The sequence below is a fragment of the Flexivirga oryzae genome (assembly GCF_014190805.1).
In the GTDB taxonomy this organism is placed as follows: Bacteria; Actinomycetota; Actinomycetes; order Actinomycetales; family Dermatophilaceae; genus Flexivirga; species Flexivirga oryzae.
This window is the reverse complement of sequence record NZ_JACHVQ010000001.1, coordinates 230687-287863: the sequence shown is the minus strand read 5'-3', so window position 1 is coordinate 287863 and position 57177 is coordinate 230687. Positions and strand designations below refer to the sequence as shown.

General features: G+C 69.2%; 55 protein-coding genes and 1 tRNA gene (2 of these 56 only partly in view). 16 read left to right on the top strand and 40 right to left on the bottom strand.

From position 1 onward, the window contains the following. Both FHU39_RS01360 and FHU39_RS01355 read right to left on the bottom strand, forming a co-directional pair. Positions 1–383 carry the 5' end (the start) of an FAD:protein FMN transferase gene (locus tag FHU39_RS01360; RefSeq protein ID WP_221185092.1) on the bottom strand. 535 nt of this gene lie to the left of the window's left edge, so 383 of the gene's 918 nt are visible here — the first part of the coding sequence; its start codon is at positions 381–383; the stop codon falls past the left edge of the window. Beyond that, a complete protein-coding gene (locus FHU39_RS01355; protein WP_183318274.1) occupies positions 380–667 on the bottom strand; it encodes a hypothetical protein in 288 nt (95 codons plus the stop codon). The genes FHU39_RS01360 and FHU39_RS01355 overlap by 4 nt, the downstream gene beginning before the upstream one ends. Positions 668–799: 132 nt before the next feature. Here FHU39_RS01355 and FHU39_RS01350 point away from each other — a divergent pair, with 132 nt between their 5' ends. Then, the gene (locus tag FHU39_RS01350) at positions 800–1741 is read left to right on the top strand and encodes an aldo/keto reductase (protein ID WP_183320815.1); all 942 of its coding nucleotides are present in this window, start codon (positions 800–802) and stop codon (positions 1739–1741) included. A 166-nt stretch (positions 1742–1907) separates the two neighbouring features. Here FHU39_RS01350 and FHU39_RS01345 read toward each other — a convergent pair whose 3' ends face one another. The 7 genes from FHU39_RS01345 to FHU39_RS01315 all read right to left on the bottom strand — a co-directional run bounded on the left by FHU39_RS01345 (position 1908) and on the right by FHU39_RS01315 (position 8873). Beyond that, complete coding sequence (locus FHU39_RS01345; RefSeq protein ID WP_183318271.1) at positions 1908–2840, bottom strand: tetratricopeptide repeat protein; 933 nt, start codon at positions 2838–2840, stop codon at positions 1908–1910. A 10-nt stretch (positions 2841–2850) separates the two neighbouring features. Beyond that, positions 2851–3399 (bottom strand): GNAT family N-acetyltransferase, encoded by a 549-nt coding sequence (locus tag FHU39_RS01340; protein ID WP_183318269.1) that lies wholly within the window; start codon positions 3397–3399, stop codon positions 2851–2853. Then, a complete protein-coding gene (locus FHU39_RS01335) occupies positions 3396–3704 on the bottom strand; it encodes an MTH1187 family thiamine-binding protein (protein WP_183318267.1) in 309 nt (102 codons plus the stop codon). The genes FHU39_RS01340 and FHU39_RS01335 overlap by 4 nt, the downstream gene beginning before the upstream one ends. A 26-nt stretch (positions 3705–3730) precedes the next feature. Next, positions 3731–5437: an FAD-dependent oxidoreductase gene (locus FHU39_RS01330; RefSeq protein ID WP_183318265.1), complete on the bottom strand. Its 1707-nt coding sequence runs from the start codon at positions 5435–5437 to the stop codon at positions 3731–3733. Between the two features lie 128 nt (positions 5438–5565). After that, entirely contained in the window at positions 5566–6801 is a 1236-nt protein-coding gene (locus tag FHU39_RS01325; RefSeq protein WP_183318263.1) for an acetyl-CoA C-acetyltransferase, read from the bottom strand. Between the two features lie 104 nt (positions 6802–6905). Further along, positions 6906–7220, bottom strand: a complete 315-nt coding sequence (locus tag FHU39_RS01320) for a hypothetical protein (protein ID WP_183318261.1) — start codon at positions 7218–7220, stop codon at positions 6906–6908. Between the two features lie 6 nt (positions 7221–7226). Then, positions 7227–8873 carry a 3-hydroxybutyryl-CoA dehydrogenase gene (locus tag FHU39_RS01315; RefSeq protein ID WP_183318259.1) on the bottom strand — a complete coding sequence of 549 codons (1647 nt, stop codon included), beginning with the start codon at positions 8871–8873 and terminating at the stop codon, positions 7227–7229. A 185-nt stretch (positions 8874–9058) separates the two neighbouring features. Here FHU39_RS01315 and nucS point away from each other — a divergent pair, with 185 nt between their 5' ends. Next, a complete protein-coding gene (gene nucS / locus FHU39_RS01310; protein WP_183318257.1) occupies positions 9059–9754 on the top strand; it encodes an endonuclease NucS in 696 nt (231 codons plus the stop codon). 14 nt (positions 9755–9768) lie between these two features. After that, positions 9769–11310: a gamma-glutamyltransferase gene (locus FHU39_RS01305; protein WP_246336136.1), complete on the top strand. Its 1542-nt coding sequence runs from the start codon at positions 9769–9771 to the stop codon at positions 11308–11310. Positions 11311–11341: 31 nt separating this feature from the next. On the opposite strand, the gene FHU39_RS01300 is transcribed toward FHU39_RS01305, so the two are convergent. Beyond that, positions 11342–11701 (bottom strand): STAS domain-containing protein, encoded by a 360-nt coding sequence (locus tag FHU39_RS01300; RefSeq protein ID WP_246336135.1) that lies wholly within the window; start codon positions 11699–11701, stop codon positions 11342–11344. Between the two features lie 186 nt (positions 11702–11887). Between FHU39_RS01300 and FHU39_RS01295 the strand changes: the two genes are divergently transcribed. Then, entirely contained in the window at positions 11888–12514 is a 627-nt protein-coding gene (locus FHU39_RS01295) for a cob(I)yrinic acid a,c-diamide adenosyltransferase (protein WP_183318255.1), read from the top strand. Positions 12515–12530: 16 nt separating this feature from the next. Here FHU39_RS01295 and FHU39_RS01290 read toward each other — a convergent pair whose 3' ends face one another. The 3 genes from FHU39_RS01290 to FHU39_RS01280 form a co-directional block, all read right to left on the bottom strand. Continuing rightward, complete coding sequence (locus FHU39_RS01290) at positions 12531–13031, bottom strand: hypothetical protein (RefSeq protein ID WP_183318253.1); 501 nt, start codon at positions 13029–13031, stop codon at positions 12531–12533. Positions 13032–13232: 201 nt separating this feature from the next. After that, positions 13233–13661 carry a DUF2550 family protein gene (locus FHU39_RS01285; RefSeq protein WP_183318251.1) on the bottom strand — a complete coding sequence of 143 codons (429 nt, stop codon included), beginning with the start codon at positions 13659–13661 and terminating at the stop codon, positions 13233–13235. Between the two features lie 11 nt (positions 13662–13672). Further along, on the bottom strand, positions 13673–13942 hold the full coding sequence (locus FHU39_RS01280) for a F0F1 ATP synthase subunit epsilon (RefSeq protein WP_343065684.1): 270 nt from the start codon (positions 13940–13942) through the stop codon (positions 13673–13675). 155 nt (positions 13943–14097) lie between these two features. On the opposite strand from FHU39_RS01280, the gene FHU39_RS01275 reads away from it, so the two are divergent. Beyond that, positions 14098–14835 carry a TerC family protein gene (locus FHU39_RS01275; protein WP_246336134.1) on the top strand — a complete coding sequence of 246 codons (738 nt, stop codon included), beginning with the start codon at positions 14098–14100 and terminating at the stop codon, positions 14833–14835. A gap of 2 nt (positions 14836–14837) precedes the next feature. Here the strand turns inward: FHU39_RS01275 and asnB are convergent, their stop codons facing one another. Both asnB and poxB read right to left on the bottom strand, forming a co-directional pair. Then, complete coding sequence (asnB, locus tag FHU39_RS01270) at positions 14838–17483, bottom strand: asparagine synthase (glutamine-hydrolyzing) (protein ID WP_183318247.1); 2646 nt, start codon at positions 17481–17483, stop codon at positions 14838–14840. Positions 17484–17641: 158 nt separating this feature from the next. Continuing rightward, a complete protein-coding gene (poxB, locus tag FHU39_RS01265) occupies positions 17642–19366 on the bottom strand; it encodes a ubiquinone-dependent pyruvate dehydrogenase (RefSeq protein WP_183318244.1) in 1725 nt (574 codons plus the stop codon). 64 nt (positions 19367–19430) lie between these two features. On the opposite strand from poxB, the gene FHU39_RS01260 reads away from it, so the two are divergent. Then, positions 19431–20252: a hypothetical protein gene (locus FHU39_RS01260; protein WP_183318242.1), complete on the top strand. Its 822-nt coding sequence runs from the start codon at positions 19431–19433 to the stop codon at positions 20250–20252. Positions 20253–20265: 13 nt separating this feature from the next. Here the strand turns inward: FHU39_RS01260 and FHU39_RS01255 are convergent, their stop codons facing one another. From FHU39_RS01255 to FHU39_RS01185, 15 genes are all read right to left on the bottom strand, one after another. Next, positions 20266–20931, bottom strand: coding sequence for a YdeI/OmpD-associated family protein (locus FHU39_RS01255; protein ID WP_246336133.1), 666 nt, complete (start codon positions 20929–20931; stop codon positions 20266–20268). Between the two features lie 84 nt (positions 20932–21015). Next, on the bottom strand, positions 21016–21654 hold the full coding sequence (locus FHU39_RS01250; protein WP_183318240.1) for an HIT family protein: 639 nt from the start codon (positions 21652–21654) through the stop codon (positions 21016–21018). A gap of 575 nt (positions 21655–22229) precedes the next feature. Further along, positions 22230–23723: a F0F1 ATP synthase subunit beta gene (atpD, locus tag FHU39_RS01245; protein WP_183318238.1), complete on the bottom strand. Its 1494-nt coding sequence runs from the start codon at positions 23721–23723 to the stop codon at positions 22230–22232. 30 nt (positions 23724–23753) lie between these two features. Beyond that, a complete protein-coding gene (locus FHU39_RS01240; protein WP_183318236.1) occupies positions 23754–24668 on the bottom strand; it encodes a F0F1 ATP synthase subunit gamma in 915 nt (304 codons plus the stop codon). 44 nt (positions 24669–24712) lie between these two features. Then, the gene (gene atpA, locus FHU39_RS01235; protein ID WP_183318234.1) at positions 24713–26350 is read right to left on the bottom strand and encodes a F0F1 ATP synthase subunit alpha; all 1638 of its coding nucleotides are present in this window, start codon (positions 26348–26350) and stop codon (positions 24713–24715) included. Between the two features lie 88 nt (positions 26351–26438). Then, positions 26439–27251, bottom strand: coding sequence for a F0F1 ATP synthase subunit delta (locus FHU39_RS01230; protein WP_183318232.1), 813 nt, complete (start codon positions 27249–27251; stop codon positions 26439–26441). After that, on the bottom strand, positions 27251–27823 hold the full coding sequence (locus FHU39_RS01225; protein ID WP_183318230.1) for a F0F1 ATP synthase subunit B: 573 nt from the start codon (positions 27821–27823) through the stop codon (positions 27251–27253). Before FHU39_RS01225 ends, FHU39_RS01230 begins: the two co-directional genes overlap by 1 nt. A gap of 30 nt (positions 27824–27853) precedes the next feature. After that, complete coding sequence (locus FHU39_RS01220; RefSeq protein ID WP_183318228.1) at positions 27854–28117, bottom strand: F0F1 ATP synthase subunit C; 264 nt, start codon at positions 28115–28117, stop codon at positions 27854–27856. An 86-nt stretch (positions 28118–28203) separates the two neighbouring features. After that, entirely contained in the window at positions 28204–28977 is a 774-nt protein-coding gene (gene atpB, locus FHU39_RS01215; protein WP_183318227.1) for a F0F1 ATP synthase subunit A, read from the bottom strand. Continuing rightward, the gene (locus FHU39_RS01210) at positions 28974–29372 is read right to left on the bottom strand and encodes a hypothetical protein (RefSeq protein ID WP_183318224.1); all 399 of its coding nucleotides are present in this window, start codon (positions 29370–29372) and stop codon (positions 28974–28976) included. The genes atpB and FHU39_RS01210 overlap by 4 nt, the downstream gene beginning before the upstream one ends. 72 nt (positions 29373–29444) lie before the next feature. Further along, positions 29445–29723 carry an AtpZ/AtpI family protein gene (locus tag FHU39_RS24560; protein WP_221185090.1) on the bottom strand — a complete coding sequence of 93 codons (279 nt, stop codon included), beginning with the start codon at positions 29721–29723 and terminating at the stop codon, positions 29445–29447. A gap of 304 nt (positions 29724–30027) precedes the next feature. Then, on the bottom strand, positions 30028–31119 hold the full coding sequence (locus tag FHU39_RS01200; protein WP_183318220.1) for an MraY family glycosyltransferase: 1092 nt from the start codon (positions 31117–31119) through the stop codon (positions 30028–30030). Between the two features lie 113 nt (positions 31120–31232). Continuing rightward, positions 31233–32507 carry a serine hydroxymethyltransferase gene (locus FHU39_RS01195; RefSeq protein ID WP_183318218.1) on the bottom strand — a complete coding sequence of 425 codons (1275 nt, stop codon included), beginning with the start codon at positions 32505–32507 and terminating at the stop codon, positions 31233–31235. 8 nt (positions 32508–32515) lie between these two features. Beyond that, on the bottom strand, positions 32516–33322 hold the full coding sequence (locus FHU39_RS01190) for an L-threonylcarbamoyladenylate synthase (RefSeq protein WP_183318216.1): 807 nt from the start codon (positions 33320–33322) through the stop codon (positions 32516–32518). Between the two features lie 207 nt (positions 33323–33529). Then, the gene (locus FHU39_RS01185; RefSeq protein ID WP_183318214.1) at positions 33530–33892 is read right to left on the bottom strand and encodes a VOC family protein; all 363 of its coding nucleotides are present in this window, start codon (positions 33890–33892) and stop codon (positions 33530–33532) included. A 189-nt stretch (positions 33893–34081) separates the two neighbouring features. Between FHU39_RS01185 and FHU39_RS01180 the strand changes: the two genes are divergently transcribed. Then, positions 34082–34690, top strand: a complete 609-nt coding sequence (locus FHU39_RS01180; protein ID WP_183318212.1) for a pentapeptide repeat-containing protein — start codon at positions 34082–34084, stop codon at positions 34688–34690. A 313-nt stretch (positions 34691–35003) separates the two neighbouring features. On the opposite strand, the gene FHU39_RS01175 is transcribed toward FHU39_RS01180, so the two are convergent. The 4 genes from FHU39_RS01175 to rpmE all read right to left on the bottom strand — a co-directional run bounded on the left by FHU39_RS01175 (position 35004) and on the right by rpmE (position 37625). Continuing rightward, the gene (locus FHU39_RS01175; RefSeq protein WP_183318210.1) at positions 35004–35342 is read right to left on the bottom strand and encodes a DMT family transporter; all 339 of its coding nucleotides are present in this window, start codon (positions 35340–35342) and stop codon (positions 35004–35006) included. 22 nt (positions 35343–35364) lie between these two features. Then, complete coding sequence (gene prmC, locus FHU39_RS01170) at positions 35365–36222, bottom strand: peptide chain release factor N(5)-glutamine methyltransferase (RefSeq protein ID WP_183318208.1); 858 nt, start codon at positions 36220–36222, stop codon at positions 35365–35367. Further along, positions 36219–37316 (bottom strand): peptide chain release factor 1, encoded by a 1098-nt coding sequence (gene prfA / locus FHU39_RS01165; RefSeq protein WP_183318207.1) that lies wholly within the window; start codon positions 37314–37316, stop codon positions 36219–36221. The genes prmC and prfA overlap by 4 nt, the downstream gene beginning before the upstream one ends. 90 nt (positions 37317–37406) lie before the next feature. Continuing rightward, entirely contained in the window at positions 37407–37625 is a 219-nt protein-coding gene (gene rpmE / locus FHU39_RS01160; protein ID WP_183318205.1) for a 50S ribosomal protein L31, read from the bottom strand. Positions 37626–38076: 451 nt separating this feature from the next. Here rpmE and FHU39_RS01155 point away from each other — a divergent pair, with 451 nt between their 5' ends. Together FHU39_RS01155 and FHU39_RS01150 are read left to right on the top strand one after the other, a co-directional pair. Then, complete coding sequence (locus FHU39_RS01155) at positions 38077–38928, top strand: LLM class flavin-dependent oxidoreductase (protein WP_183318203.1); 852 nt, start codon at positions 38077–38079, stop codon at positions 38926–38928. 95 nt (positions 38929–39023) lie between these two features. After that, complete coding sequence (locus tag FHU39_RS01150) at positions 39024–40937, top strand: N-acetylmuramoyl-L-alanine amidase (protein WP_183318201.1); 1914 nt, start codon at positions 39024–39026, stop codon at positions 40935–40937. 67 nt (positions 40938–41004) lie between these two features. Here FHU39_RS01150 and rho read toward each other — a convergent pair whose 3' ends face one another. From rho to lysA, 5 genes are all read right to left on the bottom strand, one after another. After that, on the bottom strand, positions 41005–43023 hold the full coding sequence (rho, locus tag FHU39_RS01145) for a transcription termination factor Rho (protein ID WP_183318199.1): 2019 nt from the start codon (positions 43021–43023) through the stop codon (positions 41005–41007). Positions 43024–43225: 202 nt separating this feature from the next. Then, positions 43226–44155, bottom strand: a complete 930-nt coding sequence (thrB, locus tag FHU39_RS01140) for a homoserine kinase (protein WP_343065683.1) — start codon at positions 44153–44155, stop codon at positions 43226–43228. Between the two features lie 29 nt (positions 44156–44184). Continuing rightward, positions 44185–45273 (bottom strand): threonine synthase, encoded by a 1089-nt coding sequence (gene thrC / locus FHU39_RS01135; protein ID WP_183318197.1) that lies wholly within the window; start codon positions 45271–45273, stop codon positions 44185–44187. Further along, on the bottom strand, positions 45273–46562 hold the full coding sequence (locus tag FHU39_RS01130) for a homoserine dehydrogenase (protein WP_183318195.1): 1290 nt from the start codon (positions 46560–46562) through the stop codon (positions 45273–45275). Before FHU39_RS01130 ends, thrC begins: the two co-directional genes overlap by 1 nt. Positions 46563–46570: 8 nt before the next feature. Continuing rightward, a complete protein-coding gene (gene lysA, locus FHU39_RS01125) occupies positions 46571–47935 on the bottom strand; it encodes a diaminopimelate decarboxylase (RefSeq protein WP_425484747.1) in 1365 nt (454 codons plus the stop codon). Between the two features lie 276 nt (positions 47936–48211). Here lysA and FHU39_RS01120 point away from each other — a divergent pair. Further along, positions 48212–48283: transfer RNA gene (locus FHU39_RS01120), tRNA-Arg, on the top strand. A gap of 199 nt (positions 48284–48482) precedes the next feature. On the opposite strand, the gene FHU39_RS23925 is transcribed toward FHU39_RS01120, so the two are convergent. After that, on the bottom strand, positions 48483–49739 hold the full coding sequence (locus tag FHU39_RS23925) for an integrase catalytic domain-containing protein (protein WP_183318191.1): 1257 nt from the start codon (positions 49737–49739) through the stop codon (positions 48483–48485). Between the two features lie 273 nt (positions 49740–50012). Here FHU39_RS23925 and FHU39_RS01110 point away from each other — a divergent pair, with 273 nt between their 5' ends. From FHU39_RS01110 to FHU39_RS01085, 6 genes are all read left to right on the top strand, one after another. Further along, the gene (locus FHU39_RS01110; protein WP_183318189.1) at positions 50013–50756 is read left to right on the top strand and encodes an AfsR/SARP family transcriptional regulator; all 744 of its coding nucleotides are present in this window, start codon (positions 50013–50015) and stop codon (positions 50754–50756) included. Between the two features lie 230 nt (positions 50757–50986). Then, on the top strand, positions 50987–51598 hold the full coding sequence (locus FHU39_RS01105) for a Pvc16 family protein (protein WP_183318187.1): 612 nt from the start codon (positions 50987–50989) through the stop codon (positions 51596–51598). Continuing rightward, entirely contained in the window at positions 51595–52767 is a 1173-nt protein-coding gene (locus FHU39_RS01100) for a hypothetical protein (RefSeq protein ID WP_183318185.1), read from the top strand. Before FHU39_RS01105 ends, FHU39_RS01100 begins: the two co-directional genes overlap by 4 nt. 34 nt (positions 52768–52801) lie before the next feature. Then, positions 52802–56143 carry a phage tail sheath C-terminal domain-containing protein gene (locus FHU39_RS01095; protein ID WP_183318183.1) on the top strand — a complete coding sequence of 1114 codons (3342 nt, stop codon included), beginning with the start codon at positions 52802–52804 and terminating at the stop codon, positions 56141–56143. Positions 56144–56166: 23 nt separating this feature from the next. Beyond that, positions 56167–56610, top strand: coding sequence for a phage tail protein (locus FHU39_RS01090; RefSeq protein WP_183318181.1), 444 nt, complete (start codon positions 56167–56169; stop codon positions 56608–56610). A 2-nt stretch (positions 56611–56612) separates the two neighbouring features. Next, a protein-coding gene (locus tag FHU39_RS01085) for a phage tail sheath family protein (RefSeq protein ID WP_183318179.1) crosses the window boundary here: on the top strand, positions 56613–57177 show its 5' portion. The gene runs 1421 nt beyond the window's last position; 565 of the gene's 1986 nt are visible here — the first part of the coding sequence; it begins with the start codon at positions 56613–56615; its stop codon lies off the right edge, out of view.

Sequence of the window (57177 nt, the reverse complement as noted above, 5' to 3'; positions counted from 1 at the left end):
GAGCGCCACCCGGGCGCGGGCCGTGAACCGGTCGAGGTCCGGTCGCCGAGGGCACGCACGGCATCGAGATCACGGTCGTAACCCCGGCCGATCAGTGCCCCACCGACGGTCGGGTCGACGAGCCCGTCGGTCAGTCGCGCGGCACGTATCCCGGCTGCGACGACGTTACCGAGAAGGGGTGAAACCCGTTGCGGCATACCGTCGTTGCGCAGTCGCATCAACTCCGAGTCGCTGCGGAAGCGAGACGCGGCGCGATCCAGATCAGCCAGCTGCTGCGCAGCGAGCTCGGCAGCCCGCGCGGCGGCGGATCGTTCGGTCACCAGCACCCGGCAGGTCGTGCCGATCGCGGAGAACTCTGCCGCGATCGCGGCTGTGCTTCTCACGATCCGCGGGTGGTGCCGTCGACGCCACCGCCGTTGTCGCCGGACTGCACCTGCGGCACCTGGGCGTAGGAGTTGTCGTTCCCGGAGCTCGACTGCGAATCCGACTGGGACTGCGAGCTGCTGGGTGACGACGTGCTGGTGCTCGGCTGCTGCGACGGGACCGTCGTGCCGGCCGAGTTCTGCTGGTGCAGGGCCAGCTGCCCGACGAGGCCGCCGGTGACGAGCGCGCCGACCGCCATACCGGCCACCGTGAGATGGCGCGTTCTGCGCACGATCGGGATCATCGGGGCTCCTTCCGCCGTGTCACCACCCAGCGTGAGCGCCGCACTTCGGGACGCGATTTGAGCCGGCTGTGGATTACCCCAGGACGGGCCGTTGCGAACCCGGCCGACGGTCGTATCGTCGGACCCGTGACGATGACATACCGCCCGCTGGGCGACTCGGGACTGATGGTGAGCGCGGTCGGGATCGGCTGCAACGCGTTCGGGCAGCGCGTGGACCAAGCGGGCGTGAGCGCCGTACTCGATGCGGCACAGGACGTCGGGGTGACGCTGCTGGACACGGCCGACATCTACGGGCGTGGTGCCAGCGAGGAGCTGCTTGGGGCGGCGCTCAAGGGCCGGCGCGACGAGTTCGTGCTCGCCACGAAGTTCGGCATGGACATGGGCGGCGCGAACGGCGCCGACCACGACGTGCGCGGGTCACGGCGCTACGTCCGCCGCGCGGTCGAGGCCTCGCTGCGGCGGCTGCAGACCGACCACATCGACCTCTACCAGCTGCACCGGCCGGACCCGGTGACGCCGATCGAGGAGACGCTGTCGGCGCTGACCGACCTGGTCCGTGAGGGCAAGGTCGGCTATCTCGGCTGTTCGAACTTCGCCGGCTGGCAGCTCGCGAACGCCGACTGGACGGCGCGCACCGCGGGGCTGGAGCGCTTCGCGTCCGTGCAGAACCACTACTCGCTGCTGGAGCGCGGGTTGGAGGACGAGGTCGTGCCCGCCGCGGAGGCGTTCGGGCTCGGCGTGCTGCCGTTCTATCCCCTCGAGCGCGGCCTGCTCACCGGCAAGTACCGGCGCGGCGAGCAGCCGCCCGCGGGCTCGCGCGCCACGAGCACACCGTCGCCGTGGCTGGAGACGGCCGACTGGGACCGGATCGAGGCCCTCGAGGCGTATGCCGTCGCGCGCGACCTGAGCGTCCTCGACGTCGCCATCGCCGGGCTGGCGGCGCAGCCCACCGTCGCCTCGGTCATCTCCGGCGCCACGTCTGCGGAGCAGGTCCGCGCCAACGCCGCCGCGCTGCGCTGGGACCCGACGCCCAACGAGTTGGTCGAACTGAACAAGATCACCGACGCCGGCTGACGGGGCGCGGACGCGGCCGCGGACGCGGCCGCTGGTACGCCGCGCTGCCCCGACTCTGACGGTCCGTTTCGCCATTGACGGCCGAATTCGGCCGTCAACCGTGATTCCGACCGTCAGGGTGAGGGTTCCGAGCGCGAGGAGCGTGCGAGGAGCCGCGCGAAAGAAGTCAGTACAGCGCGGACATCAGGGCGGTGCGGGCCTTCTTGACGCGGTCGTCGGTCGGGCCGACGACGTCGAACAGCTGCACCAGGTGCTCGCGGGCGGCGTTGCGCTCGTCGCCGGTGGTCGCCTTGACCAGGTCGATCAACCGGGCGAACGCGTCCTCGACGTGCCCACCGAGCACGTCCAGGTCGGCGACCAGGGTCTGCTTCTCGATGTCGGTCGGTGCGTCTGCCGCCGCGGCACGGGCCGTGTTGAGGTCGACACCTGCGGTTCGCTTCAGCAGCTTGACCTGGCCGAGGCCGAGGCGGGCCTCGTCGTCGGCCGGGTTCTCCTTCAATGCCTGCTCGTATGCCGTGGCGGCCGCGTCGTAGTCCCCGGACTCGATCGCGTCGAACGCGCGCTGGTGCGTCTCCGGCAGCTCCGGCTCGTCCTCCTGCTCCACGGCGTCGCCGCCCCCGGTGCCTTCCAGCCGGCCGGTGACGCCGTTCGCGGCGGCTGCCTCCAGCACCTTGTCCAGCACCTGGCGGATCGCGTCCGCGGGCTGGTCCCCGACATACAGGGGGGCCGGCTGCCCGGCGAGGATGGCGAGCACCATCGGCACCTGCTGCACCTGCAGCGCCTGGCGGATCTGCAACGCGCGGTCGATGTCGACGGTGGCCAACTGCAGGCGCCCGTCATACGAACGCACCACCTGTGCGAGCACGTCGATGTGGTCGTTGCTCGCCGGTCGGCTGCCCGACCAGAGCGCAACGATCACCGGCACGCGGGCCGAGGTCTGCATGGCGTCGCCGAAGGTCGCGTCGTCGACGGCGATCACCAGGTTGTCGGCGGCGCCGCCGCTGGGTCCGCCGCCGGCCGGCGGCGTTGCGGGCCGGGCGAGAGCTGACAGGTCGACGGCACCGCGCAGCGAGGCCGGGGTGATGGGCTGGTCAGTCATGTGCCCATTCTTACGCGTCGGCGGTTCGCCCGTTCTGGCGGACCATCCGGATCTCGTCGCACCCCAGGTCGTCGTCGTGTTTGGTGCCGCCGTCGGCGACGAAGCCGAGCTTGTCGTAGAACGCGATCGCCCGGGCGTTCTGCCGCACGACCCAGAGGTATGCCGCCCGCTCGCCCAGCGTCGCATCGACCAGCTGCCGCGCGACCCCGCTGCCGTGGAACTGCGCGAGCACGTTGAGCGAGCTGAGCTCCTGGGGCACCGGAGCATCGTCGTCGCGGGCGGCGCCGACCGAGCAGAAGCCGGCGATCCGGCCGGTCGGGCGGTGCCGCGCCAGCCGGGACCGCCGCCGGACACCGTCCGCCTCGCCCCGCGCTTCGGTGTCTGCGGCGAACACGATGCGCTGACGCCAGCGCTCGATGCGTGGCTCCAGCTGCATGCCGTCCAGGTACTCCTGGGAGATCATTCCGGCATACGCCTCACGCCATACCTGCATGTGCAACGCAGCCAGCTCGGCCGCATCGGCCAGCGCGAACTCCTCGACGGCGAATTCGCCTGTCATTGCTGCGCGCTGAGTCGCTCCTCGACACGCTGCACCTTCTCGGTGAGCTGCCCGGTGAAGCCGGCGCGCATGTCGGCCTTGAGCACCAGACTCACCCGTGGGCTCTTGGCCGCGACCGCCTCGCAGGCGGCCTTCACGACCGCCAGGCACTCGTCCCACTCCCCCTCGATCGTGGTGAACATCGAGGTGGTCTCGTTGGGCAGGCCAGAGTCGCGGACCACGCGGATCGCTTCGGCGACGGCCTCGCTGACCGAGCCGTCGGGATCGTCGGTGGTGCCGGGGGCGATGGAGAAGGCGAAGAGCATGCAGCCAGGCTAGGCCACTGCGGCAATCACGCCGTCGCCGGATCGACCGCCTCGAGCTGCGGGGTCAGCGACGCGAGGTAACCGTGGACCGAGGGTATGGCGGCCGCGCCCTCCCCGCTCGCCGAGGCGACGCGCTTCATCGACCCGGACCGTATGTCGCCCGCGGCGAAGACGCCCGGCACGGTCGTCTCGAGCGGCTCCGGCGGACAGTCGTCGACCCAGGCCGACTTCGGCACATCACGTCCGGTGAGCACGAATCCCTTGGAATCCTGCGCGATCTCGCTGGGCAACCAGTCACAGCACGGGTCGGCTCCGAGCAGGAGGAAGAGCCCGCCGCACGGTTTCTGCAGCTCCGCGCCGGTGCGGTTGTCGCGCAGCGTGACCCACTCCAGCCGGGTCGCGCCGCCGGCGTCGACGACCTCGCAGCACGGCTTGACGCCGATCCGCGGGTTGAGCTCGATCTCCCGGATCAGGTAGTCCGACATCGTCTCGGACAGGTCCGGCCGCCGGATCACGATCTTCACCGATCGTGCGAAGCGGGACAGGTGCACCGCCGCCTGGCCGGCCGAGTTGCCGCCTCCGACGACCACGACGTCCTTGCCGACGCATTCACGAGCGGAGCTCGTCGCGGCGCCGTAGTGGACGCCCAGACCGACGAACTTCTCGATCTGCTCCACGCCGATCCGCCGGTAGGCCACACCCGCCGAGATGATCAGCGTGCGCGCCCGCACCAGCCGGTCCTCCAGCCGCAGGGTGTGTATGCCGCGGGGCTCGCTCGCCAGGTCCATGCCCACGACCGGTCGGGCGGAGTAGAGCTTGGCGCCGAAGCGGGACGCCTGCGCGCGAGCGCGTTGCGCCAACCGCATCCCGGAGATGCCGCGCGGGAAGCCGAGGTAGTTGCGGATCATCGAACTCGTGCCGGCCTGTCCGCCGATCGCCTCGGAGTCGAAAACGACCGTCGACAGGCCTTCGGAGGCGCCATACACGGCCGCGGCGAGACCGGCCGGACCGGCGCCGATGATCGCCAGGTCGAAGGTCTCGTCCTCCTCGAAATCCTCGAACGCGTAGAAGCGGCGCCCGATCTCGGCGATCGTGGGTTGCACCAGCGTGTCGGTCAGTGGCGACGCGAGCACCGGATAGGCCGGCTCGCCGTTCGGCCAGTCGATCTGCTCGAGGATCTCCTGCGCGACGGGTGTCTCGGGTGCGTAGTTGCGCGTCGGGATGCCCAGCCGGTCCAGGAAGTCCCGCAGCCGCCCGGCCTGCGAGTTGCCGGGCGGTGCGATGATTTGCACCGCCTCGAAGACCGGTTTGCTGGCGCTCCAGCCCCAGTCGGACAGCAGCTCGGTGATCGCGGTGTGGAACTCCTCGTCCCGCTCACCACGGGGTATGGCGAGTCCGGCCTCGATCCGGCCGTCGACCTGCGCCTCACGCAACGTCTCGCGGTTGACGCGGAACTCGGTCGTGCCGTAGACCAGCGCCCGCTTGCTGACGGAGCTGACCGCGTGCAGGCAGTCCATGGTGACCAGTCCGGGCGCGTCCGGCTGGGTGAACTCGACGACGAACAGGGCGATCTCGACGTGCTGGGCGATGAGCGACTGCACCAGCGCCATCGCCGGACCGAGCCCGCGGGCGAACTCCACCCGGTAGTCGCTTGCGTAGCGGGTGAACTCGCGCTGCAGTTGCTCGGCGTGGCAGTCACCGACCAGGACGATCGCGGGCTGGAGAGGTTTCACCCGGCCGAGTCTATGCCTGCACCCACTCACCGACAGGCCCACTAAACACCGAGAGGCTCACACATACCGGGTCGAAACACCCCGTATGTGTGAGCCTCTCGGTCACGTGTGAGCCTCTCGGCAGGGGGTCAGCTCTGGACGCCGGCCTGCGAGTCCAGCTCCACCCGCTGGGGAACCTTCACGATCAGCGCGTCACCCTGGCCGCCGCCGCCGCACAGGCTGGCCGCGCCGACGCCGCCGCCGCGACGCTTCAGCTCCAGGGCGAGGTGCAGGACGAGGCGCGCCCCCGACATACCGATCGGGTGGCCCATCGCGATCGCACCACCGTTGACGTTGACGATCTCCGGGTCGATGCCCAGCTCGCGGGTGGACACGATGCCGACCGCGGCGAACGCCTCGTTGATCTCGACCACGCCCAGGTCGGTCGGCTTGATGCCTTCCTTCTCGCACGCGGCGACGATGGCGTTGGCCGGCTGCGACTGCAGCGAGGAGTCCGGGCCGGCGACGACGCCGTGCGCACCGATCTCGGCCAGCCACTCCAGCCCCAGCTCCTCCGCCTTGGCCTTGCTCATCACCACGACTGCTGCCGCACCGTCGGAGATCGGCGAGCTCGAACCGGCGGTGATGGTGCCGTCCTTGGAGAACGCCGGGCGCAGCTTGGCGAGGCTCTCCGCGGTGGTGTCGGGGCGGATGCCCTCGTCGTTCCGGAACTCGATCGGGTCGCCCTTGCGCTGCGGGATCTCGACGGTGACCACCTCGTCGTCGAACAGGCCGTCCTTCCAGGCACGCGCCGCCAACTGGTGGCTGCGAGCGCCGAAGGCGTCCTGCTCCTCCCGGCTGACGAGCTTGTCGCCGCCGTTCTCCTGCTCGGTGAGCAGACCCATCGCCTGGTCGGTGAAGGCGTCCCACAGCCCGTCGAACGCCATGTGGTCCAGCATCGTCACGTCGCCGTACTTGAAGCCGGAGCGGCTGCCTTTCAGCAGGTGCGGCGCCTGGCTCATCGACTCCTGGCCGCCGGCGACGACGACGTCGAACTCGCCCGCTCGAATCAGCTGTCCTGCCAACGCGATCGCGTCCAGACCGGACAGGCACACCTTGTTGATGGTGAGCGACGGGACGTCCATCGGAATGCCCGCCTTGGCCGCGGCCTGACGGGCGGGCATCTGACCGGCTCCTGCGGTGAGCACCTGGCCCATGATCACGTAGTCGACCTGGTCACCGGAGACGCCGGCCTTCTCCAGCGCGCCCTTGATGGCGAAACCGCCGAGGTCGGTGCCGGAGAAGCCGGACAGCGATCCCTGGAGGCGACCCATCGGGGTCCGCGCACCCGCGACGATGACAGCGGTGTTTTCAGAGGTGGACATGGCAAATGCACCCAATCTGGTCGTGTGGCTCCGCAGTGGTTCTCTCACTGTACGGCGCGCCTCTGCGCCGCACACTGCCGGATCGGACAGTCGCGCGGGCCGCGTCAGCGCCAGGAACCGCGCGGCGGCCGACGGTCCCGCGCGGACCAGCAGGTCGTGTGCCAGTGCCGCCGGTCCGAGACGTCCCCGAGCCCGTCGTCCGGCCAGACCACCACGTGCGCGACGGCCGCGGAGAGCTGCTGTTGGCAACCGGGACAGGTGTATTCGCGACCGGTCGCGTTGCCGCGGACCGCTCGGACGACATACGTGCGGCCGGCATACCCCTGCCGCTGGATGCCGGTCTCCAGCACGCGCGAGATGTCCGGCCGTCGCCCGGGATCACCCGGGCGACGGCTCTGCCGACGGCCTCGACGCGCCACGAACCCTCAGCCGGCGAGGAACGGTGTGCCCGCGGCCGCGTGCTCCAGCAGCAACGGGCTCGGCACGATCGACGGGTCGAGCGACGCCTGCTCCACCAGGCCGTCGGCGACCGTGTCGGCGCCCAACTCGTCCAGGATCGCGAAGAGGCCCTCCGGGTAGCCGCAGCCGGCCGTCATTGCCGTGTCGATGTCCTCCGGGGTCGCATAGCCCGCGTCGACCATGGCCACCGCGTCGTTCAGGTGCTGGAAGAGCAGCCCGTCGACCACCAGACCGGGCCGGGCGGGCCCGGCGACCGGCACGAAACCGGCCGCTTCCAGCGTGTCCCGGACCAGCGCGATCTGCTCCTGCGTCGCCTCCAGGGGTATGCCGACCTCGGCCACCCGGCCGCCCCGGGTCGGTCGGTGCAGCCGGAGCGGCAGCACCGTGACGTCCGCCGACAGCACCCCGGTGAGCGCGAATTCACTGGCCTCGTCCGCGGTCAGCACCACCGAGCGCTCGTCGAGCACCTGCGCGACCTGGGTGAACCAGTCGTCCGGCGCCTCGGTCGCGCCGCACCCGCACTCGTCACCGTCGCCGCCGCAGGACCCGCAGCCCTCCGCGGCGCCCCCGACCAACACCACCAAGGGGTTGCCGGCCAGCACGGACACGTCCGCGGCGGGGTCGTCGATCGCGGTGACCGTGACGCCGGCGTGCGCGAACGACTTCGCGATCAGCTCGGCGATCTCGCCCTTGCCGACGACCGCGGCAGCGGCGGTCATCTCGCCGGTGCCGTCACTCTCCTCGGCGCCCGCATCGGCCGAGTAGTCGTAGAAGCCCTGCCCGGTCTTGCGACCCAGCCGGCGGGCCAGGACGAGTTGCCTCAGCAGTTGTGGCGAAGCGTCCGAGGGACGCTTCGTCGCGTCATACATGACCTCGCAGACCTCCTTGACGACGTCGAGACCGACGAGGTCGCAGAGGGTCAGCGGGCCCATCGGCAGGCCGATGCCGACGCGGCCGGCGTTGTCCAGGTCGGTGCGGCTGACCTTGCCGGTCTGGTAGAGCGCGATCGCGCGGGAGAGGTAGGGGATCAGCAGCGCGTTGGCGACGAAACCGGCGCGGTCCCCCACGACCACGGGCTTCTTGCCCAGGTTGAGCGCGAGGTCGCGCACCGCGTCGACGACCTCGGGGTCGGCCAGGACGGTCCGGATGACCTCGACGAGGGCAAGGACCGGCGCCGGGTTGAAGAAGTGCATGCCGACCACGCGCTCGGGGTGGGCCGTCCCCGCGGCGATCTCGGTCAGGGAGAGGCTGGAGGTGTTGGAGGCCAGCACCGCATCCGGCCGGACGATGTCGTCCAGCGCGGTGAAGACCGCGTGCTTGATCTCCATCCGTTCCGGCACCGCCTCGACGACCAGGTCGGCGTCGGCCAGGTCGGCCAGCTCCGCGGTGAAGGTGATGCGGCCGAGGGTCGCGTTCCGGTCGTCCTCGCTGAGCTTGCCCTTGCCGACCGCGCGGTCCAGCGACGTGGTCACAAATCCCTTGCCGCGCTCGGCGAGTTCGGGGCTGCCGTCCACGGCATACACCTCGTGCCCCGCCTTCGCGAACACTTCGACGATGCCGGCGCCCATCGTGCCGAGTCCGATCACCGCAACCTTGTTGATATGAGGAGCCATACCGGTCAGTCTGTCAGGGCCGTCTGGACGCCCTGCAGGGTCTCCACGGGAAGTATCAGTGTGATTCGTGGGATGGCAAAGAGTGCGATTTTCTCACCGCGTGTGCTGCTGCCCCGCTCGCGGTCCCCGCGACGTCCCGGAGCGAGGAGCGAGCGGAGCGCTCGGCGGAGCTAAGGTTGGGCGTCGTGCGCGTTGTGATTGCCCGGTGCAGTGTCGACTACGTCGGCCGCCTGACCGCCCATCTACCCCTGGCCACCCGGTTGCTGATGGTCAAAGCGGACGGTTCCGTCCTCATCCACAGTGACGGCGGCTCCTACAAACCGCTCAACTGGATGTCGCCGCCGTGCTCGATGGCGCAGATCGAGCCGACCGCTGACGAGGCGGACGAGGGCGTCGAGGCCGTCTGGTCCGTCCAGCACGCCAGGTCCGAGGACCGCCTGCACGTGCGCATCCACGAGATCCTGCACGACTCCAGCCACGATCTCGGCGTCGATCCGGGGCTGATCAAGGACGGCGTCGAGGCGCAGTTGCAGGCGCTGCTGGCCGAGCACATCACCACGCTGGGCGAGGGCTACACGCTGATCCGGCGCGAATACATGACCGCGATCGGGCCGGTCGACATCATCTGCCGCGATGCCGACGGGACCACCGTCGCCGTGGAGCTCAAGCGCCGTGGCGACATCGACGGGGTGGAGCAGCTGACCCGCTACCTGGAGCTGCTCAACCGCGACCCGCACCTCGCGCCGGTCAACGGGGTCTTCGCCGCGCAGCTGATCAAGCCGCAGGCCCGCGTCCTCGCCGAGGACCGCGGGATCCGGTGTGTCACCTTGGACTACGAGGCGCTCAAGGGAATGGACGACTCCGAAGCCCGGCTGTTCTGAAAGAAGAGGTCGCCATGAGTGAACTTCCCCCGTCGTTGGGTATGACGCGCGCGGCCATCGCCGCCCCCAACGCGCTGGCCGCGCAGGCCGGGATGGACGTCGTGGCACTCGGTGGCAGCGCGGTCGACGCCGCCATCGCGGCGCATGCCACGGTCTACGTGACCGAACCGGGCATCGTCAGCGCGCTCGGCGGCGCGTTCGTCAACGTCTGGCCGGCCGACGGCGAACCGCAGGTCATCGACGGCAACAGCGAGATGCCGGGGCGGTCCGCGGACCCTGAGCGGTTCGGAGGCGGCCTGCGCGCCATACACCTGGACTACGGGGGTGGCATCACGATCAACGCCGGCCCCGGATCCGCCGCGACGCCGGGCTCGTTCGCGGCATACGACCTGGCACACGAGATGTTCGGGCGCGCATCGTGGGCCGACATCCTCGCGCCGGCGATCGCCGCGGCGCGGGAGGGTTTCGTGCTCGGCCAGGCGGCGGGGCACTACCTGCAGCTGACCGGCCGGCAACTGTGGTCGTTCGACGAGCAGACCCGCGCCCAGCACTTCGCCGGCGACGAGCCGGCCGGGCCCGGCACCCGGATGACCAACCGCGACCTCGCGAACACGCTGGAGCTCGTGGCGCGGCACGGCATCGCCGAGCTCTACACCGGGTCGCTCGGCGAGGCGATCGCCGACCATGTGACCGCGACGGGCGGCCTGCTGGGGCGGGCCGACCTCGCCGCCTACCGGCCGGTATGCCGCCCGGCCTCTCGCGCGACCGTCGGTGACTGGGACATCGCGCTGAACCCGCCGCCGTCGATCGGCGGCCCGGTGCTGACCGCGATGGTGCGACTGATCGCGCAGCGCGGCATGAGCGCGGACGCACTGGTCGAGATCCAGCGCCTGGTGCTCGGCTACCGCGCGGAGCACCTGGACCGGTCCACCGACCTGCGCGCGGCGGGTGCCGAGTTGCTGCTCGCGCTGGAGACGACCGGGCTGGAGTCACTGCCGACCAGCCAGGACACGGCGCACGTTTCGGTGGTCGACAGCGAGGGCAACGCCTGCGCGATCACCACGTCGGCCGGTTACTCCTCGGGGGTGACCGTGCCCGGGACCGGCCTGGTGCTGAACAACTGCCTCGGCGAGCCCGAACTCAACCGGCTCGGGCTGCACGCGCTGCGGCCGGGCACCCGGCTCGCCTCGAACATGTCGCCCGCCACCGCCCGCAGCGCCGACGGCGTGACGCTGGCGATCGGCAGCCCGGGCGCGGACCGGATCACCACCGCGTTGTCGCAGGTCATCGGCCGGCACTGCCTGCGCGGCGAGGACCTGCAGGCGTCCATCGACGCGCCGCGGCTGCACGTCGAGTTGGGTCCGGACGAGGTGCGAGTGCACTACGAACCGGAGGACGGTGTCGAGGCAGCCATCGGCCGAGCCGGGGCGGTCGCTGTGCCGCACGAGGCGTCGGACATGTATTTCGGTGGGGTCGGCGCGGCATACGGGACCGCGGCCGGTGACCTGGGTGCCGCCGCCGATCCACGGCGGGCAGCCGCGACCGCGGTCAGCTGAGCGCTTCGGCGCGGCGCGGGTCGGGCGAGGATCAGGCGGGGAGGATCACCGGCAACGGCATCAGCTGCCGGGAGAGCGGGATGATGCGGTGCAGCCCGGTGGCGCGCATCAGCCGCTCCAGCCGCAGTGACGCGTCGGCCAGCACGAGTCGACGGTCGGCACGTAACGCGCGGTGGTGGGCTCCGACGATGACACCCAGCCCGGTCGCGTCGCCGATCTCGGCCTGGCCGAGATGGAGCACCAGGTCACCGACTCCGTCATCGATGGCGCCGCTCAGGGCGGCGCGGACATCGGCCACCGTGTGCACGTTGAGTTCGCCGCGCACGGCCAACTCCACGCCGGTGCGCACCACGTCGATCATGACCACGTTGTGGTTCTCGCCTCGTGCCATTCGTTCCGCCACCTTTCCCCGATCGGGTGTCTGAACGTGCCGGAAGGCCCGAAAACGTTGCGCCTTCCGATGACATTGACGCATGACGGCGCTCATTTGTTGGCCAGGTTCGGGTCACGTTTTGGTAAATCACCTCGAAGGTTCTCCCCAGGCTCGCCGCCCACGGCCGTCTGGGACGATGGCTGCATGGTCATCCTCAGCCGCATCTACACCCGCACCGGCGACTCCGGCACCACCGCCCTGGGCGACTTCAGCCGGACCGATAAGAAGGACCCGCGGCTGGTGGCGTATGCCGACACCGACGAGACCAACAGCGTCATCGGGGTGGCGGTCGCGGCGGGCGGCCTGAGCGAGGATCTGGTGGCCGTCCTGCACCGGGTGCAGAACGAACTCTTCGACGTCGGCGCCGACCTGTGCAACCCGCTGGTGGAGGACCCCGAATACCCGCCGCTACGGGTCAAACAGCCGTGGATCGACGATCTGGAGGCCGACTGCGACCGGCTCGGCGACCAGGTGGAGACCCTGCGCTCGTTCATCCTGCCCGGCGGCAGCGTCGGCGCCGCCCACCTGCACGTCGCACGCACCGTCGCGCGACGTGCGGAGCGGGCCGCCTGGCTGGCGCTGGAGACGTATGGCGACCAGCCCGCGCCGGCCGGCAGCGAGAAGGGCACCGGCGGCGTGAACCCGCTCACCGCGCAGTACCTCAACCGGCTGTCCGACCTGCTCTTCCTGGCCGCGCGGGTGGCGAACCTCCCGGCCGGCGGCGACGTCCTGTGGCAGCCCGGTGGTGGCCGCGAGGAGCCGCACAAGTAGCGCGGCACCACACCGGTCACCGTTGGTGGAACCAGGTCCAGATCGCGTAGCCGATGCCGGCCACGATGGCCAACCCGATCAGCACGAGGACGACCCGCAGGACGACCCCACATACCGCCAGTACCAGCCGAAGGATCGCCCCGGCGATCCGCAGCGCGCCGATGGCCATGTACCAGACGAACTGGAACGGTGCGAGCACCCAGCCGACAGCGGTTTCATGGTGGAAGGCGGTGCGCACATCGCGAGACACGTCGACGGTCGTGTGCCAGAGCGACGACCATCGGTAGCGTGCGACCGGGCCCGAGCGGGCCACGAAGCCGCCACCGGAGGTGCCCGGGGCGCTGGTGAACCCTCCGACGGAGTCCCATGCCGACCCAGAAGTGGATCCGGACCGCGCTTGGACCTGGGCCCAGCCGTCCTCGGTGTTCTTCGCCAGGTAGTAGTCGTTCTTGGCCTGTGTGTACTCGGCCGGCGACGTCGCCGAGTTCATGTCCCGCCAAGCGTCATCGCTGCTCATGATCAAGGCTAGCGCCGCCCGTCGCACCACCGGAAGACCCTGGACGCAGGTCGATGCGCGCCGGGACGACTCAAACCACCGAGAGGACAACATCGGCGCCAGAGGACACAAAAAACGGGCCGTTTCGGCCCGTACAACGTGTCCTGTCGGTGTGTTTCGTGTCCTGTCGGTGTGTTTCGTGTCCTGTCGGCGGAGGGGAGGTCAGGCCACGTTGGCGTTCAGGCCCGGGGGCGCGGACTCCGACCAGGAGCGCAACGCGGTGTAGTCACCGGGCGCGATGGCGATGAGGAACCGCTCCTCGCCGATGGTGCACTCCACCTGCACGGGATCGACCATGGCGATCGGCTTGGTGTGGGCCACCGGACGGGGCGCACCGAGGTCCAGCTCGCCGCGCCGCCACACCAGGATCGGTCGCACCCGCATGCCGATGACCGGGAACCACTGGACGCTGTCGGTCGTGAGGCGCGTCATACCCAGCTTCCAACCGTCACCGCGACGCAGGGCGACCATGGCGAGCGGCTCCCCGCGCGCAATGACCCGGCGGCGCACCACGAGGGCGACCAGGCCGAGCACGATGACGAGCACGACGCACGCGACACCGACTGCCAACCAGTCGATGGTCGCGATCACGTCGTGCCCTCTCAGACGCCCAGGTTCGCGGCGTCGACGTGTTCGGCGACGAGCGTGACCTTGTCGTTGTCGACGGAGATGAAACCGCCGTTGACGGTGATCGTCTCGCGGTCCCCGCCGACGGGGTCGATGTGCACGTCTCCGTCGCCGAGCACGGCCAGCAGGGGCTCGTGCTGTGGCAGGATGCCGATCTCACCTTCGATGGTGCGTGCGAACAGCTGGCGGGCCTCACCCGACCAGACGATGCGGTCCGGGGCGACGATTTCGACCTGCAGGCTCACGAAGAGTCAGCTCCTTGGATGTACGGCGAAGAGTCCACCGGGGACGGACAGGGTGGATCCTGCACCCAATCCTACCGGTCGTTGAACACTGCTCTCGACAGAACCCATGGAACGGCGCCTCCCCGGCGCACGTTGTACCGACTGCCATGGCCTTCATGACCAGCCCCGACCTCTGGGTCGCCTTCCTGACCTTGTTCGCCCTCGAGCTCGTGCTCGGCATCGACAACGTCGTTTTCATCTCGATCCTGACCGGCCGCCTACCGCAGGAACAGCGCGCCAAGGCGCGCACCCTCGGCCTGGCACTCGCCCTGCTGATGCGGATCGTGCTGTTGGCGGTCGCGTCGTGGATCATTGGACTGACCGCCACGATCATCTCCATCGGCGACTCCGAGGGTCTGCAGCTGTCCGGCCGCGACCTGATCCTGCTGCTCGGCGGTGTCTTCCTGGTCTACAAGGCCGTCATGGAGATCCACGAGCGGATCGAAGGTGCGGACGAGGAGGACGAGGCCCCGTCGTCGGTGGGCACCGCATCCTTCGCCGGCGTGATCGTGCAGATCCTGCTGCTGGATGCCGTCTTCTCGCTCGACTCGGTCATCACCGCGGTCGGCATGGTCGACCAGTTGTCGATCATGATCGCCGCGGTCACCCTGTCGATCGGTCTGATGATGGTCTTCGCCGGCCGCATCAGCGCCTTCGTCAACCGTCACCCCACGGTGAAGATGCTGGCGTTGAGTTTCCTGGTCCTCATCGGGTCGACGCTGATCGCGGAAGGCTTCGCCATACACATCGACAAGCCGGTGATCTACGGACCGATCGCGTTCGCCATGGCGGTCGAGGCGCTCAACCTCACCTACCGCAAGAGGGCGATGCGGCGGTCAGCGCTCCCGGACTGAGCTCAGCGCTCCACGACGATCGCCATCGGGGTCTGTTCGCTGCCCTGCCCGAGCGGGTTGTCGGCGAACATCTCCTCGAAGCGGGCCTTGTCCCCCGCCACGTCGGTGCCGAGCACGTTGCGCCCGATGTCGTTGGCGTCCATCACGACGGTGCCCCCGAAGGTGCTCTTGTATGCCGCCGGCACGCGCTCGCGGATCGCGGCGGTGAGCCGGGCCGCGACGTCGTCGGGGTCCTTCGGCGCCAGCTTGGCCGAGACGTTCGACGGGTAGGCGGAGTACTCGGTCGGGCCGTCGATCGCGCGGATGTCGCCTCCGACGAGCTCGTAGAACAGGCCCCGCTTGCCGATCAGTTTGCCGACCGCTCCCCCGGCGCTGGCGTAGAGCACCCGCGGGAGGCCGGCCTCCTGGATCGCCAGCTGCATGGTGAACGGTGACCCGAGCCCGATGCCGGCAGGAGTGCGCGTGACGTACTTGGACAGCACCCGCGCCGGGCGACCCACGTTGATGTCCCAGATGAAGTAGGAGCGCCCCTGTGTGATGGCCACGATCTTCTCGGAAATGAAGTAGTACCAGCTCTTTTCGGCCATCTGCGCAGCCTGCTCCGGGTCGCCGGCCAGCGTCTCGAAGAAGCGGTCGATCTGCTCCAGCACCCGCTTGTCCAGGTCGTCGTCGCGGCCGAACAGCTCGGTGCGCAGCGGGTAGCGGCGCACGGTCGCGCCCGACGCGGTCACCAGATCGAGCTCCTTGCCCTCGTTGGGCTCGAGGTCGGTCTTGATGCGTGCCGGCTTGTCCGCCTCGGGGTCCTTCTCGTCGAAGAACTCCTGCAGCCACAGCTCGACGTTGAGCATCCGCCAGAAGACCATCGAATCGACGTCGTTGGTGCCCTTGATCCAGCCCTCGAAGGCGTGCAGCACCTCGGACTGGTCGAAGTAGGGCCGGTTCGCGAACGATTCGGACAGGAAGATGTTGTAGAAGTGGTTCTTGAGCCGCATGAACCACTCGCCCTGCGGCGTGGTGAAGCCGATCTTGTTACGCCGCCGGTTGATCGACTCCGGCAGCAGGCCGCGGGTGGCGTCACGCAGGATCCGCTTGTTCCAGCCGCCCTTGATGATCGCCTCGTCCGACAGGCTGAAGATGAACTTCACGACCTCCTTGTCGAGGAACGGCACGCGGCCCTCGAGGGAGAAGCGCATGGTGTTCTTGTCCTCGTAGCGCAGCAGCGACGGCAGCGACCCCACGAAGAGGTCCTCGATCAGCCGCTTCTTGAGGTTGGCACCCTCAACCGTGTAGCTCTCGCCGGTGTGCGCCGCCACGAAGTCGTCGGCGAGCAGCTGGGTCATTGGAATGCCCTTGCGGCCCTTGACTTTCGCCTGCAGCTTGAAGCGGCCGAGCCGGTAGATGACGTCCAGGCTCTTGGACAGTTCGGCGGCCGCCTGCTTGGCGCCCTGCGCCTTCAACTGCCGCAGGTAGACGAAGTAGTAGGGGATGTAACCGGCCATCATCTCGTCGGCGCCCTGCCCGTCGAGCAGCACGGTGACGTGCTGGGTGGCCTCGCGCATCACCTGGTACTGGGCGTAGGGCCCGGAGGAGATCAGCGGCTCCTCCTGCGCGCGGATGAAGTCGCGCATGTCGGCCTTGAACTCGTCGGCCGTCGGCTTGATCTTGTGCGCGTCGACGTGTCCGCGACAGATGTCGAGCACCGCATCGACGTACTTCTCCTCGTCGTTGAGCGACCCCGGGAAGACAGCGGAGAACGTATTCTGTTTGGCACCAACGGATTCGGCGGTCGTCTCGTCGCCGGCGTTGAGCAACTGGTTGATGATGACCGCAACCGCGCTGGAATCCAGCCCACCGGACAACGACGTGCCGACCGGCACCTCGGACTGCAGCCGGAGTCGGACGGCCTCGATGAGGCGGGCCTTGTAGTCGGCTGCGGCGGCCTCGTCATACGGGCGCTGCTCGGTGGCCAGCTCGGCGAGCTCCTCGCGCAGGCGGGTGTATGGCGCCCGCGTCGTCCCGCTCGCGTCGATGGTCATCGCCTCGCCGGGCTCCAGCCGCTCGATGCCGTCGAAGAAGGTTTCGCGGCCGTCCTCGTGGATGCGGAACCGCAGGTAGCGGTAGATGGTGCGGTCGTTGGGCGTGGCGTCGTACAGGCCGGTCGCCAGGATGCCCTTGATCTCCGAGGCGAAGGCGAAGGTGTCGCCGATCTGGGCGACATACACCGGCTTGATGCCGAAGTGGTCCCGGCTGAGGGTGAGTCGCTTGTCCTGGGCGTCCCAGATCGCCAGGCCCCACATGCCGTTGAACCGGTCGAACGCCTCGGTGCCCCACTCCGCGAACGCCTCCAGCACGACCTCGGTGTCGGAGTCGGTGCCGAACTCGTGCCCGAGGCGCTGCAACTCCTCGCGCAGCGGCAGGTAGTTGTAGACCTCACCGTTGTAGGCCAGCGTGTAGCGCCCGTCCTTGGTCGTCATCGGCTGCTGGCCGTGCGCGACGTCGATGATCGACAGGCGCCGGTGCCCCAGGCCGACGTCACCGTCGGTGAACGTGCCGTGCCCGTCCGGGCCGCGGTGCGCCTGGCAGTCGTTCATCCGCTGCAGCATCGCTGCGTTGCCACTCGGGCCGAAGTACCCGACGATTCCACACATGCGGGCCAGCTTATTTGGCGCGCCCGGTGCGATGCGAAACGGACCGGACCGACTCCTACCGAGCGGAGCACCTACCGACCGAGCGGAGTAGGAAAACCGGGCGAATACGTACTCCGGTCGGTCAGGTTGTACTCCCCTCGATCAGGGGGCGCGCGGGTCTACAGCTCCCGCAGGTTGGTACGCGCCAACTCGACGATCTCGCTGCCCCGCCCGGACAGCACCGTGCGGGTGGCGTACAGGGTGAAGCCCTTGACCTGCGACAGGGTGATCTTCGGCGGCAGCGACAGCTCCTGCCGGGCGACGCGCAGATCGACGAGCGCCGGACCGTCATACTCGAACGCCTCGCGCACCGCGTCCTCGACGTCGCTCGTGCGCTCGGCCCGGAGCCCCTTCAGCCCGATGGCGTCGGCGATGCCGGCGAAGTCGGGGTTGTCCAGGCCGGTGCCGAAGTTGACCAGGCCGGCCTGCTTCATCTCCAGCTCCACGAAACTCAGCGCGCTGTTGTTGTAGACCATCACCTTCACCGGCAGGTGCAGCTGCTGCAGCGTGATCAGGTCGCCGAGCAGCATCGCCAGGCCCCCGTCGCCGGCGAGCGCCACCACCTGGCGCTTCGGGTATGTCGCCGCGGCGCCGATCGCCTGGGCGAGCGCATTGGCCATCGAGCCGTGGTTGAAGGAGCCGAGCAGTCGGCGTTTGCCGTTCATCCGCAGGTAGCGCGCTGCCCACACCGTCGGGGTGCCGACGTCGCAGGTGAAGACCGCGTCGTCGGTGGCCAGCCGGTCGATGGTCGCGGTGACGAACTGCGGGTGCAGCGGCGTCTCACCCGGTTTGCCCGGCTGCGCCAGCTCGTCCAGCTTGGCCCGGCGCTTCCGGTGGTGCTTGACGATGGTCTCGGCGAAGCTGCCGTCGTTGCTCGACTTGATGCGAGTTTGCAGCAACGGCAACGTGTCTCGCACAGTGCCGACCAGCGGGTGCGACACCTGCACGCGACGGCCGATCCGTTCGCCGCGGACGTCGATCTGCACCACCGGCACGTCGTCGGGCAGGAACGGCCGGTAGGGGAAGTCGGTGCCCGCCATGATCAGCACGTCGCAGTGCTCCATCGCCCGGTAGCCGGAGTCGTAGCCGATCAGTCCGGTCAGCCCGACGTTGTTCGGGTTGTCCCACTCCAACCACTCCTTGCCGCGCAGCGAGTGCACGACCGGGGCGTTGATCGCCTGGGCGAAGGCAACCAACTCGTCGTGGGCGCCTGCGCACCCGGCTCCGGCGAGTATGGCGGGGCGCTTCGCGGTGCCGATGACCTCTGCCGCTGCGGCGAGTTCGGCCTCACCGGGCACGACGGCGGAGTGCGTCGTGCGCACCGGTAGCACGTCCTTGCCGGACCACTCCTCCATGAAGATCTCCCCCGGCACCACCATGACCGCGACACCGCGGCGGGTGATGGCCGCCTGCAGCGCCTGCTGGAAGACGACCGGGAACTGCTCGGCGCACGAGACCAGCTCGGCGTAGACGCTGCACTCGTTGAACACCTGCGTCGGGTGGGTCTCCTGGAAGTAGCCGCTGCCGATCTCCTCCCGCGGGATCTGAGCCGCGATCGCGAGCACCGGGGCGTGGCTGCGGCCCGCGTCATACAGGCCGTTGATGAGGTGGACGTTGCCGGGACCGCAGCTGCCGACGCAGACCGCCAGCTCACCGGTCAGCTGCGCCTCGGCGCCCGCCGCGAACGCGCCCACCTCCTCGTTGCGCACGTGCGCCCACTGCAGGTCACCGTCCCGCCGCAGGGCGTCGGTCAGCCCGTTGAGGGAATCGCCGGGCACGCCATACAGCCGGCGGACGCCGCTTGCCTTGAGGGTGCGAATGATCGAGTCCGCGATGGTCGCCATACGTCCATTCTGTCCGACCCCGTGCGCCGAGGTTCCGCACGGGCCGACGTGGCAGGATCACCGGGTGTTCGCGATGGTCGGAGTCGTCCTCGCCGCCATCGCGTATGGCGCGGCGACGATCCTCCAGGCGATCGGCGTGCGGCGGATGGACGCAGCGCGGGAGTCCGCGCTCCGCACCCGGCTGTGGGCGGGGCGTTCGTATGCCGCGGGCCTGTTGCTCGACGCGACCGGCTTCGTGTTGAGCGTGGTGGCGCTGCGCTCGTTGCCGCTCTTCATGGTCGAGTCGATGCTGGCGTCATCGGTCGGGGTGACCGCTCTGCTGGCGGTGCTCGTGCTGCGGGACCGACTGTCCGGGCGCGAGGTCGTGGCACTCGTCGTCACCGGAATCGGCCTGGTACTGCTGGCGATCAGTGCCCAGGAGGGTCGCGGCTCCGCGATCGGCAGGGCGGGCGGTTGGCTGTTGGCGGGCTGCGGGGTGCTGGTCGGCGTCGTGTTCGCGGCCGGCGCGCTCGATCGGCGGCCGGCACGCTCGGCGTGCGTCCTGGCCGCCGCGGCCGGCCTCGGTTTCGGACTGACCGGCGTTGCCGCGCGGGTGCTGGTGGTCTCCGACCCGTGGTGGCGCACTGCGGGGCAGCCGGCGCTCTGGGCGCTGGTGCTCGGTGGCCTTGTCGGGATCGTGTCCTTCGGCTTCGCGTTGGACCGCGGTCGAACCACCACCGTCGCCGCCACCACCTTCGTGGTCGAGACCGTCGTGCCGGCCGTCGTCGGGCTGCTCTGGCTGGGCGACTCGGTGCGGGACGGTTTCGCGGCGGCCGCCGTCGTCGGCTTCGTCGCCGCGCTCGGCGGATGCCTCGTGCTGGCCGGGCGCGCCGAGATCGAGGTCTGACGGGCCGGCGTGGTCAGGTGCCCGCGTCGGCTGCTGCGGCAGCAGCTCGCCGGACCCACTTGGGCAACTCGCCGTAACGCTGGAACGGCACCACCTCACCTGCGGCGCTGCATTCGATCAGCTGAGCCAGCCGGCGGTCTCGTGTGGCCTGCTGCTTGGCCGTCAGCACCCAGTTGATGCACTGCCGTCGGTAGGTGGCCGTTGCGGCGGCCAGGAATGCGGTGGCTGCCGGCGAATCGGCGAGTTGATCGGCATACGCCGGGGGCAGCTCGAGCGGGCCGCTGCGCTCGTGGGTGTATGGCGCGGCCTCGCGTCGCCTGGCCTCCCACGCCGCCAGTCCGGCCGGTTGCATCCGGCCCTCCGCCCGTAACTGCTCGACCAGCTGCAGGTTGACCCTGCTCCAGTGGCCGGTCCGCTTGCGCGGCGTCCATCGCTGTCGGACATAGTCGTCGTCGATCCGCTGGATGACCGAGTCGATCCAGCCCCAGCACAGTGCCTCCGGAACCGCCTGCGCCCAGGTCAGCCCGCGGTCGGACACGTGCTTCTTCGCCAGGCCCATCCACAGCTCGGTCTCGGTGTCGTGGTGCGCGGCCAGCCACGCGCCGAACTCGGCGGCATCCGCGAAGAAGCGCGCCGGGCGCTCGGGAGTGCCGCCCATCCGGCCGGGGTCTTTCGCCATACGGCCACCCTGCCACGAACCGCCGACACCGAATCACCGTCCGTCGACCGCGTGCACCACCCTCGGGCGCCCGGCGCGTCGTCGTCAGGCGAGCCTGCCGACGCTGCCCCCGTATGACGCAACGAGTGCGGCACCGATCGGCCGGGCGTTCGCCTGCAACACCTCGAGAGGGACGCGCGGGAGGTTCTCCTCCCAGTCCAGCAGGGGCGACCCGCGCAGTTGCAGCATGCGTGCCGGGCGCCCGAAGAGCCACAGGTGCAGATGAGCACCGCCGTCGCCATACCTCGCGACCTGTGCCCGGCCGACGCTGGGCAGATCTTCGATCGCTGCGCTGATCGTGGCGATCAACCGCCCGAACTCACCGGCCCAGTCCGCCGGCATGGTCGCGAGGTCCATGTGCTGCTTCGGACCGAGCGAGACCATGATCGGCAGCCCGGTGTCCGCGATGAGCGACAAGCGCCATCGGTCGTTGTGCCAGATCAGTCTGCCGTCGTCGGGCTGTCGCGGTCGCTGGCAACGGCAGGTCGCCGGATCCTCCCCTTCCCGGTCGGACTCCCGGTCGGCCAGCGGCTGCAGCGGCTTGATCCGCAGGCTGTCGACCTCGAACGGGAAGATGTCCCAGCCGGGCATCTCGTCAACGGCGACAGGGAGCCGGCCGTCCTCGCCGGCGGCCGCGCGCACGCGGGCGTAGTAGTCCTCGATCGTCTCCGGCCCCTGTGTCATGGGCGCAGCCTACCCGTCGCCGAGGGGACACCTTATGCATCGAGAGGACACCAAAACCGCCCGCGGCAGGCCCGCGCTCCCCCGCATTTCGTGTCCGCTCAGTGCGTTTCCTGTCCTGTCGGCGAGACGGGCTCGGGTATGCCGACCGCCGCACGCGCCATACCCGGGCACAGGTCACCCCAGGGGAGACCTACGCGCGGCCGAGCCCGCCATACCCGCACACAGGTCGACACCGGGGGGACCTACGCGCGCTCAGACTGCGAGCAGCGGTCATACGTCCCCCCTGGGGCGACTCCGGTACGCCAAATCACCCTGCAGCCGCACACAGGTCGCCACCGGGGGGACCTACGCACGGCCGCACACGCCATACCGGTCATACGTCTCCCCTGGGGCGACTCCGGTACGCCAAATCACCCTGCAGCCGCACACAGGTCGACACCGGGGGGACCTACGCGCGGCCGCACACGCCGAAACCCCCGGACCACGCCGCACACGCCGAAACCCCCGGATCACTACGTGATCTGGGGGTTTCGCAGAGGTGCGCCGAGGCTCGAGGCTCGAGCTCGAGACGAGCCTCAGTCCTCCTTGGCCAGCTGGGCGGCCTTCTTCTCGACGTCGTCGAGGCCACCGCAGAGGAAGAACGCCTGCTCCGGCGTGGTGTCGTAGTCACCATCGGCGATCTTGTTGAACGCCTCGATGGTCTCCGCCAGCGGCACGGTCGAGCCGTCGATGCCGGTGAACTGCTTGGCGACGTAGGTGTTCTGCGACAGGAAGCGCTGGATGCGGCGAGCGCGGTTGACCAGCACCTTGTCCTCTTCGGACAGCTCGTCGATACCGAGGATCGCGATGATGTCCTGCAGCTCCTTGTTGCGCTGCAGGATCTGCTTCACGCGGACCGCGGTGTCGTAGTGCTCCTTGGACACGTAGCGCGGGTCGAGGATGCGCGAGGTCGAGGTCAGCGGGTCCACCGCCGGGTAGATACCCATGGAGGCGATGTCACGCGAGAGCTCGGTCGTGGCGTCCAGGTGCGCGAACGTGGTGGCCGGCGCCGGGTCGGTGTAGTCGTCCGCGGGGACGTAGATCGCCTGCATCGAGGTGATCGAGTGACCACGGGTGGAGGTGATCCGCTCCTGCAGCTCGCCCATCTCGTCGGCCAGGGTCGGCTGGTAACCCACCGCGCTCGGCATACGACCGAGCAGCGTGGACACCTCGGAACCGGCCTGGGTGAACCGGAAGATGTTGTCGATGAACAGCAGCACGTCCTGGTTCTGGACGTCACGGAAGTACTCCGCCATCGTCAGCGCCGACAGGGCGACGCGCAGACGGGTGCCCGGCGGCTCGTCCATCTGACCGAAGACGAGCGCGGTCTGACCGAGAACCCCAGCCTCCTCCATCTCGACCATCAGGTCGTTGCCCTCACGGGTGCGCTCACCGACACCGGCAAACACCGACACACCACCGTGGTCGCGAGCCACACGGGCGATCATTTCCTGGATGAGGACGGTCTTGCCGACACCGGCACCACCGAACAGGCCGATCTTGCCACCCTGCACGTACGGCGTCAGCAGGTCGATGACCTTGATGCCCGTCTCGAACATCTGGGTCTTGGACTCCAGCTGGTCGAAGGCCGGCGGGCGACGGTGGATGCCCCAGCGCTCCTTGACCTCGAGGGTCTGACCCTCTTCGAGGTTCAGGCACTCACCGGTCGCGTTGAAGACCTTGCCGAGGGTGCCGTCGCCGACCGGCACCCGGATCGGGCCGCCGCTGTCCTGCACGGCCTGGCCGCGCACGACGCCGTCGGTCGGCTGCAGCGAGATCGCGCGGACCATGTTGTCGCCGATGTGCTGCTCGACCTCGAGGTTGATCTGCTTCTTGCCTTCGTTCTCGCCGCCCTCGCCGGACAGGTCGACCTCAAGGGTCAGCAGGTTGAACAGATCGGGCATTCCGTCGGTGGGGAACTCGACGTCGATGACCGGTCCGATGACCCGCGCAACACGCCCCACGGCGCCCGGCTTGGTCTCCTCCGCCTCTTTGTCGAGAACGTCCACCTCGTGGGCAATCTCACTCATAACGTCTTTCTCTTTCTCGTGTCGAACGCGTCAGGAGGCATCGGCCAGAGCGCTGGCGCCACCAACGATCTCGCTGATCTCTTGGGTGATCTCGGCCTGCCGTGCCTGGTTGGCGAGGCGGGTGTAGGTGTTGATGAGTTCCTCGGCGTTGTCCGTCGCCGACTTCATCGCGCGCTGGCGGGCCGCCAGCTCGGACGCCGCCGACTGCAGGAACGAGTTGTAGATCCGCGAGGTGATGTACTTCGGCAGCAGGGCGTCCAGCACCTTGTCCGCCTCCGGCTCGAACTCGTACAGCGGCAGCGGACCCTTGTCGGGCACACCGTCACCGTCGGTGTCGATGTCACCCTCGACGACCTCCAGGGGCAGCAGGCGGACGACCTGCGGCTCCTGGTCGACCATGCTCACGAACCGGGTGTAAACGATGTGGACCTCGTCCACGCCGCCCTCTTCGCTGCCGGCGATGAACTGCGCGCTGAGCGCCTCGCCGACCTCGGCCGCGGTCTCGAAGTCCGGGCTGTCGGTGAAGCCGGTCCATTCCTGCTCGTACTCACGACGCCGGAACTTGTAGTAGCTCACCGCCTTGCGACCGACCAGGTAGGGCACGACTTCCTTGCCCTCGCCCGTCAGCCGCTCGATCAGCTCCGCCGACTTCTTGATCGCGTTGACCGAGTAGGCGCCCGCCAACCCGCGGTCGCTGGTGCAGATGAGCACCGCGGCGCGCTTGGGATTCTCCCGCTCGGTCGTGAGCGCATGGTCGGTGTTGCTGTGCGTCGCGACTGCCGAGCACGCCCGGGTCAGGGCCAGCGCGTATGGCGTCGACTGCTCGACCCGGCGGCGCGCCTTGACCACGCGGGATGCCGCGATGAGCTCCATCGCGCGCGTGATCTTCTTGGTGGCCTGGACAGACCGGATGCGCTGGCGGTAGATCCGCATCTGCGCGCCCATGGTGTCCCCTTCCTAATCGAAGTGTCGTTGCTCAGCTACGGACGTCAGCCCTGGTGCTGCTTGACGATCTTGGCCTGGTCGATCTGGTCCTGGGCGATCTCGTCGTGGGACTCGGCGCCCTCGCCACCGTGGTCCGGACCGGCCTGGAACTGCGACTTCAGCTTCTTCATGGCGTCCTCGAAGACCTGCTTGCCGTCGTCGTCCAGCTTGGTGGTCTCCTCGATCGCGTCGAGGGTGCCCTTGTGCTCGCGGCGCAGGATGTCCAGGAACTCCGCCTCGAAGCGGTTGACGTCGGACACGGCGACGTCGTCGAGCTGGCCGGTCGTGCCCGCCCACAGCGACGCGACCTGCGACGCCAGCGGGTAGGGGCTGTTCTGCGGCTGCTTGAACAACGCCATCAGCCGGTCACCACGTGCCAGCTGGTGGCGGGACGCGGCGTCCAGGTCGGAGGCGAACATGGCGAACGCCTGCATCTCGCGGTACTGGGCCAGGTCGACCTTGATCGAACCGGTGACGGCCTTCATGGCCTTGGTCATGGCGGCACCACCGACACGCGACACGGACACACCGACGTCGACCGCCGGGCGCTGGTTGGCGTTGAACAGGTCGGCCTGCAGGTAGATCTGACCGTCGGTGATGGAGATGACGTTGGTCGGGATGTATGCCGAGACGTCGCCCGCCTTGGTCTCGATGATCGGCAGACCGGTCATCGACCCGCCGCCGAGCTCGTCGGACAGCTTCGCGCAGCGCTCGAGCAGCCGGCTGTGCAGGTAGAAGACGTCACCCGGGTAGGCCTCGCGGCCCGGCGGGCGGCGCAGCAGCAGGGACATCGCGCGGTAGGCCTCGGCCTGCTTGGACAGGTCGTCGAAGACGATCAGGACGTGCTTGCCCTGGTACATCCAGTGCTGGCCGATGGCCGAGCCGGTGAACGGCGCGAGGTACTTGAAGCCTGCGGCCTCACCGGCGGAGGCGTTGACGATGGTGGTGTACTCCATCGCACCGCCGGCCTCGAGGGTGGCGCGCACCTCGGCGACGGTGGAGTTCTTCTGGCCGATGGCGACGTATACGCAGCGAACCTGCTTCTCCGGGTCGCCGGACTCCCAGTTGGCCTTCTGGTTGATGATCGTGTCGGTGGCGATCGTGGTCTTGCCGGTCTTGCGGTCGCCGATGATCAGCTGGCGCTGGCCACGGCCGATCGGGGTCATGGCGTCGATGGCCTTGATGCCGGTCGCCAGCGGCTGGAACACCGACTTACGGGAGACGACGTTGGGCGCCTGCAGCTCCAGCTCACGACGCGTCTCCGCCTCGATGTCGCCGAGACCGTCGACCGGGTGACCCAGCGGGTCCACCACGCGGCCGAGGAACTTGTCGCCGACGGGCACGGAGAGCACCTCGCCGGTGCGCTTGACCTGCTGGCCCTCTTCGATACCGCCGAACTCACCCAGCACGACGACACCGATGTCGTGCACGTCCAGGTTGAGCGCGATGCCGAGCGTGCCGTCCTCGAACTGCAGCAGCTCGTTGGTCATGGCCGAGGGCAGACCCTCGACGTGCGCGATGCCGTCGGCGGCGTCCACAACGGTGCCGACTTCCTCACGGCTGGCGGCACCCGGCTCGTAGGCCCGGACGTAGCCGTCCAGTGCTTCCCGGATCTCGTCCGGACGGATCGAAAGCTCCGTCATGTCTGTTTCTCCTGTCGGTGAGCGGACCAGCTCGGCCCGTTAGCTCGTGTGCTCCAGCGTCGGTATGCCGGAAGGTGTCTCGTGGGGTTCAGCCCGCCATGGCGCGGCGGGCATCCTCCAGTCGGGTTGCGATGGTGCCGTCGATCACTTCGTCGCCGACCTGCACCCGCAGGCCTCCGACGACGCTCGGGTCGACAACGGTGTTGAGGTGCACCGGGCGTCCGTAGATGCCGGCGAGCGCGTCACCCAACCGGGCACGCTCGGCGTCGGTCAGCTCCACGGCCGAGGTCACCGTTGCGGCGAGCCGGTTGCGCAGCTCGGCCGCGATGGCGACATACGACCCGAGTTCACGCTCGACCGCGCGACCCCGCGGGTTGGCGGCGGCCTGCCGGGCGAGGCGGATCGTCTCCGGTGCGGCCTTGCCCTCCAGCAGCTTGCCGACGAGGTCGGCCTTGTCCTTGCCGTCGCGGCGCCGGTCCGACAGCGCGTCGGCCAGGTCACGGTCACCGGTGATGGTCCGCTCGAAACGGAACAGTTCGTCCTCGACGTCGTCGAGGCGACCGGCCCGCTCCGCGGCGGTGAGGACAGCCTCCACACCGAGGCGTTCCAGGCCGTCGCCGAGATCGCGCTCGTCGCTCCACCGCTGCCCGACCGCGGTGCGCACCACATGTTGCGCGGCGTCGCTGACCTTGGCGTCGAAGACCCGGCCGGCGAGCGCCGTACGGTCCGCCGACTCGCTGGACGGGTCGGTCAGCGCCCGGCGCAGCGGCACGCTGGAGCCGAGCACCTGGGCGATGGCGAGCAGCTCGTCGCCGAGTGCGCCCGCGTCGGAGCCGGACCCGATCTGAGCCTCCAACGCCTGCCGGGCCGAAGCCAGGCCACGTCGGGATGCGCCCTGCATCAGGCTTCCTCGGCCGGTGCTGCGGTCACCTTTTCCGGCTTCACCGCACCCGACTCCAGGTCGGCCAGGAACCGCTCGATGACGGCGTGGTGCCGTGCGTCGTCGTGCAACGACTCACCGACGATCTTGCTGGCCAGGTCCGTGGAGAGCGAACCGATGTGCTGCCGCAACTGGACTTCCGCCTGCTGCTTGGACTGCTCGGTCTGCGCGTTGGCGCTGTCGACGATGCGCTGCGCCTCGGTCTGCGCCTGGGTGCGGCTCTCCGAGACGATCTGTGCACCGTCCTCGTGCGCCTGCTGGCGGATGCGGCCGGCCTCAGCCTGCGCATCGCTCAGCGCCGAGTGGTACTTGTCGCGTTCGGCGTCCGCGGCGGCCTTCGACTTGTCCAGGTCGTCGAACTGGTCGCGGATCTGCTGCTGCCGCTCGGACATCGCCTTGTTGATCGGTGGTACGACCCACTTGGCGATCACGACCAGGATGATCACGAATGCGATCAGCTCGGCGATCAGCGTGCCATTGGGCAGCAGCGGGTTGTTCGCCGAGGACGAATCAGCCGCGAATTGCTGGATCATGAGCGTTCCCTCTCGTACGGGGCGTCGAGATTACTTGCCAAGAACGAACACGAACAGTGCCATGAACGCGAGGTTGATGAAGTACATCGCCTCGGCCAGACCGACGGTGAGGAAGAAGATCGTCATCAACCGGCTCTGTGCCTCCGGCTGGCGAGCGACACCGTTGATGGTGGCGCTACCGGCGAGGCCGTCACCGATCGACGCACCGATGGCACCACCGCCGAGGGCGAGGCCACCGCCGACGAAGGCTCCGGCGGTCTTGATTGCCGAGTCGAGGCTCGATGAGTCTGCCATGTCTCTCCTGTAGTTATGGCGCCGGCGGCGTGCCGGTCACCGTGTGGGTACTGCTGGTTCGAGTCAAGCTTGTTCAGTTGTGGTGCTCACGCAGCGGCCGGGGTCGCGACGTCTTCCTTCTCGTCCGCAGTGGCTGCGGCACTCTCGTGTCCTTCTTCGTGGTGCTCGCTCGCCATACCGAAGTAGAGGATGGTCAGCAGCGCGAAGATGAAGGCCTGGATGAGTCCGATGAACAGGTCGAACAACTTCCAGACGACGTTGGGTCCCCACAGGATGTATGTCGGGAACAGCGCGATCATCGCGATCATGATGCCGCTGGAGAAGATGTTGCCGAAAAGTCGCAGCGCGAGCGTGACCGGCTTGGTGATCTCCTCGATGAGGTTCAGCGGGAACAGGATCGGATAGGGCTGGAAGTAGTGCTTGATGTAGCCGCCGATCCCCCGCTCGCGCACGCTGTGGATGTGCACGCCGATGATCACGAAGATCGCCATCGCGTAGGTCAGGTTGACGTCCGCGGTCGGCGACACGAGCTTGTCGTCGGTCGGGATCATCTCGAGCCAGTTGCAGATCAGGATGAACGCGAACAGGGTGATCGCCAGGGGGATCACGAACGGGTTGACCCGCCCGAGTGAGTCCTCGACCTGCTTGGTGACCGTCTGCACCAGGCCTTCCCAGGCCAGCTGGATCTTGGACGGGACCTTGTCGCCCATCTTGTGGACCATGTAGAGGCCCAGGGCGATGACGATCAACCCCGCGATCACGGTCGACCAGATGGTGTCGGCATTGAAGGTCATGCCGAACGCCTGGAACGTGATGTGGTGCCCCGGGTTGATCTCCGTCTCGGTGGCGAGGTGCGTCATACCTTCTTGAGCTCCTTCATCAGCGGCAGCGCAACTGCCATCAGAACGATCATGTGGAAGCCGGCAAGACCGCCGAGCACGGCGGCGCCACCCGACTTCCAGAACACAACACACACGATGGCGGCGACGATGGTGATGCCCATCAGCCGGACCAACGAGGCCGAGCCGTACTGCTTCTTGGAGAACTCCTCACCGGACTCGACCGCCCGCAGCACCGAGAGCTCGGTGAACAGTTGGTTGCCCAGGGCGAGGAGGATGCCGATCGAGATGAAGATGCCGACCGGCCAGTGGCCGAAGACGGCCGAGAGATAGATGGAGGCCGCCGCCAGGATCCCCGCCAGGATGATCACCCGGCGTTGGTTGTGCAGCACCTTCAGCGCGTGGTTCTCGCTCATACCGCGCCCGTCCTTCCGATGTGCGTCGTCGCTGACGCCAGGGGTCGTCGCCCCGGTTGCAGTCCGGCCAGCCTAGTTGTCGTCATCGTCGTCGTCATAAGTCTCGGGTCCCCAGTTCGCAGGAGGGTCCCCCGCACGAAGGAACAGCCGGATCCGGCGCCACGAGAGAAAGCCGGCTCCGAGGATCCCGAGCGCGAGCCCACAGAGAGTGAGGATCGGCATCGTCCCGAGATCGTTGTCGAGCCAGAGACCGACCAGCGTGCCGAGCACGATGCTACCGACTGCGACGCCGCCGATACCAACCAGCTCCCGCAACTGCAGGCCAGGCAGCTCTCGGTCATCGGGACTCACTGCAGAACGCATCCTGGTCGAAGCGGGGACGCCGGGGACGACGGACCGGCCGGGGGCGGTCGGAAGGCGTCGTGCTCGCCATTGTCGTGGGTCCCATCAGACAGCGGAACAGGGCAAGGCTCAGGTCTTGTCGACAGGCCGCCTCGGGTGACGTCCGAGCGGTGTCTCGACGCCGTCCGACTGGGTCGAACGAGTCCCTCAACCTCCTTGTGAAAGCTATCACAAGCACCTGATTGGAAGGAAATCGGGGGTATTCGGGCCTCTTCCCGACCCCTCGTGAGGGGCCCCGGTGTCAGGTCCGGCGTCAGGCCCGCTGACGGGTCAGCCGGGGCAGTCCGAGGGTCAGCACGAGACACAGCAGGACCAGCCCCACCAGGACCGCGGTCGCCAGCTTCGTGGACAGGAAGTTGAACGAGAGCACCCCGCCCGACACCGACGCCGACCACAGGTAGAGCAGCAGCACCGCCTGGCGGTGCGGGTGACCCATCCGCATCAGCCGGTGGTGCAGGTGCTTCTTGTCGGGTCGCCAGAACCTACCGCCCCGCCGCACGAACGCCAGCACGACGTCGAGCACCGGCAGGGCCAGGACCAGCACGGGCAGGGCGATCGGCAGCAGGATCGCGACCTGGGACCGCTGCCCCTGGTCGGCGGACGGGTCGAAGTTGCCGGTGAACGAGATGAGCGCCGCCGACAGCAACAACCCGAGCAACAACGACCCCGCGTCGCCCATGAAGAGCTTCGCGGGGTGGAAGTTGTGCGGCAGGAAGCCCAGGCAACATCCGACGATCGCCGCCGAGATGAAGGTGGCCAGGGTGAAGACGTCCGGGCCGAAGTCCTGCCGGGAGGAGTAGCTCCAGATGAAGAACGCCGTCGCCGCGATCGCGGTCGTGCCCGCCGCGAGGCCGTCCAGGCCGTCGGCGAAGTTGACCGCCTGGGTGGTCGCGATGACCACGAGGACGGTGAGCCCGAACAACACCGACTGCGGGAAGTAGGTGGCGGTGCCCAGGATCGGCAGGAAGAGCAGCTGCACTCCCCCGAGCACCGACATCACCAGCGCTGCGACGATTGTGCCGGCCACCTTGGTCAGCGGATCCAGCTCGCGCAGGTCGTCGATCGCGCCGAGCGCGGTGACGATCGCCGCGGCCGCCAGCACCCACAGCAGGCTCGAGAAGTTGATCCGGTGGCCCAGGTAGGGCAGTTGCCGCGCCACCAGGATGGCGGCGCCGAAGCCGACGAGCAGCGCGACGCCGCCCAGCCGCGGGATCGGCACCGTGTGCACGTCGCGACCGCGCACCGGCGTGACGGCGTTCCAACGCACCGCCGCCCACCGGATGGCCGGTGTGGTGATGAAGGTGATCGCCGCCGCCACGATCGCGATCAGCAGGTATTCACGCACGGCGGGGCGAAGTCCTTCGTTTCGGTTTCAAGCTGGTCGAGTGGGCCGAGCCGATAGGCGAGGCCGTATCGAGACCCTGCCCGCGGCGGCCGTGGCCGCCGCGGGGATCTGACTCAGCGAGGGTACGCCGGGAAGCGCTCGACCAGCTCCGTGACCTGACCGCGCACCTCCTTCGCGACCGGGTGCTCCGGGTCGCCGTCACCCTTGGTGATCGCGGTGTTGATCAGGTCGGCGATCAGCTTCATCTCCTCGATGCCCATGCCCTGGGTGGTGACACAGGGCGAGCCGACGCGGATGCCGGAGGCGATGTTCGGCTTGGCCGGGTCGAAGGGGATGGCGTTCTTGTTGAGCACTATGCCCGCCGCGTCGGCGCGCTTCTCGGCGTCGGCGCCGGCGACCCCGATGCCCTGCAGGTCGTGCAGCGACAGGTGGGTGTCGGTGCCGCCGGTCGTCGGGCGGATGCCGTGCTCACCGAGCGAGGTCGCCAGCTGCTGGGCGTTGGCGATGACCTGCTTGGCGTAGTCGGCATACTCCGGGGTCGCGCACTCCTTGAAGTTGACCGCCTTCGCGGCGATCGAGTGCATCTGCGGGCCGCCCTGCATCATCGGGAAGACGGCCTTGTCGATGGCCTTGGCGTGCTCCTCCTTGCAGACGATCGCGCCGGCCCGCGGGCCGCGCAGCACCTTGTGGGTGGTGAAGGACACGACGTCGGCATACGGGACCGGGCTGGGGATGGCCTTGCCGGCGACCAGACCGATGAAGTGCGCGGCGTCGACCCAGAAGATCGCGCCTACCTCGTCGGCCAGGTTGCGGAAGAACTCGAAGTCGATCAGCCGCGGGATCGCCGAACCGCCGGCGAGGATGATCTTCGGCTTGTGCTCCTTGGCAAGCCGCTCGACCTCGGCGTAGTCAATGTCCTCGGTCTCCTTGTCGACGCCGTAGTGGACGGCGTTGAACCACTTGCCGGAGAAGCTGACCTTGGCGCCGTGGGTCAGGTGGCCGCCCATCGGCAGGGCCATCGCCAGGACGGTGTCGCCGGGCTGGGTGAAGGCGCCGTACACCGCCTGGTTGGCGCTGGCACCGGAGTGCGGCTGGACGTTGGCGTGGTCGGCGTCGAACAGCGCCTTGCAGCGCTCGATCGCGAGCGTCTCGGCCTTGTCGACCTCCGCGCACCCGCCGTAGTAGCGGCGCCCCGGGTAGCCCTCGGCGTACTTGTTGGTGAGCGTCGAGCCCAGTGCCGTGATGACCTGCGGGCTGGACATGTTCTCGCTGGCGATCAGCTGCAGGCCGCCGCGGATGCGGTCCAGCTCGGAGAGCAGGACCCCGGCGATGTCGGGGTCGAACTGCTGCAGCCCGTCGAAGTCCGGGCCGTAGAAGGGAGTGGTCATGGCGTCACCTATTCGTCGTCGGGGTGGTCATCGGGCTGGTTCTCGGGGGTTTCGGCGGCGTTCTTGCCGAGGTCGACGGGCGTGGCGGCTTCGTCGTCCGCATCCGCGGGCTCGTCGGGCTTGGTGAGGTCGACCGGCTCGTCGTCGGGCAGGGAGTTGATCGCGCGCCCGGTGATCAGCTCGACGTCGCCGAGGACCCGCTGCAGCTCCTCGTTGCTGATCGTCCCCTCGCGCAGCACGACCGGGTCGGCCTTGGTGCAGTCCAGGATGGTCGACGCGGCGTTGGTGTTCCGCTCGCCGCCGTCCAGGTAGATGTCGACGAAGTGCCCGAGCATGAAACCGGCTTCGGTCACCGTCGTGGCGGACGGTTTGCCGGTGCGGTTGGCCGAGCTGACGGCGAGCGGGCCGGTGCTCTCCAGCAGGGCGATCGCGATCTCGTCGTCGGGCATCCGCAGACCGACGGTGCCGTTGGTGTCGCCGAGGTCCCAGGCCAGCGACTGCTGCGCCCGGAAGACGAGGGTCAGCCCGCCCGGCCAGAACGCGTCCATCAGGCGTCCGGCGTATGACGGAACGGCCATCGCCAGCCCGTCGACAGTCTGCCGCGAGGGGACGAGCACCGGCGGCGGCATCTCCCGCCCACGGCCCTTGGCCTCCAGCAGCTGTGCCACCGCCGTCGGGTTGAAGGCGTCGGCGGCGATGCCGTAGACCGTGTCGGTCGGCATGACGACGCATTCGCCGCGGAAGATCGCCTCGGCCGCTGTGCTGATGCCTTCGTCGCGCGTCTGGGGGACATTGCAATCGAAGACTGGGCTCACGGGAGCTAAGTCTGTCAGATCGCTTGCACGTGACTTGACCTGGTCGGAGCAGCAAACCCGCGCTCATTGAGCAACCCGGAGAAGCGCCGCCGCGCTCATTGAGTAGGTCGGAGCAGCAAACCCGCGCTCATTGAGGCCGCCGCGCTCATTGAGTAGGTCGGAGGAGCGCAGCGGAGGAGACCGTATCGAAATGACCGCGCACCGGCCTCAACAGTTACACAGACAGAACGGATGCCCCGCGGGGTCGAGGAAGACCCGGAACGTCGTACCCGGCTGCTCCTGGCACTTCGTCGCACCCAGCTCGATCGTCGGACCCTCCGCGGCGTCGAGGTCGTCGACGACCACGTCAAGGTGCATCTGCTGCGGGTGCTCCTGCCCTGGCCACTGCGGCGGACGGTAGCCGGCGACCTGCTGGAAGCTGATCGGCGGCCACGACTCGCTGCGGATCTCCGCCCAGCTGTTGTCGTCGTCGACCTTGACCTCGAAGTCGAGCAGGGTGCCGTAGAACGTCGCGAGTCGCCCCGGGTCGGGGCAGTCGATCACCAGGTTGGGTGTGCGTGCGATAGCCATGGACCGACGCTACCCACGCCCACTGACACCGCCCCTCGTCGCCGGCCGGACCCCGGCGAGACCCCTCTCACCGAGAGGACAACATACGCATCCAGCGGACACGAAATTGGGCCCGTGCTCGGCTCTCGGACCGGAGTTTTCGTGTCCTGTCGGTGTGTTTTGTGTCCTCTCGGCCGGAGGGTGCGACCGGTGGACGCCGGGCGTCACCGGCGGCTGACAGACTCGGTGCCCGTGGAGCTCATCGACGAGGTGTATGACGGGCCGGCGCTGCGCGAGGTGCTGGCGTCCGCCACAGACGCGCTGACCCTGGTCCGGTGCGATCTGCGGCACGCCGACCTGCGTGACGCCGACCTGACCGAGGTGACGTTCACCGACTGTCTGCTGGACGGGATCCGGTTGGACGGTGCAGCACTCGGCGGCGCGACCTTCACCGGCTGCCGCCTGATGGGGGCGGCGATGCCACAGACCCGCGGGCTGGGCTTCGCGCTGCAGCGCTGCAACCTGTTCGCGGCCAACCTGGCCGGAGCGATCCTCTCGCACACCGACCTGACCGGTTGCCGGTTCACCGAGGCCGTGCTGCGCGGCGCCGACCTGCGCTCATCGATCTTCGACGGCTGCGAGCTGATCCACGCGGACCTCCACGAGGCGAAGCTCGACGGTGCCGACCTGCGGGGTGCGGCTCTCGGGCCGTGCGACCTGAACCGGTTGCGCGCGATGCAGGGCGCGATCATCACGACCGAGCAGGCCCGCGACATCGTCATCGAGCTGTCCGGGGTGACGGTCGTCGACAACGCCTGACCCCGTGGTGCGGGGACCTCGACACGCTCCCCCGCTTCGCTCCTCCGCTGCTCGGCCACCGCAGGGTGGCTGCTCCGCTGCTCGGCCACCGCAGATGAGGTCGCCGAGCTGAGGGTCGAGGTCGCCGAGCTTGTCGAGGTGACCGGCGGGACCTCGACACGCTCCCCCGCTTCGCTCCTCCGCTGCTCGGCCACCGCAAGGTGGCTCCTCCGCTGCTCGGCCGCCGCAGGGTGGCTGCTCCGCTGCTCGGCCACCGCAGGGTGGCTGCTCGGCCACCTCGATGCGCTCGCCACTTACTCGGCCGACGCGATCCTCAGTGGGCGGACTCGCTCTCGAGCAGCACGACACCACCGATGACCAGCACGATGCCGAGCCCCATCCTCGCGGTCAGCGGGTCGCTGAAGATGACCTTGCCGAGCAGCGCCGTCAGCACGACGCCTATCGCGGACCAGACGCCGTAGGCGACGCCGACCGGCATACCCTCCTTCAGCACCTGCGCGAGCAGCACGAACGACCCGCCGTAACCGATCACGATCGGGATCAGCCAGGTCAGTTGCCGGAGGCCGTCGGAGGCGCGCAGGCTCAACGTCGCGGCCACCTCCAGCACGATCGCCCCGAGGAGCATTGTCCACACCGCCCAGCGTCCGGTCATGACGCCAAGGGTAGAACCTGCCTCAGCGGCTCTTGCGTGCCGTCACCGCGCGGGGACGGCCGGTCAGGTCCGTGTGATCGGCGACGTCGGACCACCCTCGGCGGGCCAGTGCTGTGGGCAGCGAATCACCTTGACTGTCAGCGTGTTCCATCACGAGCAGGCCGCCCGGTCGTAGCAGCTCGGCGGCACGGTCCGCGACTTCGAGCGGGATGCGCAGGCCGTCGTCGCTCCCGCCATACAGGGCCACCTCGGGATCGTGGTCGCGCACCTCGGGGTCGATCGGCTCCATCCCGACGGGGATGTACGGCGGATTGCTGACCACGACATCGAGTGACCCCTCGCGGCCGGCGAGAGCCCCCTGGGCCGCGCCGAGCTCGATGGCCACGTCGAGGCCGAGCAGCTCGGCGTTGCGGGTGGCCCAGGCGTGCGCCATCGGGTCGAGTTCGACGCCGGCAACCGATGCGGCCGGCGCCTCGTGCTTGATCGCAAGTGCGATCGCACCGGAGCCGGTGCACAGGTCCACCACCGACGGGTCGTCGCGACCCGCGAGCTCGGACAGCACCAGGTCGACCAGCATCTCCGTCTCCGGCCGTGGAGTGAAAACGCCTGGCCCGACACGGAGTTCGAGCCCACGGAACGGCGCAGATCCGGTCAGGTGCTGCAACGGGACACGTGTCAGCCGCTGCTCGACCAGCTCGCCGAACTGCGCCTCGACCACGTCGGCCGGCTCCTCACCCAGCACCTGGCGACGCTGCAACTCCCCCACCGACACCTCCCAAGCGTGGGCCAGCAACAGACGCGCATCCGCTGCTGCACTCGGGACGCCCGCCGCGGCCAGCCGCTCGGTCGCCGACGCGAGCAGCGAGCGAACGCTGCTCACGCTGAGGTCGAACCTTCAGCAACCGCAGCCATTTTCGCGGCCTCGTCGGTGTCGATCGCGGACTGCACGACCGCCTCCAGGTCACCATCGAGCACCGCGTCGAGGTTGTAGGACTTGTAACCGGTGCGGTGGTCGGCGATGCGGTTCTCCGGGAAGTTGTAGGTGCGGATCCGCTCACTGCGGTCCATTGTGCGCACCTGCGAGCGCCGAGCCGCGGACGCTTCGGCGTCGCGCTCCTCCTGCGCCAACTGCCGCAGCCGGGCCTTGAGCACCCGCAACGCCGCTTCCTTGTTCTGCAACTGCGACTTCTCGTTCTGACAGGAGACGACCAGCCCGGACGGCAGGTGCGTGATCCGGACAGCGGAGTCAGTGGTGTTGACCGACTGACCGCCGGGCCCCGAGGAGCGGTAGACGTCGATCTTCAGGTCGTTCGGCCCGAACTCGATCTCCTCCTCATCACCGTCGTCCAGGTCGGGCATCACGAGCACGCCGACCGCGGAGGTGTGGATGCGCCCCTGGCTCTCGGTGACCGGCACCCGCTGCACCCGGTGGACCCCGCCCTCGTACTTCAGCTTCGCCCAGGGCGCCTTCCCCGGCTCGGGCTGCCCCTTCGCCCGGATCGCGAGGCGCACGTCGGTGTAACCACCCAGGTCGGACTCGGTGCCGTCGGTGATCTCGGCACGCCACCCGGCGTGCTCGGCGTAGCGGAGGTACATGCGCACCAGATCTGCTGCGAACAAAGCAGACTCGGCACCACCGGCCCCCGCCTTGATCTCGAGTATGACGTCCCTGTCGTCGTCCTCGTCCCGCGGCAGCAGCAACGTGCGCAGCTTGCCCTCCGTCTCGTCGACGGTGGCCTCCAGCGCCGGGATCTCCTCGGCGAACGACGCGTCCTCGGCGGCGAGTTCCCGCGCCGCCGCGAGGTCGTCACGGGCGGCGGTCCAGGCGCGGTATGCCGCAACGGTGGGCGCGAGCGCGGCATACCTCTTGTTGAGGCGGCGCAGCGCCTTCGGGTCGGCGTGCACGGCGGGGTCGGCCAATTGGCGCTCCAGGTCGGCGTATTCGTCGGCGACTGCTGACGCTGACTCGATCATCGGGTGCCTCCCGGAGGCTCGTGCAGTGGATGGTGGGACAAAGCAAACGCCGGCCCTGACCGCGATGGGTCAGGACCGGCGTCAGAGAAGCTACTTGGCAGCTGCCTTCTTGCCGTAGCGCTCCTGGAAGCGGGCGACACGACCACCGGTGTCCAGAATCTTCTGCTTGCCGGTGTAGAAGGGGTGGCACTGCGAGCACACGTCGGCGCTGATCGAGCCGGACGGGGCGGTGCTGCGGGTGGTGAAGGTGGCGCCACAGGTGCAGGTGACCACGGTCTCACCGTAGGACGGGTGAATGTCCTTCTTCATGGGTTCTCCTAGCGATCTCACGCCCTCCGGGTCGCTCCGCTGAGTGCGATCGCGTGAACCGGTGGGCCAACCGAAGATTCTGCCAGTTGGCAGACCATACGTCCAAACGAGAACCGTTCCCAACATATTCCCGGGGCGGGGACTTCGATACGGGCTCCCCCGCTGCGCTCCCCCGCCCTACTCAGCCACCGCCGCTTTCCCCCGCTCCTCGGCGCCCCTCAGCCACCGCCGCCCTACTCAGCCACCGCCCCTGTGGCGGCGGCGGAGTACGCGACCGAGGCACTGCGGCGACGGAATACGCGACCGAGACACCGCGGCGGCTGAGACACCACGGTGGCTGAGTAAGCGACCGAGGTACGAGGGAGCGCATCGAAGTCCCGCCACCCGAGAGCTCGCGTCGCCGCAAGCGCGATCAAGCGGTGTGTCGGAGGTTGCGGCTAGCGTGCCGGAGATGAGGTTCGCATATGTCGTCCCGTACACGACCGAGCTGGAGTTCGTCGAGCTGGCCCGGCTCGGCGAGGAGCACGGCTGGGACGCCGTATTCAGCTGGGAGGCGGTGTTCCGGCACGACGCCTGGGCGACGCTGGCCGCGGCCGCGGTGTCGACCGAGCGCATCCGGCTGGGCACGCTGATCACTCCCGTGCCGCGGTACCGACCCTGGGATCTGGCGGCGCGCGTCGGCAGCGTCGACCGGTTGTCCGGCGGCCGGGTCGTCCTCGGCGCCGGACTGGGGGCGCCCAACGCCAACTGGCTGGCGTTCGAGCCGGACGACGGCCGCGCGGTGCGCGCGCAACGGCTGGACGAGGGGCTCGACATACTCACCGGCCTGCTCGGCGGGCAGCCGTTCAGCTACGACGGACGCCACTTCAGCGCCCGGCCGGTCACCGAGCTCGCGCCGCCACCGCCGGTGCAGCGCCCGCATCCGCCGATCTGGCTGGTCGGCGCACTGGTCCGCGGCCGGCAGCGGCAGCCGTCACTGGCGCGTGCGGCGCGGTATGACGGCATCTTCCCCGCCGTCGCGCGCGCAGCGGAGGGCCAGTCCGGCATCACCCTCGAGACGTTCGGCGAGATCGTGCAGCGGGTGCGGGACTTCCGGGCGGAGGCCGGGCTCGGCGACCGGCCGTACGACTTCGTGATCGAGGGCGATTCCTACCACGGTTTCGTCGAGGTGGAGGGCGGGCCGGCCGACTGGGAGGCGGCGGGTGCGACCTGGTGGGTCGAGTCCTGGTGGGACCTGCCCGAGACGTCGGAGACGGTCGACGAACTGCGCCGACGGATCACCGCCGGCCCGCCCCGAAATTAGCTGCTCTCCGAAAAACATTTACGCGTTCGACAGTGGCAGGGTGAAATCGTCAGCTCTCCCCGGGCCGATCGCCCCCTGAAACTCACGGAGTCACGATGAGTCATCCGCTTTCCCGCCGCAATTTCCTGGTCGCGGCACTCGCAGTGCCGGTCGCGGCGGCTGCCACCGCCGCGCCCGCGCTCGCCGTCGACGATCACGATCAGTTCACCGCTGCGTCGAAGAAGTACGGCGTGCCCGCGTCGGTGCTGACCGCAGTGTCCTACGGCCAGACCCGGTGGGACGACCACGAAGGCCGCCCGAGCACCAGCCTCGGCTACGGCCCGATGCACCTGATCGACGGTGCCGCCGCCCAGGCCGCCCGTGACGCAGCCGCCGGCAAGAGCGCCGCACGCGTCATCGACACGCTCGGCAGGGCCGCCGCGCTCACCGGGCTGCCCAAGGAAACCCTGCGCACCGACACCGCCGCCAACATCATGGGAGCGGCCGCCGTCATCGCCGACGCCCAGCGGAGCCTCGGCCACGCCGTCGGCGCCAACACCGACCCGGGCACCTGGTATGCCGCGGTCGCCACCACCAGCGGGTTCACCTCCGCGGCAAGTCAGCGCAGCTTCGCCGACGACGTGGTCAGCGACCTGCGCTCCGGGGTCAGCCGGGCCACCTCCGGCGTGCAACTGCACCTGAAGGCCACCAAGGTCGGCAGTGTCACTTCGCAACGCGCGGTCATCACCCGACGGGTCGAGACCGCCAAGAAGCGGCGCAAGCCCGCGCCATACCCGATCGACGCGCCGAAGAACCTGCCGGTCGACTGGGTGCCGGCGCCCTACGAGCAGACCGGCGACGACCCGGGCGACTACGGCAACCACGACCTCGGCAACCGGCCGGTGTCCCCCACGCTCAACACCATCGTCATCCACGACACCGAGTGCTCCTACGACGAGGCGCTCACCCTGGTGCAGGAGGCGACCTACCTGGCGTGGAACTACACCGTGCGCTCCAGCGACGGCATGATCGCCCAGCACCTGGAGGCTGCGGACGTCGGCTGGCACGCGGGCAACTGGTACGTCAACACGCACTCCATCGGCATCGAGCACGAGGGTTACGCGACGGCCGGGCCGACCTGGTTCTCCGAACCGATGTACCGCAAGTCGGCACGGCTGGTCAGCTACCTGGCCAAGGAGTACCAGATCCCGCTCGACCGCGCGCACATCATCGGCCACGACCAGGTGCCGGCGACCACGACCGCCGGGATCCCCAGCATGCACTGGGATCCGGGCCCCTTCTGGGACTGGGAGCACTACTTCGACCTGCTCGACGCGCCACTGTCGCGTGGCACGCGGGCGAAGAAGAAGCTGGCGGTCGGCGACATCGTGCGGATCCTGCCCGGATTCGACGGCAACGAGCAGACGGTCACCGGGTGCGACACCAACAACCCGCCGATCTGCGTGGTCGACGGGCCGCAGCCGGCCACCAACTTCGTGACGTTGCACCAGCAACCGGACGAGGGCGCGCCGCTGGTCAAGGACATCGGCCTGCACCCGGACGGTTCGCCGTCCGGAACGGGACCGGCGGACGTCGGTGCCCGCGCCGCCGCGGGTGAGGACTACGTGGTTGCCGGCGTGTACGGCGACTGGACGGCGATCTGGTACCTCGGTCAGAAGTCCTGGTTCCACAACCCGAAGAAGGCACCCACCGCGCGGCTGGTCACGCACGGTCGCAAGGCGACCGCGAGTGCCGACATCCAGGTCTACGGCCGGGCCTACCCGGAGTCCTCCGCCTACCCCGACCCGTCCTGGGATCAGGGCGTGTCGCCGTTCAGCTACGTCTGGGGCGCCGGTCAGGAGTATGTCGTGGCGGACACCGACGTCCCGACCGACTACTACAAGGCGTGGACCTACGACATCACCACGCCGGACGACCACATCGACATCGTCGGCCAGACCAAGTACTACCTGGTCTACTTCGGCCACCGGGTCATGTACGTCCAGGCGGGCGACGTCACGCTCAGCTAGCCGGACGCCTCTGAAACGACAATGCGCCCCGCGAGCACAACTCGCGGGGCGCATTCCGACGTACAGCTCAGTCGTCGTCCATCTTGATCGAGCTGGTCTGCTGCACCTGCACCAGGAACTCGGTGTTGGAGCCGGTCTTCTTCAACCGGTCGAGCAGCAGCTCGATGCCCTGCTGGGAGTCGAGGGCGGCGAGCACGCGACGCAGCTTCCACATGATCTTCAGCTCGTCGTGGCCGAGCAGGATCTCCTCGCGGCGGGTGCTGGACTGGTTGACGTCCACCGCCGGGTAGATGCGGCGCTCGGCGAGCTGGCGCGACAGGCGCAGCTCCCAGTTGCCGGTGCCCTTGAACTCCTCGAAGATGACCTCGTCCATGCGCGACCCGGACTCGATCAGCGCGGTCGCCAGAATGGTGAGCGATCCGCCGTTCTCGATGTTGCGGGCGGCACCGAAGAACTTCTTCGGCGGGTAGAGCGCCGCGGAGTCGACACCACCGGACATAATGCGACCACTGGCCGGTGCGGCCAGGTTGTAGGCGCGACCCAGGCGGGTGATGCCGTCGAGCAGCACCACGACGTCCTGACCCAGCTCGACCAGGCGCTTGGCGCGCTCGATGGCGAGCTCGGCGACCTCGGTGTGGTCGGAGGCCGGACGGTCGAAGGTCGAGGAGATGACCTCGCCCTTGACCGAGCGCTGGAAGTCGGTGACCTCCTCGGGACGCTCGTCGACGAGCACGACCATCAGGTGACACTCGGGGTTGTTGGTGGTGATCGCGTTGGCGATCGCCTGCATGACCATGGTCTTACCGGACTTCGCCGGGGCGACGATCAGACCACGCTGACCCTTACCGATCGGCGCGACCAGGTCGATGACGCGGTTGGTCAGGTGCTTCGGGTCGTCCTCCAGGCGCAGCCGCTCCTGCGGGTAGAGCGGGGTGAGCTTGCCGAACTCGACGCGCTCCTTGGCCTGCTCCGGCGTCATGCCGTTGACGGTGTCGACGCGCACCAGCGCGTTGAACTTCTGGCGACTCGGCAGCTGCTCGCCCTCACGGAGCGCGCGGATCGCACCCGTGACGGCGTCACCCTTGCGCATGCCGTTCTTCTTGACCATGCCCAGCGGCACGTAGACGTCGTTGGGGCCGGGCAGGTAGCCGCTGGTCCGCACGAACGCGTAGTTGTCCAGGACGTCCACGATGCCGGCCACGGGCACCAGGACATCGTCCTCGCGCACCTGGGTGTCGACGTCACCGAAGTCGTCGCGGCCCCGGCCGCGCTTGCGGTCCCGGCCACGCTGCCGGCGCCGGCTGCGGTTGCCACCGTCGTCGTTCCAGCGGTCGTTGCCGCCCTGCCGGTCGTTGCCACCCTGCCGGTCGTTACCGCCCTGCCGGTCGTTGCCGCCACCCTGGCGGTTGGTGTTGCCCTGACGGTTGGTGTTGCCGCCCTGGCGGTTGTCCCGGTCACCAGCGTTGCGGTCGCTGCCGCGGTCGTTGGCGCCACGGTCACCGCGGTCACGGCCGCCCTGCTGGTTGCCGTCACGGTTGTCGCGGTTGTTGCCGCGGCGGTCGCCGCGGTCGTCCCCGCGCTGCTTGTCGTCGGCGTTGCCGGGCTCGGACCTGTCCCCCCGGACGTCCTGCTCGCCACCCTTGTCGCCGCCGTCGCGGGCCTGCTGGTCGCGGTCGTTCTTGCCGTCGCGCGCCTGCTGGTCGGCCGTGTCCGGCTTGGTCTCCTGCTCGGTGCGGGGCGCCTCGTCCTGCTGCGGGGCACTTGCCCGCTCGGCGGGGGCGTCGGCCGTCGGCGCGGCCGCGGGTGCGCTCTCGGTGCGCTCGGCCTCTGCGGGAGCTGCCGGAGCCGAGGTCGCCCGGCGTGAGCGGCGCGGAGCAGCCTGCGTCGCCTCGGCTGCGGGCTTCTTCTCCCCACCACGCTCACGGATGGCGGCGAGAACGTCGCTCTTGCGCATCTTGGAGGTGCCACTGATGCCCATGGTGACGGCGAGCTGCTTGAGCTCGTCGAGCTTCATGGTGCTCAGGTTGCCTCGAGAACTCGAAGCGGACGCTGTGGTCGACGCGGTGAGTTCGGTCGTATCGGTCACGAAGGTTCCTTCCCCCTCGTTCGTCCGGCCCTGTCGCCGGTATTTGGGGTATGCCAAAAAATCGTCACTTCGTCAGGAAGCAACTGCTCATCACACCGACGCACACTGCCGATTGGCTCGGTGTGAAGCACTGCGGTGAGGCATCGACATCCGGGACAGAACTGTCACGCGGTCGGCTTGGGCCGTCGATGCAAGAACCAACCTACACCGTGGCGGGTGCCGAACGCGAAACGACCCGCACACCGGTTTCGGCAATTCCCGGACGCAGCACCCGCCAACCGGCCGGAAGCCGGTCGCCGTCGAGGCCCGGATCGCCCGTGCCGAGCACCAGCACCGCCGGCCCCGCTCCGGAGATCGTCGCTGCCAGCCCCCGTGCCCGCAGCTGGTCGACGACCCCCATGCTCTCGGGGTATGACGCCCGCCGCGGCTCCTGGTGCAACCAGTCGCGGGTGGCCGGCAGCAGCAACTCGGGCTGCGTCGTCAGCGCGTGCACCAGCAGTGCGGCACGGCCGGCGGTCGACGCGGCGGCGGACAACGACACGGTGTCGTCGAGCGCGGCGCGGGCCTTGTCGGTCGCCAGGGTCGTCTCCGGCAGCAGAACGGCGGCCTGCACGTCGGGGTGCACCCGCGGGTGCACCGTGCGCCAGCCGGCGCCGTCGTCGTCGGCCCAGGAGACGGTGAGACCGCCATACACACTGGCCGAGGCGTTGTCCGGGTGACCCTCGATCTCGCCCGCGAGGTCGGAGATCATCGCCAGCGCGGCCGGGTTGTCGATGCGGCCGCGCACCAGCGCCAGGGCCGTCGCGAGACCGGCCACGATCGCGGCCGCGGACGACCCGAGACCGCGCGAGTGCGGGACCTCGTTGCAGCAGCGCAACTCCAGCCCGGTCGGCGGCTCGATGCCGAGCCGCTGCCACATGGCGAGCGCGGACCGCCAGATGAGGTGTCCTTCGTCGGTGGGGACCGTGTCCTCGCCGTGGCCCGCGACCCAGACCTGCAGCCCCTCGCCCGCGACGGTGGCCTGCACCGTGTCGGTGATGCCCAGGGCCAGACCGATCGAGTCGAAGCCCGGGCCGAGGTTCGCGCTGCTCGCCGGCACCTCGACCGTCACCGACGTACCGGGCGAAAACACTTCGGAATCCATCAGATCGACGACCTCGGTCACCCTTCGAGCCCCAGCGCGTGCGCCGCGGTCACGGCATCGACCGGGACCTTCGTCGGCTGCACCTGCTGGCCGTCGGCGTCCCGCAGCGCCCAGTTGGGGTCCTTCAACCCGTGGCCGGTCACCGTGCACACGATCGTCGCCCCGACGGGGATCTCGCCGCGCTCGTGCATCATCAGCAGCCCGGCGATGCTCGCAGCGGAGCCGGGCTCGACGAAGATGCCCTCCTTGCTGGAGATGATGTGGTGCGCGCGCAGGATCTGCTCGTCGGTGACGGCGTCGATCAGGCCGGACGACTCGTCACGCGCGGCGAGTGCCTGTTTCCAGGACGCCGGGTTGCCGATCCGGATCGCGGTGGCGACGGTCTCCGGCTCGTCGATCGGATGGCCTTTCACGATCGGTGCCGCACCCGCGGCCTGGAAGCCCCACATCCGCGGTGTCTTCGTCGCGTGCCCGTCGGATCCTGTTGGCAACTCAGCGGATTCGCGGTAGCCCTTCCAGTAGGCGGTGATGTTGCCGGCGTTCCCGACCGGCAGGCAGTGGATGTCGGGGGCGTCACCGAGGACGTCGATCACCTCGAAGGAAGCGGTCTTCTGCCCCTCGATGCGCTGCGGGTTGACCGAGTTGACCAGCTCGACCGGGTAGGACTCGGCCAGCTTGCGGGCCAGTGTGAGGCAGTCGTCGAAGTTGCCGTCCACCTGCAACAACTGCGCGCCGTGGGCGATCGCCTGCGCGAGCTTGCCCATCGCGATCTTGCCTTCGGGGACCAGGACGCCGCACGTCATACCGGCCTTGGTGGCGTATGCCGCGGCCGACGCCGACGTGTTGCCGGTCGACGCGCAGATGACGGCCTTCGCCCCCGACTTCGCGGCCGCCGAGATCGCTGCCGTCATACCGCGGTCCTTGAACGAACCCGTCGGGTTCAGCCCCTCGTACTTCACGTGCACGTCGGCACCGACGTGGTTGCTCAGCCACTCGGCGTGGATGAGCGGCGTGCCACCCTCACCGAGCGTGATGACCGGCGCGCCCTGCAGGGTCGGCAGCCGGTCGGCATACTCACGGATGACTCCTCGCCATTGCCTTGCCATCACAGTCCTTCCGCTCGGAGCACCGAGCTCACGTCGTGCACGTCGTCCAACTTACGAAGTCCTTCGACCGTCGCGGCGAGCGCGGCGTCGGTGGCCTGGTGTGTGACCAGCTGCAGCAACGCGAGGCCGTCCTCGGTGCGGCGCACGCCCTGGCGCATGCTCTCGATCGACACCTCGTGCTCGCCGAAGACGTTCGCGACCCGCGCGAGCACGCCCGGGCGGTCCAGCACGTCGAGCCGGATGAAGTAGCTGGTGTGGGTGCTGGCGATCGGCAGGATCGGCAGGTGGGCGTATGCCGACTCGCGTGGGCCGTGGCCGCCGTCGACGCGGTGCCGCGCCGCTTGCACCAGGTCGCCGAGCACCGCGGACGCGGTCGGCCGCGCGCCGGCACCCTGGCCGTAGAACATCAGCTCGCCGGCGAGCGCGGTGTCCAGGAAGACGGCGTTGAACGCACCGTGGACCGTGGCCAGCGGGTGCGAGCGCGGCACCAACGTCGGGTGGACCCGGGCGCTGACCCCGTCGGCGGAGCGGTCGCAGATCGCGAGCAGCTTCACGACGCAGCCGATCTTGCGGGCATCCCGGATGTCCTCGGCGGTGACGCCCATGATGCCTTCGCAGTGCACGTCGCTGGTGGCCACGCGGGTGTGGAACGCCAGGGACGCCAGGATCGCGGCCTTGGCCTGCGCGTCATACCCCTCGACGTCGGCGGTGGGATCGGCCTCGGCGTACCCCAGCTCCTGCGCCTCGGCGAGCACTTCGGACAGCGCGGCCCCGGTGCGGTCCATCTTGTCGAGGATGAAGTTGGTGGTGCCGTTGACGATCCCCATGACGCGTTGCACGTCGTCGCCGGCGAGCGACTCGCGCAGCGGACGCAGCAGGGGTATGGCGCCCGCGACCGACGCCTCGAACGACAGGTCGACGCCGCGCGCATCGGCGGCGGCATACAGCGTCGGACCGTCCGCGCCGAGCAGCGCCTTGTTGGCCGTGACCACGCCGGCGCCGTGCTCGATCGCGCGCAGCAGCAGCGACCGGGCCGGCTCCAGACCGCCCATCAGCTCGATGACCAGGTCGGCCCGCGTGACGAGGTCCTCTGCATCGGTGGTGAAAAGCTCTGTGGGAACGCCGGATTCGGGCCGCGGCTTGTCGAGGTCGCGCACCGCGACACCGACCAGCTCGAGGGGTGCACCGACCCGCGCCGCGAGGTCGTCGGCGTCCTCGGTGAGCTGCCGCGCGACCGCGCTGCCGACCACACCGCAACCGAGCAGGGCGACCTTGAGTGGCTCCGCCATGGGTTCTTCTACTCCCCTTCCAGGGACAACAGGTCGTCAATGGTCTCGCGCCGCAGCCAGGTGCGCACCCCGTCCTCGTCGACGGCGAGCACCGGCGGCCGCGGGACGTGGTTGTACTGACTGGACAGTGCCCTGCAGTAGGCGCCGGTCGCGGCGACCGCGAGCAGGTCACCGGGGCGCACGTCCTGCGGCAGCTGCTGGTTGCGCACGACGATGTCACCGGACTCGCAGTGCTTGCCGACCACACGGGACTGCGCCGTCTGCGCCGACCCGGGCCGGTTGGCCAGCGTCGCGGTGTAGTCCGCCTCGTAGAGCGCCGGGCGCGGGTTGTCGCTCATGCCCCCGTCGACCGAGATGTAGGTGCGGGTCAGCTCGTCGGTCGCCTGCACCGGCTTGACCGTGCCGACCTCGTAGAGGGTGATGCCGGCCGGCCCGACGATCGCCCGACCCGGCTCGATCGACACCCGCGGCACCGGCGTCTGCGCCTCCTCGCACGCAGCCCGCACGATGGCGGCCAGCTGGGTGGCCATGTCCTTCGGTGCCAGCGGCTCGTCCTCGGGCAGGTAGGCGATGCCGAAACCGCCGCCCAGGTCGAGCTCCGGCAGCACGACGCCGTGCTCCTGGGCGATCTGCAGCTGCATCGCGATGAGCCGCTGGGCTGCGACCCGGAACCCGTCCGAGTCGAAGATCTGCGAGCCGATGTGCGAGTGAAAACCCAGTAGCTGCAACTCGTCCGGGTGCTCCAGCACCTCGGCCGCTGCCTCGGCGGCCTGGCCGCCGGACAGACTGAAGCCGAACTTCTGGTCCTCGTGCGCGGTCGCGATGAACTCGTGGGTGTGCGCCTCGACACCGGTCTTGACGCGCAACATGACCGGCACACGCACCCCGTGACTGCGCGCCGCGGTGAGCACCCGTTCGATCTCCTCGAGGGAGTCGACGACGATGCGACCGACGCCGTAGTCGATGGCCGCATCGATCTCGGCGGCCGACTTGTTGTTGCCGTGCACGCCGACGCGTGCGCCCGGGAAACCGGCCTTCGCCGCCACCGCGAGCTCGCCGCGGGTGCACACGTCAAGGCTGAGGCCCTCGGCGTCGAGCAACTTGGCAAGCGGCGTCGCGAGGAACGCCTTACCCGCATAGAAGACGTCACACGTGGTCCCGATCGCCTCGAACGCCGCCCGGAACTCGTCGCGGAAGGACCGGGCGCGGGCCAGCAGATCGGGCACGTCGACCAGGTATGCCGGCGTGCCGTAGCTCGTGGCCAGCTCCCCCAGCGGATGACCGTGCAGGGACAGCGCACCGTCGGCCGTCTCGGTGAGGCCGCTCGGCCAAACGTCAGCCGCGAGTCGGGTGGTCGTGGAAGTCACGGACACACGATACGGGGATGCCGCGGGCGTCATACTCCCTCGTCCGGCCGGTGGGCGGACGTCCACGCCCGTCGAGGTCGCCGAGCCTGCCACGACCGCCGAGCCTTGCCACGACCGCCGAGCTTGTCGAGGTGCGCCGAGCCTGTCGAGGTGCGCCGAGCCTGTCGAGGTGCGCCAACTACGACCGCCGAGCTTGTCGAGGTGCGCCGAGCCCGTCGAGGTGCGCCGATTACGAAACGCCCGCCCACGGCTGGTACCGTTGCGTCGCGCGGTTCGCCGCACGCCCCCGTAGCTCAGGGGATAGAGCACCGCCCTCCGGAGGCGGGAGCGCAGGTTCGAATCCTGCCGGGGGCACACTGTGAGGGAAGGTCCACGAGCGTCGGCTTGTGGGCCTTCCGGCGTTTCCGTGCTTACACCCTGTAGAAGGTGCGCCATGGCGCACCTTCTACAGGGTGTAAGTCGCGCCGTCGGGCCGTGGTGCCTCATGTCAAGGTGCCCGCGAAAGCTTTTCCGTGCCTCATGGAAGGAATGCCCGCGAAATCCTGTCTGGTGGTCAGGATGCTTTGACTCGCACACCTTTGCGCACGTCGGGTAGCTCGGAGGGGATGCTGGCCAGGTAGAGCTGCTCAGTTTTCTCCTTGGCCAGCTTGAGCAGTACGGCTTGCAGATCGGCGATCTGTCGGCCGAGCTCGGCGGGGTTGAGCGAGTCTCGGTACGCGATCAGTTCAGTAACCTGTTGCGGTGCAAGGACGTTCGCGGCAAGCAGCCGGTCCAACGGGGTTTGCGGTTTGTCGTAGATACGGGTTCGTCGTCCATTGCGGTCGGTGCCGAACCCCGTCGGCTTCTTGGTCGGAGTCAGATAGTTCATCCGGTTGTTGACCAGCCGCCACAGCCGGTTGAGGACCGCGCGCTCCTCGGGGGTGTCATAGCGGTAGTAGAACCCGTACTTGCGGACCAGGTGGTTGTTCTTGGACTCGATAGTGGCTTGGTCGTTCTTCTTGTAGGGCCGGGACCGGGTGAAGTAGATCTGCCGCTGCCCGGCCCAGGCGATCACCGCCTTGTTGAGGAACTCGGTGCCGTTATCGAAGTCGAGCCCGACTACCTCGAACGGGATCTCCTCGACGCCGGCCTTCAGTGCGGACAGGATGTGCACGTGGGCGTTGTTGCGCACGCTGCGGGTGAACACCCACCCGGTGTGCACGTCGGTCAGGTTCACCGTTCGAGCGAACTCGCCCTTCAAGGTAGGGCCACAGTGCGCGACGGTGTCACCTTCGAAGAACCCGGGCTCGGCCTCGACCTCATCTCCGGCCCGGCGGATCTTGATCGAGGACCGCAGCAACGGCGACGCCTTGGTGGTTGAGCGTCCCCGCACCTGGTCCTTGGCCCTGACTGGTGCCAGGTACCGGTCGATCGATGCGGCCGACATGTCCAGCAGCTCCTGGCGCACACCGTTGCTGTATCGGTCACGGCCGAAGACCAGCTCGCCATGGTGTTCCAGCCCATCCAACTGCACCTGCATCGACGCCGCGAGGTACTTGCCGCACTGGCCGCCGGTGGCCGCCCACACCCGTTGCAGCACGACCCGGGCGTCGTAGGAGAACTTGTCCGCCCGCGGTTTCCGCGGCCGCCTGGCGACCTGCCGGCCAGCACCCGGGGGCCGTTTCGCGGCCGCGGTCAACCGACGGCGGGCATTGTCACGCGACCAGCCGGTCACCTCCACAACTTGGTCCAGCACCCGCCCCTTGTCCTTCTTCGATGCCTTCGCATACGCCTTGGCATACCTGGTGGTGATCTCCGCACGAGACGTCATCGACAACCCACTTTCCATGCCCCACCACGCTCACCGTTTCGCGGGCATTCCTACGTGAGGCACGGTCAGCGTTTCGCGGGCAGTTTTCGTGAGTCTCGTCGCGGGCTATCTCCGACCACCGAAACGGCGATATAGTGGCCACTCGCCTACTCCACACACCCCGAGGGAGTGGGCGAAGACGTTTTCGCCGCCGGGTATCAACGGGCGCCCACCAGGCCTCCTGATATCCAACAGCAGTCTCCGGCGGGGGGCCTGTCAAAGCAGGTGGTGGCATTGACCGCACAGTTCCGGGTGGAGAGACCGGATGCGGAACAGGTCGAGTCCTTCGATCTGCGACTTCTCGGTGCCTTCGATCTGCGCGCGAGCGGCCAAATGGTGCCTCTCCCCCTCAACGCCCGGCGTGTTCTGGCCCTGCTGGCCGTGCGCGGACGCCCGCAGATGCGCAGCAGCGTGGCCTACACCCTGTGGATGGACACCACCCAGCCACGCGCCATGGCCAACCTGCGCAGCACGCTGTGGAAGATCGGTCCGCAACGCGATCGGCTGCTGGCGATCTGCGACGAGAGCCTCTGGCTGGCACCCGACGTGCGCGTCGACCTCATCCGCGTCGTCGACAGCGCCAAACGACTGATCAGCCGGGCGCCGGACGCTGAGGTCGACGCGGCCGACGTCGACGAGCTGGCCGCGGAGCTGTTGCCCGACTGGGACGACGAGTGGCTGCGTGACGAGCGGGAACGGTTGCGGCAGCTGCGGGTCCACGCCCTGGAGGCGCTGTGCACCCGGCTGGGCAGCGGTGGCCGCGGCGCCGAGGCGGTGTGCGCCGGCCAAGCGGCCGTCGCCGCCGAACCGTTGCGCGAGAGCGCCCAGCACCTGCTCATCACCGCGCACCTCGCGGAGGGCAACGTCTACGAAGCCCGCCGCCAGTACGAGATCTACCGCCAGTTGCTCTGGGACAACCTGCAGCTGCGCCCCTCGCCGCACCTGTCCGAGCTGGTGTCCTCCGCGAACCACGGCTGACCGCACCCCGCACCGTCCCCTCGTCGATCGGTGACGCCTCGGTGACGCCGGGGTGACGCCCCGGTCACGCCAAGCCGCACACCCCGCCCACGCCGGTATGACGGCACGGCGCCGCCCCGGCATACAGCCTGTCGCACACGCACCGGACGACCGGGCACACAACGCACTCACGATCCGGCCACGACCGCCCGGGAACAGTTCTCCCCAACCCACGAGGGAGACGAGACCCGGTGATTACCTCGATCCGCGCGACCAGCCGGTCGCTGGCCGACCACCTGCAGTCGCAGTTCGAGTCGGACCCCGACCTGGCCAGCCAGTTCCACGCGCCCGGGACCATGCACGTCTACCTGAATTCGCCTGCGGAGATGACCGGTTCGCGGACCGGGCTGTCGGTGTGGCTGTACCGCGTGGTGCGCGACGACGTCACCCTGAACCGCCCGCCACGCAGGGTCAGCACCGACCTGCTCCAGCCGCCGCCGCTGCCGTTGCGGCTGCACTACCTGTTGTCCCCGATGGCGGGCGCGGGCCAGAACGACTCACCGGAGACCGAGCAGGTGATCCTGGGCAAGGCGCTGCAGGTCTTCAACGACCACCCCACCCTGAGCGGCGTCGACCTCACCGACGACTTCGCCGGCACCGACACCACCATCACCACCCGGCTCGAGTCGCTCACCATCGACCAGCTCGCCCGTGTCTGGGACGCGCTCAGCACCTCCTATCGCACGTCGGTGTCGGTCGAGGTCACCGTCGTCGAACTGTCGGTCGACGTCACGCTCCGGTCCGGTCCCCCGGTCCGGGTGCCGGTGCTCAACCCCGGCGTCGAGGTCGGGGACCCCGCATGAGCACCAGTGCCGGGCTGACGACGATCCTCGACGGGTCCCGCGCGCACGTCGTGGACCTGCTCGGCCCACGACCGGCGGGCCGAGTGCGGCAGGGCATCGTGCTGCTGCAGGCGTTCGACGAGCTCACCGGTCACCCGGTGCGCGGTCGGCTCACCGTCACCACCGACGCCTACGGCCTCACCGGAGGCACCGCCGCGGACGGGGTCGGCGGCCTGGTCGGCACGCCGTCGCGCGCGTTCCCGGACCTGGCCGGCAGCGCGCGCACCCTGGACGTGCGGGTCGACGTGCCCGGCTACCTGCCGTGGACCGGCACCGTCACGCTGCCCGCCCAGCCGGGCTTCCCGGACACCTTCAACGGTGTCGCGCTCGGCCGCATCAACCTGCACCGGGTCCCCGTCACCCTCGAGGTGCACACGTTCAAGCTCGACGCGCAGGGCGGCACCGTGGCCGTCGGCGGAGCCGACGTCAACATCACCGGTGTATGGCGCACCACCGCCGACCTGACCCAACCGGCGGCACCACCGCAGCTGCTCGCGATGCCGCTCGGCGCGACCCAGGCGTGGCCGCTGGGCACCGGCATCGACAGCGTCAGCCTGGTCCCGGTCGCCGAACCGCCCCGGTTGCTGGCGGCGTCGACGGCGCCGGGTGACCGGACCATCTCGGTCAGCCGCGCGGGCGCGCTGGCCCCCGGCGACCTGGTGGGCCTGGACCTGGCGGACCCCGACCGCCGCGGCTATCTGACCGTCCAGTCACTCTCGGCCACCGGCGACCAGGACTCGCCGGTGCAGCTGACGCTGGCCGGGCCGGTACGCATCGCGCATGCCGCCGGGGTCGGCGTCCGACGGGTCACCGCACCTGCCCCGGCCCCCGCCGACACCACCACGACCGACCCAGTGTCCGTTGGCGACCCGACCGTGTTCGTCGGCACGACCGCACCGTTCGCGAGTGTCGAGCTGGTCCGCGCGGCCGGCGCCGGCATCACCGACGAATACCTGGACAGCCACCTGTACCGGGCGACCTCCACCGCCGACGGGACGGCCCGGTTGCCGCCGATCAGCCGGGTCGCCGCCGTCGAGATCTCCGCCGGTCACGGCGGATTGACCGCAACCGTCCGGGTGACCCCGGACTACCAGACCCCTGTCAACACCGTGGGACTCACGCTGCGTTGACGCCCGCACCACTCCAGCAACGACGGAGGATCCGATGCCCGAATATCTCGCCCCCGGGGTGTATGTCGAGGAGATCGACACCGGCTCGAAGCCCATCGAAGGCGTCAGCACCAGCACCTGCGGCGTGGTCGGCGTCGCCGAACGCGGCCCGACCGACGTGCCGATCCTGATCACCAGTGTCGGGGACTTCACCCGCACCTTCGGCGGTCTGTTGCGCGCCGACGGGTATGGCGAGCACCGCTTCCTGCCGCACGCGGTCGCGGGCTTCTTCACCAACGGCGGTAAGCGGGTCTACGTGACCCGGGTGCTCGACGCGGCGGCCTCCCGGGCGGCCACGTCGCTGTTCTACCCCGGCACCACGGCACCGGTTGCGTCGGTGCTGATCCGCCCGGCCGGCGAGGGCACCGGGACGTCGGCGAACCTGCCCGAGCTGTTCGCACTACCCGGCTCGGGACTGGCGACCGGTGATTGGGTGCGGGTCGGCGACGGCAGCGACGCCGAGTACCGGCAGGTCGCCGCAGCCCCGACACCGAACACGGTGATGGTGCCGTTGGCGTTGTCGCTGAACCGATCGCACCCCGCCGGCGAGCCGGCCGAGGAGTACGTCCGTGTGGTCGACCTCGCATTCACCCTGCCGACCGACGTCGATGCCGGCTCCGAACTGCTCAGCCTCCAGGGGGCGCACGCCGATGTCGCCGCTCTGAGTGCCGGTGACGTCCTCGAGTTCGGCGCACCGGCCACCGCCGAGTACCGGACGGTGCGCGAGACCACCGCGGTCACGGTCGTCAGCGCCACCGACTCCACCGCTCTGGTGCGCCTGGACTCCGGTTCGGCGCTGCCCCACCCCAGCACCGACGCGGTGTCCCGTCTCGATCTCAGCGCCGGAGCGGTGACCACCGCGACGGTCGACCTGGCCACCTCCGGCAGCGCGACGGTGTTCGTCGACGACACCCAGGGTGCGTTCACCGACCGAACCCACCTGGTGCGGGTCGGAGCGCCGGCGAGCGCGGAGATCGCCCGGATCGGCGAGTTGGACGAGTTGCAGGTGACGCCCGCCACCGGCGGCTATGTCGCCGGCACCCTCGTGGAGGCGGTGCAACCGTCGGCGGACCGCACCCTCTCCGCCAATGTCGCAGCCGGCGACACCTCGCTCACGCTGCAGACCGGCGAGACTGCCGGGCTCGTCGTCGGCCAGCGCGTCGTGCTCGATCCGGCGGGTTCCCCCGAAACACTCACGATCGCCGCGGTCGACGCCACGACCGAGACTCTCACCGTCACACCGCCGGCGGCGGCCGCGCACAGCGCACCTGCGGCGGTGCTGCCCCGGGCCGCGGTCACCACCGCGACCGTTGCCGCGGGCGGCGCCGTCCTCGCAGTGGACGACCGGATGGGCGTCGGCGAGGGGGACGTCCTGCGGGTCGGCGCGGGCGCCAACACGCAGACGGTCACCGTGCTCGCGCTGCCCGCCCTCACCGGCGTGGCGCCGGACCCCGGGACCGTCGTGGTCACGCCACCGCTGGCCCAGGCGTCGCCGACCGGAACGCCGGTCAGCCAACTCGGCGCGGTGAGCCCGGTCGTCGGCCGCCAGGCGTGCGCACTGGCGCTCTCCGCGGCCGCCGGCGACGGCGGGTTGCTGCTCAGCGACGGCAACGGCTTCGTCCAGCACGACCTGCTGCGCCTGACCACCGCCGGGGACGTCTTCTACGTCACCGTGACCAGCCCCACCGCGACGCCGGTCACGCCCGCGAAGGTGCCACTCCAGACGGCGCTGGCCCGGTCGCACCCGGCCGGTTCGGTGCTGGTCGAACGGACACCGCTGATCGACATACAGGCCCTGGACGCCGGCAGCTGGGGCAACCGGCTGCGGGTCAGCGTGCAGGACGAGACACCCGGGCTGGTCACCTCGACGCTGGCCACCATGGTCAACGCGACCACCATCCGGCTGGCGTCGGCGTCCGGTGTCGAGGCCGGGACCGTGCTGGAGCTCACCGACCCGGCCACCGGCGCGGTGCTCGGTGACCCGGTCAAGGTCAGCAACATCAACCGGTCGGCGCAGAACACCATCACCCTCGCCGGCACCGGGCTGAGCGCCGCCCAGCAGGTGATCGGCGCCGGGGTGCGGTCGCGCGAGTTCAGCATCACCGTGCGGCTACTGCGCCAACCCGACCCGAACGTCCCGTCCCGCGACAGCCAGGTCATCGACCAGGAGACCTACCGCAACCTGTCCCTGGACCCGCGGCACAGCAACTACGTGGAGAAGGCGATCGGGTCGATCACCGGCCCGCTGCGCAAGTCCGATCACCGTCCCGAGGGCGCCTCGCTGTACGTGCGGGTCGCCGACCTGGCCACCACCGACGCGGTGCGCCAGTCGGTGCGGCTCGGCCCGGAGACCCTGGTGGACGTGCTGCCGGACGGCCGCCGCATGCCGGCGCTGCTGCGCCTGGAGACCACCCTCGGTGACGACTCGATCGGCACGATCAGCGACGACACCTACATCGGCTCCGACAGCACCGACCCCGAGCAGCGCACCGGGCTGCAGAGCCTGCAGAACGTCGAGGAGATCAGCCTGGTCGCCGTACCAGGCCGGGTCAGCGCCCGGTTGCAGCAGGCGGTGATCGACCACTGCGAGCTGCTGCGCTACCGGTTCGCGGTGCTGGACACCACCCCGGAGCCGAACGACACGATCAGCGACGCACAGAGCCAGCGCGGGCAGTTCGACACCGAGTACGCCGCGCTCTACTACCCGTGGCTGTCCATCCCCGACCCGTTCCCGACGAACCTGGCGGACATCCACGACTACGCGATCCCGCCGGCCGGTCACGTGCTGGGCGTCTACGCCCGCACCGACATCGACCGCGGCGTGCACAAGGCACCCGCGAACGAGGTCGTCAACGGCATCACCGGGCTGCGGCGCAAGCTGAACAAGTCCGAGCAGGACATCCTCAACCCGTATCCGGTGAACGTGAACGTCATACGCGACTTCCGCGACGACAACCGCGGCATCCGGGTGTATGGCGCCCGGGTGATCACCTCCGACCCGGACTGGAAGTACGTCAACGTCCGCCGGCTGATGATCTTCATCGAGGCGTCGCTGGACCGCGGCCTGCAGTGGGTCGTCTTCGAGCCCAACGCCGACCCGCTGTGGGCCCGGGTGCGCCGGGTGATCGCCAACTTCCTGACCACCGTCTGGCGCGGCGGCGCACTCGAGGGCACCAAACCCGAGGAGGCGTTCTTCGTCAAGTGCGACCGCACCACGATGACCCAGACCGACATCGACAACGGCCGGCTGATCGTCGTCATCGGCGTCGCACCGGTCAAACCCGCCGAGTTCGTGATCGTGCGCATCGGCCTGTGGACCGCGCACGCCGACAACTGACCAGCTGATCGAGGAGAACGCTTATGAGCACCCAACCCCGCGTCGATCCGTTCCGGGACTTCAACTTCCGGCTGGAGATCGACAACCTGCCGGTCGCCGCGTTCAGCGAGGTCAGCGGCCTCTCCAGCGACGGCGACACGGTCGACTACCGCACCGGTGTCGACATACCGCTGACCGCCCGCAAGCTGCCCGGGCTGCGCAAGTTCGGCCCGGTGACCCTCAAACGGGGCATGGTGAACGACAGCTCGCTGTGGGACTGGTACCGCAACATCGCCACCGGGTCGGCCGACCGGCGCAACGGAAGCGTCATCCTGATGGACGAGGCGCGCAACGACGTGCTGCGGTGGAACCTCGAGGCCGCCTGGCCGAACAAGATCGAGGGCCCCACGCTCAACGCGACCGGCACCGAAGTCGCTTTCGAGTCAGTCGAATTGATCGTCGAGGACATCACCCTCGAGGTTGCCTGACGATGACCACCGCGCTGCGCTCCAGCACTCCCGGCGTCTACTACCAGGCCGTCGACGCCGGTGGTCCCGCCGTGACGCCGTTGCGCACGGACATCACCGGTTTCGCCGGTCTGGCCGAGCGCGGACCGATCGACCTGCCGGTGCCGATCACGTCGTGGCGCCAGTTCGTGTCGTGGTTCGGTGACGTCATACCCGCCGGGTTCCTCGCGTATGCCGTCCGCGGCTTCTTCGACAACGGCGGCGTGCGCGCGTGGGTGGTGCGGGTCGCGTCGCAGGACCCGGTCGCGGGTGCAGCATCCGCAACGGCCGACTTCGGCAACGGGACCACTCCGGTATGGCGCGTCGCGGCGTCGACGCCGGGTGCGTGGGGCAACCGGCTGACTCTGAACCTGCGTGAGATCAACAGGATCCAGCTGACCACCACCGGCACCGACCCACAGGGCAGGTGGAGCCGGGTGCCGGGTGTCAGCGGGCTCGCCGTGCACGACGAGGTGCGGCTCACCCAGCCGGGCACACCACCGGTGTGGCGGGTCGTGGCCGCGGTCGACCCGGTGAACTCGCAGGTCT

Excerpts from the sequence above, each read along its gene's own strand:
- poxB (WP_183318244.1), bottom strand. The coding sequence starts at position 19,366 with ATGGCGACCATCGCGGACTCGATCATTCGCACCCTCAAGGCAAGCGGC.
- FHU39_RS01250 (WP_183318240.1), bottom strand. The coding sequence starts at position 21,654 with ATGACACAGGGGCCGGAGACGATCGAGGACTACTACGCCCGCGTGCGC.
- FHU39_RS01290 (WP_183318253.1), bottom strand. The coding sequence starts at position 13,031 with ATGAGCAGCGATGACGCTTGGCGGGACATGAACTCGGCGACGTCGCCG.
- FHU39_RS01315 (WP_183318259.1), bottom strand. The coding sequence starts at position 8,873 with ATGGCTCCTCATATCAACAAGGTTGCGGTGATCGGACTCGGCACGATG.
- FHU39_RS01130 (WP_183318195.1), bottom strand. The coding sequence starts at position 46,562 with ATGGCGGAGCCACTCAAGGTCGCCCTGCTCGGTTGCGGTGTGGTCGGC.
- FHU39_RS01335 (WP_183318267.1), bottom strand. The coding sequence starts at position 3,704 with ATGCTCTTCGCCTTCTCCATCGCCCCCGGCACCACCGACGATCCCGAC.
- FHU39_RS01185 (WP_183318214.1), bottom strand. The coding sequence starts at position 33,892 with ATGGCTATCGCACGCACACCCAACCTGGTGATCGACTGCCCCGACCCG.
- FHU39_RS01325 (WP_183318263.1), bottom strand. The coding sequence starts at position 6,801 with ATGTCCACCTCTGAAAACACCGCTGTCATCGTCGCGGGTGCGCGGACC.
- FHU39_RS01155 (WP_183318203.1), top strand. The coding sequence starts at position 38,077 with ATGAGGTTCGCATATGTCGTCCCGTACACGACCGAGCTGGAGTTCGTC.
- asnB (WP_183318247.1), bottom strand. The coding sequence starts at position 17,483 with ATGTGTGGAATCGTCGGGTACTTCGGCCCGAGTGGCAACGCAGCGATG.
- FHU39_RS01340 (WP_183318269.1), bottom strand. The coding sequence starts at position 3,399 with ATGACAGGCGAATTCGCCGTCGAGGAGTTCGCGCTGGCCGATGCGGCC.
- FHU39_RS01355 (WP_183318274.1), bottom strand. The coding sequence starts at position 667 with ATGATCCCGATCGTGCGCAGAACGCGCCATCTCACGGTGGCCGGTATG.
- FHU39_RS01255 (WP_246336133.1), bottom strand. The coding sequence starts at position 20,931 with ATGGCGAAAGACCCCGGCCGGATGGGCGGCACTCCCGAGCGCCCGGCG.
- atpD (WP_183318238.1), bottom strand. The coding sequence starts at position 23,723 with ATGAGTGAGATTGCCCACGAGGTGGACGTTCTCGACAAAGAGGCGGAG.
- FHU39_RS01240 (WP_183318236.1), bottom strand. The coding sequence starts at position 24,668 with ATGGGCGCGCAGATGCGGATCTACCGCCAGCGCATCCGGTCTGTCCAG.
- thrC (WP_183318197.1), bottom strand. The coding sequence starts at position 45,273 with ATGGCAAGGCAATGGCGAGGAGTCATCCGTGAGTATGCCGACCGGCTG.
- FHU39_RS01275 (WP_246336134.1), top strand. The coding sequence starts at position 14,098 with ATGACCAGCCCCGACCTCTGGGTCGCCTTCCTGACCTTGTTCGCCCTC.
- FHU39_RS01225 (WP_183318230.1), bottom strand. The coding sequence starts at position 27,823 with ATGATCCAGCAATTCGCGGCTGATTCGTCCTCGGCGAACAACCCGCTG.
- prfA (WP_183318207.1), bottom strand. The coding sequence starts at position 37,316 with ATGATCGAGTCAGCGTCAGCAGTCGCCGACGAATACGCCGACCTGGAG.
- FHU39_RS01210 (WP_183318224.1), bottom strand. The coding sequence starts at position 29,372 with ATGAGCGAGAACCACGCGCTGAAGGTGCTGCACAACCAACGCCGGGTG.
- FHU39_RS23925 (WP_183318191.1), bottom strand. The coding sequence starts at position 49,739 with ATGACGTCTCGTGCGGAGATCACCACCAGGTATGCCAAGGCGTATGCG.
- rpmE (WP_183318205.1), bottom strand. The coding sequence starts at position 37,625 with ATGAAGAAGGACATTCACCCGTCCTACGGTGAGACCGTGGTCACCTGC.
- FHU39_RS01295 (WP_183318255.1), top strand. The coding sequence starts at position 11,888 with ATGGTCATCCTCAGCCGCATCTACACCCGCACCGGCGACTCCGGCACC.
- FHU39_RS01350 (WP_183320815.1), top strand. The coding sequence starts at position 800 with ATGACATACCGCCCGCTGGGCGACTCGGGACTGATGGTGAGCGCGGTC.
- FHU39_RS01300 (WP_246336135.1), bottom strand. The coding sequence starts at position 11,701 with ATGGCACGAGGCGAGAACCACAACGTGGTCATGATCGACGTGGTGCGC.
- atpB (WP_183318227.1), bottom strand. The coding sequence starts at position 28,977 with ATGACGCACCTCGCCACCGAGACGGAGATCAACCCGGGGCACCACATC.
- FHU39_RS01195 (WP_183318218.1), bottom strand. The coding sequence starts at position 32,507 with ATGACCACTCCCTTCTACGGCCCGGACTTCGACGGGCTGCAGCAGTTC.
- FHU39_RS01220 (WP_183318228.1), bottom strand. The coding sequence starts at position 28,117 with ATGGCAGACTCATCGAGCCTCGACTCGGCAATCAAGACCGCCGGAGCC.
- FHU39_RS01345 (WP_183318271.1), bottom strand. The coding sequence starts at position 2,840 with ATGACTGACCAGCCCATCACCCCGGCCTCGCTGCGCGGTGCCGTCGAC.
- atpA (WP_183318234.1), bottom strand. The coding sequence starts at position 26,350 with ATGACGGAGCTTTCGATCCGTCCGGACGAGATCCGGGAAGCACTGGAC.
- FHU39_RS01230 (WP_183318232.1), bottom strand. The coding sequence starts at position 27,251 with ATGCAGGGCGCATCCCGACGTGGCCTGGCTTCGGCCCGGCAGGCGTTG.
- FHU39_RS01100 (WP_183318185.1), top strand. The coding sequence starts at position 51,595 with ATGAGCACCAGTGCCGGGCTGACGACGATCCTCGACGGGTCCCGCGCG.
- FHU39_RS01090 (WP_183318181.1), top strand. The coding sequence starts at position 56,167 with ATGAGCACCCAACCCCGCGTCGATCCGTTCCGGGACTTCAACTTCCGG.
- FHU39_RS01175 (WP_183318210.1), bottom strand. The coding sequence starts at position 35,342 with ATGACCGGACGCTGGGCGGTGTGGACAATGCTCCTCGGGGCGATCGTG.
- FHU39_RS01095 (WP_183318183.1), top strand. The coding sequence starts at position 52,802 with ATGCCCGAATATCTCGCCCCCGGGGTGTATGTCGAGGAGATCGACACC.
- FHU39_RS01150 (WP_183318201.1), top strand. The coding sequence starts at position 39,024 with ATGAGTCATCCGCTTTCCCGCCGCAATTTCCTGGTCGCGGCACTCGCA.
- FHU39_RS01305 (WP_246336136.1), top strand. The coding sequence starts at position 9,769 with ATGAGTGAACTTCCCCCGTCGTTGGGTATGACGCGCGCGGCCATCGCC.